Source organism: Massilia sp. (assembly GCF_031995545.1).
GTDB lineage: Bacteria > Pseudomonadota > Gammaproteobacteria > Burkholderiales > Burkholderiaceae_D > Telluria.
Genome location: NZ_DAMAGA010000002.1, coordinates 112,570 through 166,815 on the forward strand (window position 1 = coordinate 112,570; position 54,246 = coordinate 166,815).

Annotated in this window: 55 protein-coding genes and 1 pseudogene (1 of these 56 only partly in view); 16 read left to right on the forward strand and 40 right to left on the reverse strand. The window is 63.7% G+C overall.

Annotated features, from left to right (window positions below):
- Positions 1 to 10, forward strand: the 3' end of a protein-coding gene (gene modC / locus RTQ83_RS02380) for a molybdenum ABC transporter ATP-binding protein (RefSeq protein ID WP_312511003.1). Its footprint begins 1,067 nt before the window's first position; 10 of the gene's 1,077 nt are visible here — the last part of the coding sequence; its start codon lies off the left edge, out of view; its stop codon occupies positions 8 to 10.
- 10 nt (positions 11 to 20) lie between these two features.
- On the opposite strand, the gene RTQ83_RS02385 is transcribed toward modC, so the two are convergent.
- From RTQ83_RS02385 to RTQ83_RS02430, 10 genes are all read right to left on the reverse strand, one after another.
- Positions 21 to 1,919: a response regulator gene (locus RTQ83_RS02385; RefSeq protein WP_312511004.1), complete on the reverse strand. Its 1,899-nt coding sequence runs from the start codon at positions 1,917 to 1,919 to the stop codon at positions 21 to 23.
- Positions 1,916 to 3,283 carry a sensor histidine kinase gene (locus RTQ83_RS02390; RefSeq protein WP_312511005.1) on the reverse strand — a complete coding sequence of 456 codons (1,368 nt, stop codon included), beginning with the start codon at positions 3,281 to 3,283 and terminating at the stop codon, positions 1,916 to 1,918. The genes RTQ83_RS02385 and RTQ83_RS02390 overlap by 4 nt, the downstream gene beginning before the upstream one ends.
- A complete protein-coding gene (locus tag RTQ83_RS02395) occupies positions 3,280 to 4,308 on the reverse strand; it encodes an ATP-binding protein (protein ID WP_312511007.1) in 1,029 nt (342 codons plus the stop codon). Before RTQ83_RS02395 ends, RTQ83_RS02390 begins: the two co-directional genes overlap by 4 nt.
- A complete protein-coding gene (locus tag RTQ83_RS02400) occupies positions 4,296 to 4,763 on the reverse strand; it encodes an anti-sigma regulatory factor (RefSeq protein WP_312511008.1) in 468 nt (155 codons plus the stop codon). The genes RTQ83_RS02395 and RTQ83_RS02400 overlap by 13 nt, the downstream gene beginning before the upstream one ends.
- Positions 4,763 to 5,119 carry an STAS domain-containing protein gene (locus RTQ83_RS02405; protein ID WP_306397288.1) on the reverse strand — a complete coding sequence of 119 codons (357 nt, stop codon included), beginning with the start codon at positions 5,117 to 5,119 and terminating at the stop codon, positions 4,763 to 4,765. The genes RTQ83_RS02400 and RTQ83_RS02405 overlap by 1 nt, the downstream gene beginning before the upstream one ends.
- Before the next feature lie 10 nt (positions 5,120 to 5,129).
- Complete coding sequence (locus RTQ83_RS02410) at positions 5,130 to 5,993, reverse strand: STAS domain-containing protein (protein WP_312511012.1); 864 nt, start codon at positions 5,991 to 5,993, stop codon at positions 5,130 to 5,132.
- 152 nt (positions 5,994 to 6,145) lie between these two features.
- Positions 6,146 to 9,346, reverse strand: coding sequence for a CusA/CzcA family heavy metal efflux RND transporter (locus RTQ83_RS02415; RefSeq protein WP_312511015.1), 3,201 nt, complete (start codon positions 9,344 to 9,346; stop codon positions 6,146 to 6,148).
- An 11-nt stretch (positions 9,347 to 9,357) separates the two neighbouring features.
- A complete protein-coding gene (locus tag RTQ83_RS02420; RefSeq protein WP_312511016.1) occupies positions 9,358 to 10,566 on the reverse strand; it encodes an efflux RND transporter periplasmic adaptor subunit in 1,209 nt (402 codons plus the stop codon).
- Positions 10,563 to 11,795, reverse strand: coding sequence for a TolC family protein (locus RTQ83_RS02425; RefSeq protein ID WP_312511018.1), 1,233 nt, complete (start codon positions 11,793 to 11,795; stop codon positions 10,563 to 10,565). The genes RTQ83_RS02420 and RTQ83_RS02425 overlap by 4 nt, the downstream gene beginning before the upstream one ends.
- Before the next feature lie 98 nt (positions 11,796 to 11,893).
- Positions 11,894 to 12,229, reverse strand: a complete 336-nt coding sequence (locus RTQ83_RS02430; protein ID WP_312511020.1) for a DUF2946 family protein — start codon at positions 12,227 to 12,229, stop codon at positions 11,894 to 11,896.
- 248 nt (positions 12,230 to 12,477) lie between these two features.
- On the opposite strand from RTQ83_RS02430, the gene RTQ83_RS02435 reads away from it, so the two are divergent.
- The 3 genes from RTQ83_RS02435 to RTQ83_RS02445 all read left to right on the forward strand — a co-directional run bounded on the left by RTQ83_RS02435 (position 12,478) and on the right by RTQ83_RS02445 (position 14,143).
- Positions 12,478 to 13,035 carry a PAAR domain-containing protein gene (locus RTQ83_RS02435; RefSeq protein ID WP_312511022.1) on the forward strand — a complete coding sequence of 186 codons (558 nt, stop codon included), beginning with the start codon at positions 12,478 to 12,480 and terminating at the stop codon, positions 13,033 to 13,035.
- On the forward strand, positions 13,023 to 13,697 hold the full coding sequence (locus tag RTQ83_RS02440; RefSeq protein WP_312511024.1) for a hypothetical protein: 675 nt from the start codon (positions 13,023 to 13,025) through the stop codon (positions 13,695 to 13,697). The genes RTQ83_RS02435 and RTQ83_RS02440 overlap by 13 nt, the downstream gene beginning before the upstream one ends.
- Positions 13,698 to 13,783: 86 nt before the next feature.
- Positions 13,784 to 14,143: a hypothetical protein gene (locus RTQ83_RS02445; RefSeq protein WP_312511025.1), complete on the forward strand. Its 360-nt coding sequence runs from the start codon at positions 13,784 to 13,786 to the stop codon at positions 14,141 to 14,143.
- Positions 14,144 to 14,250: 107 nt separating this feature from the next.
- Here RTQ83_RS02445 and RTQ83_RS02450 read toward each other — a convergent pair.
- Positions 14,251 to 14,721 (reverse strand): annotated as a pseudogene (locus tag RTQ83_RS02450) (S1 RNA-binding domain-containing protein); the annotation flags it as partial.
- A gap of 217 nt (positions 14,722 to 14,938) precedes the next feature.
- Here RTQ83_RS02450 and RTQ83_RS02455 point away from each other — a divergent pair.
- Entirely contained in the window at positions 14,939 to 18,262 is a 3,324-nt protein-coding gene (locus tag RTQ83_RS02455) for a metallophosphoesterase (RefSeq protein ID WP_312511027.1), read from the forward strand.
- Between the two features lie 76 nt (positions 18,263 to 18,338).
- On the opposite strand, the gene pnp is transcribed toward RTQ83_RS02455, so the two are convergent.
- Together pnp and rpsO are read right to left on the reverse strand one after the other, a co-directional pair.
- The gene (pnp, locus tag RTQ83_RS02460; RefSeq protein ID WP_312511029.1) at positions 18,339 to 20,441 is read right to left on the reverse strand and encodes a polyribonucleotide nucleotidyltransferase; all 2,103 of its coding nucleotides are present in this window, start codon (positions 20,439 to 20,441) and stop codon (positions 18,339 to 18,341) included.
- 167 nt (positions 20,442 to 20,608) lie between these two features.
- Positions 20,609 to 20,878 carry a 30S ribosomal protein S15 gene (rpsO, locus tag RTQ83_RS02465; protein ID WP_312511030.1) on the reverse strand — a complete coding sequence of 90 codons (270 nt, stop codon included), beginning with the start codon at positions 20,876 to 20,878 and terminating at the stop codon, positions 20,609 to 20,611.
- Positions 20,879 to 21,065: 187 nt separating this feature from the next.
- Here rpsO and RTQ83_RS02470 point away from each other — a divergent pair, with 187 nt between their 5' ends.
- Positions 21,066 to 21,566, forward strand: coding sequence for a hypothetical protein (locus RTQ83_RS02470; RefSeq protein ID WP_312511031.1), 501 nt, complete (start codon positions 21,066 to 21,068; stop codon positions 21,564 to 21,566).
- A 27-nt stretch (positions 21,567 to 21,593) separates the two neighbouring features.
- Here RTQ83_RS02470 and RTQ83_RS02475 read toward each other — a convergent pair whose 3' ends face one another.
- The 10 genes from RTQ83_RS02475 to RTQ83_RS02520 all read right to left on the reverse strand — a co-directional run bounded on the left by RTQ83_RS02475 (position 21,594) and on the right by RTQ83_RS02520 (position 32,110).
- Positions 21,594 to 22,505, reverse strand: a complete 912-nt coding sequence (locus tag RTQ83_RS02475; RefSeq protein WP_312511032.1) for an alpha/beta hydrolase — start codon at positions 22,503 to 22,505, stop codon at positions 21,594 to 21,596.
- Positions 22,506 to 22,665: 160 nt separating this feature from the next.
- Positions 22,666 to 23,514, reverse strand: coding sequence for a CDP-diacylglycerol--serine O-phosphatidyltransferase (gene pssA / locus RTQ83_RS02480; protein ID WP_312511034.1), 849 nt, complete (start codon positions 23,512 to 23,514; stop codon positions 22,666 to 22,668).
- Between the two features lie 146 nt (positions 23,515 to 23,660).
- The gene (locus tag RTQ83_RS02485; protein ID WP_312511036.1) at positions 23,661 to 24,449 is read right to left on the reverse strand and encodes an SIMPL domain-containing protein; all 789 of its coding nucleotides are present in this window, start codon (positions 24,447 to 24,449) and stop codon (positions 23,661 to 23,663) included.
- A 236-nt stretch (positions 24,450 to 24,685) separates the two neighbouring features.
- Complete coding sequence (ilvC, locus tag RTQ83_RS02490; RefSeq protein WP_312511037.1) at positions 24,686 to 25,702, reverse strand: ketol-acid reductoisomerase; 1,017 nt, start codon at positions 25,700 to 25,702, stop codon at positions 24,686 to 24,688.
- Between the two features lie 113 nt (positions 25,703 to 25,815).
- Entirely contained in the window at positions 25,816 to 26,307 is a 492-nt protein-coding gene (gene ilvN, locus RTQ83_RS02495) for an acetolactate synthase small subunit (protein ID WP_137171388.1), read from the reverse strand.
- Positions 26,307 to 28,034 (reverse strand): acetolactate synthase 3 catalytic subunit, encoded by a 1,728-nt coding sequence (locus RTQ83_RS02500; RefSeq protein WP_312511040.1) that lies wholly within the window; start codon positions 28,032 to 28,034, stop codon positions 26,307 to 26,309. Before RTQ83_RS02500 ends, ilvN begins: the two co-directional genes overlap by 1 nt.
- 466 nt (positions 28,035 to 28,500) lie before the next feature.
- Positions 28,501 to 29,385 carry an ABC transporter permease gene (locus tag RTQ83_RS02505; protein ID WP_312511042.1) on the reverse strand — a complete coding sequence of 295 codons (885 nt, stop codon included), beginning with the start codon at positions 29,383 to 29,385 and terminating at the stop codon, positions 28,501 to 28,503.
- Positions 29,382 to 30,215: an ABC transporter ATP-binding protein gene (locus tag RTQ83_RS02510; RefSeq protein ID WP_312511043.1), complete on the reverse strand. Its 834-nt coding sequence runs from the start codon at positions 30,213 to 30,215 to the stop codon at positions 29,382 to 29,384. Before RTQ83_RS02510 ends, RTQ83_RS02505 begins: the two co-directional genes overlap by 4 nt.
- 2 nt (positions 30,216 to 30,217) lie before the next feature.
- Positions 30,218 to 31,222, reverse strand: coding sequence for an ABC transporter substrate-binding protein (locus RTQ83_RS02515; protein ID WP_312511044.1), 1,005 nt, complete (start codon positions 31,220 to 31,222; stop codon positions 30,218 to 30,220).
- Positions 31,223 to 31,234: 12 nt separating this feature from the next.
- Complete coding sequence (locus RTQ83_RS02520) at positions 31,235 to 32,110, reverse strand: TauD/TfdA family dioxygenase (protein ID WP_312511045.1); 876 nt, start codon at positions 32,108 to 32,110, stop codon at positions 31,235 to 31,237.
- A gap of 212 nt (positions 32,111 to 32,322) precedes the next feature.
- Here RTQ83_RS02520 and RTQ83_RS02525 point away from each other — a divergent pair, with 212 nt between their 5' ends.
- The 5 genes from RTQ83_RS02525 to RTQ83_RS02545 all read left to right on the forward strand — a co-directional run bounded on the left by RTQ83_RS02525 (position 32,323) and on the right by RTQ83_RS02545 (position 35,656).
- Positions 32,323 to 32,892, forward strand: a complete 570-nt coding sequence (locus RTQ83_RS02525) for an RNA polymerase sigma factor (protein WP_312511047.1) — start codon at positions 32,323 to 32,325, stop codon at positions 32,890 to 32,892.
- Positions 32,889 to 33,299: a DUF3619 family protein gene (locus RTQ83_RS02530; protein ID WP_312511048.1), complete on the forward strand. Its 411-nt coding sequence runs from the start codon at positions 32,889 to 32,891 to the stop codon at positions 33,297 to 33,299. Before RTQ83_RS02525 ends, RTQ83_RS02530 begins: the two co-directional genes overlap by 4 nt.
- Positions 33,296 to 34,042: a DUF3106 domain-containing protein gene (locus RTQ83_RS02535; protein ID WP_312511050.1), complete on the forward strand. Its 747-nt coding sequence runs from the start codon at positions 33,296 to 33,298 to the stop codon at positions 34,040 to 34,042. The genes RTQ83_RS02530 and RTQ83_RS02535 overlap by 4 nt, the downstream gene beginning before the upstream one ends.
- Positions 34,029 to 34,604 (forward strand): RDD family protein, encoded by a 576-nt coding sequence (locus tag RTQ83_RS02540; RefSeq protein ID WP_312511051.1) that lies wholly within the window; start codon positions 34,029 to 34,031, stop codon positions 34,602 to 34,604. Before RTQ83_RS02535 ends, RTQ83_RS02540 begins: the two co-directional genes overlap by 14 nt.
- 68 nt (positions 34,605 to 34,672) lie before the next feature.
- On the forward strand, positions 34,673 to 35,656 hold the full coding sequence (locus RTQ83_RS02545) for an SDR family oxidoreductase (RefSeq protein WP_312511052.1): 984 nt from the start codon (positions 34,673 to 34,675) through the stop codon (positions 35,654 to 35,656).
- 52 nt (positions 35,657 to 35,708) lie between these two features.
- Here RTQ83_RS02545 and RTQ83_RS02550 read toward each other — a convergent pair whose 3' ends face one another.
- From RTQ83_RS02550 to RTQ83_RS02610, 13 genes are all read right to left on the reverse strand, one after another.
- The gene (locus RTQ83_RS02550; RefSeq protein ID WP_312511054.1) at positions 35,709 to 37,349 is read right to left on the reverse strand and encodes a choice-of-anchor I family protein; all 1,641 of its coding nucleotides are present in this window, start codon (positions 37,347 to 37,349) and stop codon (positions 35,709 to 35,711) included.
- 93 nt (positions 37,350 to 37,442) lie between these two features.
- The gene (locus RTQ83_RS02555) at positions 37,443 to 37,949 is read right to left on the reverse strand and encodes a hypothetical protein (RefSeq protein WP_312511055.1); all 507 of its coding nucleotides are present in this window, start codon (positions 37,947 to 37,949) and stop codon (positions 37,443 to 37,445) included.
- Positions 37,950 to 37,964: 15 nt separating this feature from the next.
- Positions 37,965 to 38,663, reverse strand: coding sequence for an RNA pseudouridine synthase (locus RTQ83_RS02560; protein WP_312511056.1), 699 nt, complete (start codon positions 38,661 to 38,663; stop codon positions 37,965 to 37,967).
- Positions 38,663 to 39,697, reverse strand: a complete 1,035-nt coding sequence (gene ltaE, locus RTQ83_RS02565) for a low-specificity L-threonine aldolase (protein WP_312511057.1) — start codon at positions 39,695 to 39,697, stop codon at positions 38,663 to 38,665. The genes RTQ83_RS02560 and ltaE overlap by 1 nt, the downstream gene beginning before the upstream one ends.
- Before the next feature lie 5 nt (positions 39,698 to 39,702).
- On the reverse strand, positions 39,703 to 40,593 hold the full coding sequence (locus tag RTQ83_RS02570; RefSeq protein WP_312511058.1) for an SAM-dependent methyltransferase: 891 nt from the start codon (positions 40,591 to 40,593) through the stop codon (positions 39,703 to 39,705).
- 5 nt (positions 40,594 to 40,598) lie between these two features.
- Positions 40,599 to 40,940: an ISC system 2Fe-2S type ferredoxin gene (gene fdx, locus RTQ83_RS02575; protein WP_290423045.1), complete on the reverse strand. Its 342-nt coding sequence runs from the start codon at positions 40,938 to 40,940 to the stop codon at positions 40,599 to 40,601.
- An 85-nt stretch (positions 40,941 to 41,025) separates the two neighbouring features.
- Positions 41,026 to 42,915 carry a Fe-S protein assembly chaperone HscA gene (gene hscA / locus RTQ83_RS02580; protein ID WP_312511059.1) on the reverse strand — a complete coding sequence of 630 codons (1,890 nt, stop codon included), beginning with the start codon at positions 42,913 to 42,915 and terminating at the stop codon, positions 41,026 to 41,028.
- A 190-nt stretch (positions 42,916 to 43,105) separates the two neighbouring features.
- Positions 43,106 to 43,621 carry a Fe-S protein assembly co-chaperone HscB gene (gene hscB, locus RTQ83_RS02585; protein ID WP_312511060.1) on the reverse strand — a complete coding sequence of 172 codons (516 nt, stop codon included), beginning with the start codon at positions 43,619 to 43,621 and terminating at the stop codon, positions 43,106 to 43,108.
- 16 nt (positions 43,622 to 43,637) lie between these two features.
- Positions 43,638 to 43,961, reverse strand: a complete 324-nt coding sequence (iscA, locus tag RTQ83_RS02590; RefSeq protein WP_312511061.1) for an iron-sulfur cluster assembly protein IscA — start codon at positions 43,959 to 43,961, stop codon at positions 43,638 to 43,640.
- 39 nt (positions 43,962 to 44,000) lie between these two features.
- Positions 44,001 to 44,396, reverse strand: a complete 396-nt coding sequence (gene iscU / locus RTQ83_RS02595; protein WP_290417119.1) for a Fe-S cluster assembly scaffold IscU — start codon at positions 44,394 to 44,396, stop codon at positions 44,001 to 44,003.
- 36 nt (positions 44,397 to 44,432) lie between these two features.
- Positions 44,433 to 45,689 carry an IscS subfamily cysteine desulfurase gene (locus tag RTQ83_RS02600; RefSeq protein ID WP_312511062.1) on the reverse strand — a complete coding sequence of 419 codons (1,257 nt, stop codon included), beginning with the start codon at positions 45,687 to 45,689 and terminating at the stop codon, positions 44,433 to 44,435.
- Between the two features lie 19 nt (positions 45,690 to 45,708).
- Positions 45,709 to 46,197 (reverse strand): Fe-S cluster assembly transcriptional regulator IscR, encoded by a 489-nt coding sequence (iscR, locus tag RTQ83_RS02605; RefSeq protein ID WP_312511245.1) that lies wholly within the window; start codon positions 46,195 to 46,197, stop codon positions 45,709 to 45,711.
- Positions 46,198 to 46,490: 293 nt separating this feature from the next.
- Complete coding sequence (locus tag RTQ83_RS02610; protein WP_312511063.1) at positions 46,491 to 47,258, reverse strand: uracil-DNA glycosylase; 768 nt, start codon at positions 47,256 to 47,258, stop codon at positions 46,491 to 46,493.
- 168 nt (positions 47,259 to 47,426) lie between these two features.
- Here RTQ83_RS02610 and RTQ83_RS02615 point away from each other — a divergent pair, with 168 nt between their 5' ends.
- A complete protein-coding gene (locus RTQ83_RS02615; RefSeq protein WP_312511064.1) occupies positions 47,427 to 47,873 on the forward strand; it encodes a CBS domain-containing protein in 447 nt (148 codons plus the stop codon).
- 60 nt (positions 47,874 to 47,933) lie between these two features.
- On the opposite strand, the gene RTQ83_RS02620 is transcribed toward RTQ83_RS02615, so the two are convergent.
- The 3 genes from RTQ83_RS02620 to RTQ83_RS02630 form a co-directional block, all read right to left on the reverse strand.
- Complete coding sequence (locus RTQ83_RS02620; protein WP_312511066.1) at positions 47,934 to 48,650, reverse strand: PEP-CTERM sorting domain-containing protein; 717 nt, start codon at positions 48,648 to 48,650, stop codon at positions 47,934 to 47,936.
- Between the two features lie 453 nt (positions 48,651 to 49,103).
- Positions 49,104 to 49,748, reverse strand: coding sequence for a maleylacetoacetate isomerase (gene maiA / locus RTQ83_RS02625; protein ID WP_312511067.1), 645 nt, complete (start codon positions 49,746 to 49,748; stop codon positions 49,104 to 49,106).
- Positions 49,749 to 50,819: a fumarylacetoacetate hydrolase family protein gene (locus RTQ83_RS02630; protein WP_312511068.1), complete on the reverse strand. Its 1,071-nt coding sequence runs from the start codon at positions 50,817 to 50,819 to the stop codon at positions 49,749 to 49,751. It abuts the gene before it with no gap.
- 96 nt (positions 50,820 to 50,915) lie between these two features.
- Here RTQ83_RS02630 and RTQ83_RS02635 point away from each other — a divergent pair, with 96 nt between their 5' ends.
- The 4 genes from RTQ83_RS02635 (at position 50,916) to RTQ83_RS02650 (ending at position 53,465) form a co-directional block, all read left to right on the forward strand.
- A complete protein-coding gene (locus tag RTQ83_RS02635) occupies positions 50,916 to 51,833 on the forward strand; it encodes a LysR family transcriptional regulator (protein WP_312511069.1) in 918 nt (305 codons plus the stop codon).
- Positions 51,834 to 51,883: 50 nt separating this feature from the next.
- Positions 51,884 to 52,471, forward strand: coding sequence for a gamma-glutamylcyclotransferase (locus tag RTQ83_RS02640; RefSeq protein WP_312511070.1), 588 nt, complete (start codon positions 51,884 to 51,886; stop codon positions 52,469 to 52,471).
- A 27-nt stretch (positions 52,472 to 52,498) separates the two neighbouring features.
- A complete protein-coding gene (locus tag RTQ83_RS02645) occupies positions 52,499 to 53,005 on the forward strand; it encodes a hypothetical protein (protein WP_312511071.1) in 507 nt (168 codons plus the stop codon).
- Positions 53,006 to 53,144: 139 nt separating this feature from the next.
- Entirely contained in the window at positions 53,145 to 53,465 is a 321-nt protein-coding gene (locus RTQ83_RS02650; RefSeq protein WP_312511072.1) for a hypothetical protein, read from the forward strand.
- 24 nt (positions 53,466 to 53,489) lie between these two features.
- On the opposite strand, the gene RTQ83_RS02655 is transcribed toward RTQ83_RS02650, so the two are convergent.
- Complete coding sequence (locus RTQ83_RS02655; protein ID WP_312511073.1) at positions 53,490 to 54,098, reverse strand: ATP-binding protein; 609 nt, start codon at positions 54,096 to 54,098, stop codon at positions 53,490 to 53,492.
- Positions 54,099 to 54,246: the final 148 nt, after the last annotated feature.

Sequence of the window (54,246 nt, forward strand, 5' to 3'; positions counted from 1 at the left end):
GCTCGCCTGAGCCGACGCTGTCACTCGCCGCGCAGCGCCTTCTCCAGATCCGACAACTCCGCCGGCTTGACCAGGTGCGCGTCGAAGCCGGCTTCGTGCGCGCGCTTGCGGTCCTCGGGCGAGCCATACCCCGTGTGCGCCACCAGCCGGATATGCGCCAGTTGCGGATTGGCCTTCAGGCGCCGCGCCACTTCATAGCCATCGACGCCCGGCAGCCCGATATCGAGCACGATCACCTGCGGCTTGTGGCTCGTTGCGATCGCCTCGATCTCGCTGGCGTCGGCCGTGGTGCGCGCCTCGTAGCCCATTTCGGCCAGCAGGAAGCCCATCATCTCCATCGCGTCGATGTTGTCGTCCACCAGCAGCACGCGCATGCCGCCGGACGATGGCTGCTCCGACGCCACCTCAGGGACCGGCTCGGCGTCCGCGTCAGCCCCCACGTGCAGCAGCGGCAGGTCGACCGTGAAGGTGCTGCCCAGGCCGATGCCCGGGCTGGCCGCCGACAGGTGGCCGCCATGCAGCTCGATCAGGTGCGACACCAGCGACAGGCCGATGCCCAGCCCTTCCGGCGCGCGGTCCGGCGGCGCGCCGACCTGGGCGAACATGGCAAAGATGCGCGGCAGGTTGTCGCCGTCGATGCCGATGCCGTTGTCGCGCACCGAGATCCGGACCCGGCCGCCTTCTTCGGCAACGCTCAGCACGATCTCGCCGCCGGTGGGCGTGAACTTGGCGGCGTTGTGCAGCAGGTTGCCGACCGACTGCGCCAGGCGCACCGGGTCGCCCAGCACGCAGATGCGCTGCGCCGGCTGTACCACCTCCAGATGGTGGCCGCGCGCCGTGATCAGGGGCGCGGCGGTCTCGATCGCCTGGCCGATCACGCCTTTCAGGTCGACCTCTTCGTTGCGCAGCACGATCTTGCCTTCCGAGATGCGCGCCACGTCGAGCAGGTCGTCGACCAGGTGCGCCAGGTGGTCGACCTGGCGCGTGATGACGTCGCGCGCCCGCGCCTGGCGTTCGGCCGCGCTGTCGCCGGTCGCGCCCAGCAGCGCAGCCGCGTTGCGGATCGGACTCAGGGGATTGCGCAGCTCGTGCGCCAGCGTCGCCAGGAACTGGTTCTTGTTGCTGTCGGCGGAGCGCAGCAGCGCTTCCATTTCCTTGCGCGCCGAGATGTCGCTGGTCACGCGCGCCACTCTGTAGACGTCGCCGCGCGCGTCGCGCACCGGGAACAAGCGGTCGCTCACCCAGCGCACCTGGCCGTCGGCGGCTTCGATGCGGAATTCTTCGTCGTAATGAGGCTCGAGCGCCAGGCGCTCCCAGCGCGCCGCCATCCGGGCGCGGTCGTCCGGATGCACCGCGTCCAGCCAGCCGCCCGGCTGCCGGCCGAGCGACTCGTCGCTGCCGCCCCAAACCGCGCTGTAGGCCGGGCTGACGTAGACCAGTGCACGGCTCGGCACCGAGAACATCCAGAACACGTCGTCGATATTGTCGGTCAGCTGGCGAAACCGTTCCTCGCTGTCGCGCAGGTCGACCTGGGTCTGGCGCATGCGCAGCAGCGCATTCACGTTGGCGATCAGTTCGTCGGCCTCGATCGGCGCCGCCAGGTAGTTGTCGGCGCCGCCCTCCAGGCCGCGGATCTTGTCGGCGCGCCCGGTCAGCGCGGCCGAGGTCTGCAGCACCAGCACGCCGGCGGTCTCGGGATCGGCCTTGATGCGGCGGCACACCTCGATGCCGTTGATGTCGGGCAGCTTGACGTCGAGCAGGACCAGCGCCGGCGGGGTGCGCTTGATCAGCTCCAGCGCATCGGTGCCGTTGGCCGCTTCGATCACTTCGAAGCCGGCGCTTTGCAGGATGCGCGTCTTGGCGTAGCGCGCGCCGTCGTTGTCGTCGACGTTGAGGATCTGGGTCGAATGTGCGTTCATGGTGCGGTTCCGTCGGGGGCCGCCGCGTCCCGTTTCACGGGCGGCGTGCGCGGCAGGGTCAGCGTGAAGGTCGAGCCGACGCCGGGGGTACTGGAGACGTCGACCCGGCCGCCGAGCAGGTCGGCCAGCTTGCGGCACAGCGGCAGGCCCAGGCCGGTGCCCTTGGCGCGCCGCTGCAGCGGATGCTCGACCTGGCCGAATTCTTCGAAGATCAGCTGCAGGTCGTCGTGCTCGATGCCGATGCCGGTGTCGGCCACCGCGAACGCGATGGTGTCGGCTTCCGGGTCGTGCGCCGCGAACACCAGCACCGATCCCTGCTCGGTGAATTTCAGGGCGTTCGAAATGAAGTTGCGCAGGATCTGCGAGATCTTGCCTTCGTCCGACAGGAACGGCTGCTCGATGCCCGAGGGCTCGAACACCAGTTCCACGCGCGACTCGTCCACCAGCGGGCGCATCATGCCCTTCAGTGCGCGGAACAGGTTGTCCACCACCACCGGGTCGGTCTGCACGCTGACGCGCCCAGCCTCGATCTTGGCCAGGTCGAGCAGGTCGTTGACCAGGTCTGACAACTCGTTGGCGGCAGTGTCGATGAAGCGCACCTGGCGTTCCTGCTCCTCGGTCAGTTCGCCGTCCAGGCGCTGCAGCAGCAGCTGCGACAGCGCGCGGATCGACGACAGCGGCGTGCGCAGTTCGTGGCTGGTATTCGACAGGAAGCGCGACTTCATCTCGTCGGCGCGGCGCAGGCGCTCGGCCTTGTCCTCGATCTCGGCGTACAGGGCGACGATGCCGCGGTTGGTGTCTTCCAGTTCGCGCGTGAGCGAGAGCAGGTCGTCCTGGCGCTCGCGCAGCTCGGCCAGCGTGGCCAGCAGTTCCTGGTTCTGCAGCTGCAGCTCGTGCAGCGGATTCGACACCGGGCTGTCGGCCAGGCGCGCCCCGATCTCGGCCATCCGCGCCACAGTCACGTGCTCGTGGCGCGGCAGCGCCTTGCGCACCGTGACGGTGGTGGCGCCGGCCGCGCCGGGGTCGACCTCGCAGGCATCCATCAGGCGGTGCGCGGTGACGATCGCAAGTTCGCGCAGCGATTCGGCGTCCGGCTCGCCCGCCGTGATGCCTGCGCGGCCGGCGGCGCTGACCAGGATCTCCAGATGCTGGCGCCCGTCCTGCTCGCGCAGCTGGAACACGGCGCGTCCTCCCATCCCGGGCCGGCTGGCGCCGCGCGCCACTTCCGACACCGCGGTACCGATGCGTACCTGGTCCTGCTGCGAGAAGCCGAGCAGCGCCGAGATCTGGCGCGCGCGCTGGCGCACCAGCACCACGTCCTGGTCGCTGTCGAGGGCCACGCCGAGGATGCGCTGGGCGTTCATCGCGGTCCGTTCAGGCGGCGCACCACCAGTACCATGGCGTCGTCGCGGCGGCGGATGAAGTCGCGCATCAGCACTGCCGCGATCAAGGCCGGGATGCGTCCCTGCAGGCCGGGATACTTGCCCAGGTCCCACTGGGTCTGGATGCCGTCCGAGCACAGGATGCACAGCGCGCCAGGCGCGAACGGTACGGTAAATTCCTGCACCTTGCGCATATTGTGGCCGACGATGCCGTTGTGCGACACCAGCGCGCGGCGGCCATCGTCGATCGCCACCCCGGCGATGTTGCCGACGCCGGCGAAGCGCAGCTCGTCGGCACCGAAATCGATGTGCGCCACCGCCAGCGCCGCACCGCGCGTCGCGCGCAGCGCTTCGTGGATCGCGTGCACGGCCTCGCCTGCGCCGCCCGCCTGGCTGCGCGCCAGCGCGTCGATCGCCGCATTGGTGGCGCGCGCCGCGTCCGGGCCGTGGCCCAGGCCGTCCGAAGCCAGCACGGTGGCGCCGCCGGCGCCGCACAGCACCGCCCAGCCGTCGCCGCACACGTCCTCGCCCGCGATCGGGGTCCAGAGAGCGCCGACCTCGACGCCGCACGGATGCGGGGCCGGCACGTCGCGCCACAGGCGCATGAAGAACACGGCGCCGTCGCCGCCTTCGGAATACACGTCGAATTCGTCCGACAGGCGCCCCAGCGCGCCAAGGCCGGTGCCGGCGGTGCCGGCGGTCGAGACGCCGTCCACCAGGCTGCCGGCCAGGTCGGCGATGCCGGGGCCCTTGTCCAGCGCCAGCACGTCGATGCCGACGCCGGCCGCCGACTGCGCCGGGCCGACGTGGATCTCTCCCTCCTGCGCATGCTTGAGGATGTTGGTTGCCGCTTCGGTGATGATCAGCGCCAGCTTGCCGGCGCGGGTCTCGTCGAAGCCGAGCGACTCGGCCAGCTTCTGGCCGGCGCGCCGCACCGCGGCGACGTCGCTGGCATGGTTGACCGCGAATACCAGCTGCGGGGTCTGGGAACTGATCAGCGCTTCCATTTGACGATCAGCACCGCGGTGCCCTCCTTCGGCCGGCTGTCGATGTCGAATTCGTCGACCAGGCGCTTGGAGCCGCTCAGGCCCAGGCCCAGGCCGCCGCCGGTGGTATAGCCGTCCTGCAGCGCCTTGCCGATGTCGGGGATGCCCTGGCCGGCGTCGACGAACAGCAGGCCGACGCCTTTGCGCACGCCGTCGTCGAGGTCGTCGAGATAGACCTCGCCGCCGCCGCCGTACTTGATGGTGTTGCGCGCCAGTTCGCTGGCGGCGGTCACCAGCTTGGTCTGGTCGACCAGCGACAGGCCGATCGCCACCGCGCGCTCGCGCACCTGCTTGCGCACATTGACCACGTCCTCGTCCGAGCGCAGCGGCAGCGTCGCCCGTGCGCTACGGTGCTGGCGGTTGCGGTCCAGCAGCGCGGTGTCGAACAGGACTGCGTCGCTATGGGCGTCGACCATCACTTATAGCTCTTTCCGAGCAGGGCCATGCCCTTCTCGACGTTCAGCGCGGTCTTCACGCCGTGCAGGGTCAGGCCCAGCTCGACCAGCGTGATCGCCACCGCCGGCTGCATGCCGACCACCACGGTGCGGGCGTCGAGCACGCGCGCCATGGCGGCGGTGTTGCTGATCATGCGGCCGATGAAGGAGTCGACCAGGTCGAGCGCCGAGATGTCGATCAGGACGCCCTTGGCGCCGTCGGCGACGATGCGCTCGGTCAGGTCGTCCTGCAGCTGCATGGCGAGGCGGTCGTGCATGTCGACCTGGATCGTCACCAGCAGCAGGTCGCCCATGCGCAGAATCGGGATGCGTTCCATGCGCCGGCCCTTACGCGTGCTTGATCGTGATCGAGGCGCCGGTGCGCTCGAGCGCCACCAGGAAGGCGTCGGCCAGGGTGGCCTTGGTGATCACGTCTTCCAGGTTCACGCCCAGGTGCACGATGGTCTGCGCGATCTGCGGGCGGATGCCGCTGATGATGCAGTCGGCGCCCATCAGGCGCGCGGCGGCGATGGTCTTCATCAGGTGCTGCGCCACCAGGGTGTCGACGGTCGGCACGCCGGTGATGTCGATGATGGCGATCATGGCGCCGGTGTCGACGATCTTTTGCAGGATGTTTTCCATCACCACCTGGGTGCGCGCCGAATCCAGGGTGCCGATCAGCGGCAGCGCCAGGATGCCGTTCCACAGCTTGACCACCGGCGTCGACAGCTCGAGTAGCTCCTGCTGCTGGCGCACGATGATCTGGTCCTTGGTCTTCTGGAACACCTCGATGGTGTACAGGCCCAGCTTGTCGAGCAGGGTGGTGACGGTCCAGGAAGCGGCGGCCAGGCCCTCGGCGTCGGCGGCGAAGGCCGTGCGCAGGTGCGCGAACAGCGGCTGCTTGAGCGAGAACACGAAGGTCGCGGTCTCGCTCGGGGTCGAGCCGGACTTGGCGCGGCTGGAGGAAATCTCGCTCAGCAGGTCGCGCACCTCGTCCCAGGCGCGGTGCTCGATGTTGCCCAGTTCGCCGGAACGGGCGGCGGCGGCGAACGCCTTCAGGAACTGCTGGCAGTGCGAGCGCAGCTGTTCACGCGACGCGCTGGTGCTGCGCACCATCAGCGCTTCGAGCTGGGCGATCCACTCGGAACCGATTGCGGCTTCGTTCTGCTGAATCGCTTCGCCGATGGCGCTCGCGTAATCCTTCATGGTCATCTGTCATTTCCTTGCATTGGTGGGGGACGCGGCGCCGATTCCGGGACGGCGCCACCGCCGCCGGCGGCTGGCCGGCAACGGTTCTGTAATTATTGTGTGAAACGGCCAACTATACCATTTTCAACACTGTCCATACGGCACGCTTGAGTTGTCTAGTGACCATTTTTACTTTGAATCCGGAAAATCCTGCGCACGCCTGCCGCGCCGCGCCGCTCCCGGTGCGCCCACTCGTACAAGACCGGCAGAAGCAGCAAGGTCAGCACCGTGGACGAGCAGATGCCGCCGATGACCACCGTCGCCAGCGGCCGCTGCACCTCGGCCCCGGTGCCGGTCGCCAGCGCCATCGGCACGAAGCCGAGCGAGGCCACCAGCGCCGTCATCAGGACCGGACGCAGGCGCGCCAGCGCCCCTTCGCGCACCGCCCGCGGCAGCGCCATGCCGCCGTCGATCAGGTTGCGGATGAACGACACCAGCACCAGGCCGTTGAGCACGGCGACCCCGCTCAGGGCGATGAAACCGACCGCCGCCGAAATCGACAGCGGTATGCCGCGCAGCCACAGCGCCGCCACCCCGCCGGCCAGCGCGAACGGAATCCCGGAAAACACCAGCAGGCCGTCGCGCAGGTTGTTGAACACCAGGTACAGCAGCGCAAAAACCAGCAGCAGCGACGCCGGCACGATCAGGCGCAGGCGCTCGGCGGCGGTGCTCAGGTGCTCGAACTGGCCGCCCCAGCCCAGCCAGTAGCCGGGGCTCAAGGCCACCTCCTGCGCCACCCGCTGCTGGGCCTCGGCCACGAACGAACCGATGTCGCGCCCGCGCACATTGGCGGTGACGACCACGCGCCGCTTGCCCTGCTCGCGGCTGAACTGGTTGGGGCCGGGCGCGACCTCGAAGGCGGCGATCTCGCCCAGCGTGATGAAGCTGCGCGCCTGCCCTTCCCTGGCCATATCGTCGGCGCCATGCACGGCGGGCAGCGCCACCGGCAGCCGGCGCAACGCATCGATGTCGGCGCGCTGCGATTCCGGCAGGCGCACCGTGACGTCGAAGCGACGGTCGCCCTCGAACAGGGTGCCGGCCACGCGTCCGGCGGTGGCGGTGGCGATCGCTTCCTGGACGTCGCCGATGTTCAGCCCCATGCGCGCGGCGCGCTCGCGGTCGACCCGGATCTGCAGCATCGGCAGGCCGCTGGTCTGCTCCACCTGCACTTCGCTCGCCCCGGCCACCCGGCGCAGCGCTGCGGCCACCTGCTGCGCACTGGCGTCCAGCTGCGCAAGGTCGTCGCCGAACACTTTCACGGCGACGTCGCTGCGCACGCCCGACACCAATTCATTGACGCGCAACTGGATCGGCTGGCTGAATTCGTAGCTCTGGCCCGGTAACGCGTCCAGGGTGGCGCGCATCGCCGCCACCAGCTCGGCGCGCGTCTTGCGCGGGCGCGGCCAGTCCTTCTCGGGTTTGAGCATGACGATGCCGTCAGCGACATTCGGCGGCATCGGGTCGGACGCGATCTCCGCGGTGCCGATGCGGGCGAACACGCGCGCGATCTCGGGGTGCTTATTTAGCAGCGTGGTCTCGATCTGCTGCTGCATCTTGACCGACTGGCTCAGGCTGGTGCCAGGTATGCGCACCGTCATCACCGCGATGTCGCCCTCGTCCAGATTCGGCGCGAACTCCAGGCCCAGGCGGCTGCCCATCAACGCCGCGAGCGCAATCACCAGCGCGGCGAAGGCCAGCATCACCGGGCGGTTGTCGAGCGCGTAGCGCAGGCATGGTTCGTACCAGCGGCGTGCGCCATGCATGATGCGGCTTTCCTTTTCCTGCACCGAGCGGCCGATGAACAGCGCGACGGCGGCCGGCACGAAGGTGAGCGACAGGATCATCGCGCCCAGCAGCGCGAACACCACGGTGAAGGCCATCGGGTGGAACATCTTGCCCTCGATGCCGGTGAGCGCGAAGATCGGCAGGTAGACAATCATGATGATCAACTGGCCGTAGACCAGCGGCCTTCTCGCCTCGCCGGCCGCCGCGAACACTTCGGCGAAACGTTCCTCGCGGCTCAGGACACGACCAAGCCTTGTTTGCGCAGCGGCGATGCGGCGCACGCAGTTCTCGACGATCACCACCGCGCCGTCGACGATGATGCCGAAGTCCAGCGCGCCCAGGCTGAGCAGATTGGCGCTGACGCGGTTGCCCACCATGCCGCTGAAGGTGAAGAGCATCGCCAGCGGGATCACCAGCGCGGTCAGGATCGCGGCGCGGATATTCCCCAGGAACAGGAACAGCACCGCCACCACCAGGATCGCGCCTTCGACCAGGTTCTTGCGCACCGTGGCGATCGCCCGTTCCACCAGCACCGTGCGGTCGTACACCGTCACCGCCTTGATCCCGGGCGGCAGGCTGCGGTTGATCTCGAGCATGCGCGCATCGACCGCTTTGGATACCGCGCGGCTGTTCTCGCCGATCAGCATGAACACGGTGCCGAGCACCACTTCCTGCCCGTTCTCGGTGGCGGCGCCGGTGCGCAGCTCGCGTCCGACCGAGACCTCGGCCACGTCGCGCACCCGCACCGGGATGCCGCGGATGCTGGTCACCACGATGTTGCCGATGTCGTCCATCGACGCGGCCTGCCCCGGCGCGCGCACCAGGTACTGCTCGCCCTCGCGTTCGATGTAGCCGGCGCCGACATTGCTGTTGTTGCGTTCCAGCGCGCGCACCACGTCGGCCAGTTCCAGGCCGTACGAGGACAGCGCGGCGGTGCTGGGCGCGACCAGGTATTCCTTATCGAAGCCGCCGATCGAGTTGATCTCGGTGACGCCCGGCACGGTGCGCAGCTGCGGCTTGATGATCCAGTCCTGGATTTCGCGCAGGTCGGTTGGTGTGTAGGGCGTGCCGTCCGGCTTCTTCGCGCCCGGTTCGCTCTCCACCGTCCACAGGTAGATTTCACTCAGGCCGGTGGCGATGGGGCCGAGCGCCGGCACCACGCCCGCGGGCAAGCCTTCGCGCGCGTCCTGCAGCTTCTGGCTCACCAGCTGGCGCGCGAAGTGGATGTCGGTGCCTTCCTTGAACACCACCGTCACCTGCGACAGGCCGTAGCGCGACAGCGAGCGGAAGGATTCGAGCTGCGGCAAGCCGGAAAGTAGCGATTCGACCTCGTAGGTGATGCGCTGCTCGGTCTCGAGCGGCGAGTAGCCGGGGGCGGCGGTGTTGATCTGGACCTGGACATTGGTCACGTCCGGCACCGCGTCGATCGGCAGCCGGCCGTAGTTGTAGACGCCGATGACGGCCATCGCCAGCGTGGCCAGCATCACCAGCCAGCGCTGGGCGATGGCGGTCTGGATGATTCGGTTGAACATGTCGGCGCCTCTCAGTGATCGTGGCTGGCTTCGCCCTTGCCCTGCTCCGCCTTGACGGCGAAGCTGCCGGCGGCCGCGACCTGCTGGCCGGCCTGCAGGCCCGAGGTGATTTCGATATGGCGTCCGTCCGAGCGGCCGGTGGCGACCGGCTGGGCGACGAAGCCGTTATCTACCCGGCGGTACACCACCTGGCGTCCGTCGACGGTCTGCAGCGCGGCGCGGTCGATGGCCACCGGCACATCGCTGGAGCCGGTGACGATGTCGACGTTCACGGCCAGGCCCGGACGCCAGGATGCGCCGGGGTTGTCCAGCACCACGCGCGCGGTGGCCGAACGCGATTCCTCGCCGATCAGCGAGCTGACGAAACTGACCTTGCCGGGAGCGGTCGTGCCGGCGGCGATCGAGCGGATCACGGCACTGGTGCCTTCGCGCACGATGTCGAGGTCACGCGCCGGGACCACCACGTCGGCCCACACGGTCGACAGGTCGCTGATGGTGAAGACGCGGGTATCAGCGCCGACCACTTCGCCCAGTGCGATGTGCTTTTCGACGATCACGCCGTCGAACGGGGCGCGGATCTGCAGCCGATTGGATGCCTCCCCTGCCCCGCCGGCGCCCAACGCCTGCAATTGCTGGCGCGCGGCCTGCACCGCGATCTCCGCTTCGCGCAGCTCCTGCTCTGCGCGGATCAGGTCCTGGCGCGCCGAGACCTTTTCTTCGTACAGCGTTTTTTCTGAAGCGTGCACGCTGCGCGCCGTGGCCAGTCGCCGCTCGGCGGCCAGCAAGGCGCCACGCTGGACGGCGACGTCGGCGCTGGCGATGGTGGCCAGCACCTGGCCCTTCTTCACGCGCTGTCCCAGGCTGGCCGGCGCCGACTCCACCGCGCCGGACGCGCGCGGCGTGACGTGGGCGGTGCGGTCCTGGTTCAGCATGATCTGGCCCGGCATGCGGATGAAGGTGTCGAGATGGACCGGGCCGGCGGTGGCCAGCGTGATGCCGGCGGTGCCCACCTGGGCGTCGCTGAAAGCGATCACGCCGTCGTCGTGCGCGCGCTCCTCCTCGTGCTTGTCGCCCGGTTTGGATTGCGCGTGCTGTTCTTCGGCGTGCTCGCCATGGCTGTCGGCACCAGCGCTGCTGCGGTCGCGCAGCAGCACGACGACGGCGAGGACGAGGGCCAGCGCCAGCATGGCGGCGATGACCTTGGCTTGTTGCTTGTTCATGGATTCTCCTGGTCGGCCGGCATCCCGCTCAGGCGGACGATGTCGGCGGCGGCGCGGTGGCATTGCGCCATTGCGTTCAAGTATTGGGTGTGCGACTGGAACAGCGTGCGCTGGGCGTCGAGCACGTCGAGGAAGCCGAACTTGCCGGCTTCGAAGCCGCGCTGCGCGGCCTGTGCGGCGCTGCGTGCGCCGGGCAGGATCTCGGCATCGATCAATTGCGCTTCGGCGCGCGCGGTCTGCAGGCGTGCGTGCGCTTCCAGCAACGCGCTGCGCAGGCGCACGCCTTCCGCCTCCTGCTCGTCGCGGGCGCGATCGACCCGGCGCAGCGCGGCCAGCACCGCGCCGTTGTTGCGGTCGAACAGCGGCAGCGGCACCGAGACGCCGAGCACCGCCTGGTTGCGCTGCTCGGGGCCTTCGCGGCGAGCGCCGACGATCACGTTCACGTCCGGCGTGCGGCGCGCCTGCTCCACGCGTGCCAGGGCGGCACGCTGCGCGACCTGGGTGTGCGCACGGCGCATGGCCGGTGTCTGGTCGAGCCGTGCCAGCAGCACGTCGAGCGTCGGCGCTTGCGGCAGCGTTGGCGCCGACGGCGCCACGATCTCGATTCCGGCGCCATCGCCGCCCCACAGTGCAGCCAGCCGCGTGCGCGCCGTTTCCAGGTCACGCGCCGCGTGCAGCGCATCGATGCGGGCGTTGGCCTCGGCCACGCGGGCGCGGGTTTCGTCGACCGGCGAGACCTTGCCGGCCTCCACCCGGCGTGCGGCGGCGTGCGTGGCGCTTGCCGCCAGCGCTGCCATTTCGCCCGCCATGCGCAGGCGCTCCTGGGCGGCGTGCACGTCGTGGAACGCGGCGACGGTGTCGGCGCGCAGCGTGACGCGCAGCGCCTCCGCCTCGATCAGCGCCAGCTGGAGCTCCCGCGTTGCCGCCTCGATGCGGGCGGCGCGCTTGCCGCCCAGCTCGATGGGGATGCTGAGGGTGACGGTCGAGGTGCGCGTGTCGCGGTCCTGGCCTTCGCGCAGCAGCGACAGTTCCGGGTTGGGCACGGCGCCAGCCTGGGCGACGGCCCCATCCTGGGCAGCGGCTTCATTGAGGCCGGCGCGTAAGGCGGGGTTGGCGCGCTCGGCACGCGTGATCGCCGCTTCCAGCGTGAGGGGCGCCTGCGCGTGTGCAATGGCCGGCACGACGAGCACGGCCAGCCACAACACCAGCGGCGTAAATCCTTTGTTCATGATGATGCTCCGAATCGTTGAAAATTCGGCGGGATGGCGCGCGCCGTCACACCGCCGTCATCGGCGGGCGCGTCGGCACCGGTCGGCGTCCCGCCCTGTCAGGCGCGGGACGGCCGGTCGGGCGGCGGGATCAGGTCGGGGATGTGAGAGGCGTAGCGCCGCAGGTCGCCGCGCATGTGGGCCGAGACCTTCGGTAGCGGCAGGTTCGGCTGGGCCGACGGGATGGCGCTGGCCGACAGGTGGTGGCAGGCGTCGCAGTCGTCGCAGGGCTGGGCCGGGCCGTCATCGTTCTGGCTGCCGGAGGGCGGATGCTTGTGCATGTGGTGGCCCGGGTGCATCTTCGCTTCGTCATGGCTGCAATAGGCCGCGCCCGCAGCCCAGACGGACTGGAGCGGCATCATGATCAGCAGCAGTATGAGCAGGAAACGTTTCATGAACTCGGTCGGGTTTGGCGGACGACCATCGGTCGCCACTGGCACACTCTCATTAAATACCCTGTAGCGGCTACAGGGTCAAGCATATCGCGAGCAAATCCGCAGTCAGCCGAGCCATGCTACCCGCCATGCTTACCGATAGCAATGATTTCACATTGAGTTATGGTAGAGTATCCCGCTCGATCGTCGTGTTATCTGGATTGCTCTTTTGCGATGGCGGCCCCCATCGTTTCACTTGAAGGGAAAACATGTTCTCTGTGATTGGCAGCGTTTGTGTCGGAGACAAGACCTCTTGCGGTGGCACCGTGGTGACAGGCTCGGCATTTTCCAGTGTGAATGGCAAGGCAATCGCCAGAATCGGCGACAAGGTTTCCTGCCGCAAGAACTGCACGATCACGACCGGCAATCCCACCGAGATCATCGACGGCGCGCCGATGGCGCTGCATGGATCCCAAACCTCCGGCAATTGCACCTGCCTGTCGAACAACAACGATGTGCATGGCGACGGCCAGGTGCCCGGCACGGCGCCGGTGGCCAGCAAGGTCGCCGATCCCGGTATCGCGTTCATGCCGGCCATGGCGCAATTGCTGGACGAGGAAAACTGGGTCGAATTTCACTTGGTGAATGCAGAAGACCAGCCGATCGCGAATCAGGCATTCACGCTTACCGATGCCGCCGGCAAACAGACCAGCGGTGTGCTGGACGATGCCGGCCATGCCCGCGTCAGTCCGGTAGCGGCCGGCACCTGCAGCGTGAACTTCCCCGACCTCGGACACACCATCTCGGTTGAATCATGCCAGACGTAAGTGTCCCGGTTGCCAAGGCAACCAAACAAGTTCGGCTAGTCACCAATCAGAACACCAAGATCCAGGTGCGCACCGCGTCGATCGAAATCCTGGTCGGCGGTCCGTACGGTGACCACGCCTATGGCCATGCCGCGCTGCGCGTGACCACGTCGGAGGTCGACAAGGTATTCGATTACGGGCGCTACGGAAAAACCTGGGGCGTTGGCGGCTCTGAAGGCGAAGGCATTTTGAATATCTGGAACAACTCCGCTCCCTACATCCGCGGTGAAAACGCACTGGGACGGGTGACCACCGGATTTACGTACGAGACCACGGAAGAAAATGCCAACAAGGTGCTGGCTTTTTACGAGCAAAAAATCGCGGACAAAAAAATCAAATCGAAGACCAGCGCGAAGACGTCGGTCATCATCGACGAATATTACGCACTCGGCCCCAACTGCACCACCTTGAGCGTCTCAGGGGCGAAAGTCATCTTCCCCGACATCGACCGCGACCGGGCCAAACACCAGCAAGGCCGTGGGCTGGGCCTGATGGAGAAAAGCCTGGTGCGCGCAAAGGGATGGCCGGACAATATCTTCATGCCCGCAGACCTGCAATCCATGCTCCAGAATTCAACCTCCAGAAAGCCCAAGGCGATCAAGACCTACGGCGGCGCCAAATGAAAGCCGGCCGATTCGTCTTTCCTGCCGCCGTCTTGGTGATCGTATTCTTCGCCGGGGTCTTCTTTCATACCATCCAGGATCTCATCATGCCGCAAACGACTTACTTCAAACTGGAAGAACCGCTCCTGATCGAATCGGAGGGCGAAGCCAGAAACTTCCACGTCCTGCCGGCCGGAACACCGATGTACAAGGACGCCTCATTTCCTGAAGGCCACACCCGCTACATCGTGTACGTCAACGTCAAGGGCGGACCAGCACTCGAAAAAATCGAGTCGGACAAGGCGCAGCTGATCGACCCGATCTGGGGCTATCCGGTGCAGCCGGAAGATGTTCCCGCCCTGGTCGCCGAGACGCCGGTCTCGAAGGATGAACTGGTACGCATCCTGAAGGCGCGCAAGATGACGCGCGAAGAGCTGGCCCAGATCGTGCGCGAGTGGCGCGATTGATTGCCGGGCGATTCCAGGCTGCTGATTCTTCACACCGCCAATAAAAAAACCGCCAGGCTCACGCACTGGCGGTTTTTTCATGCAGCGGCGAACCGCTGCGGCACCGCTTACTGCGCCGCGCCTTCGACCGGATCGGCCGCCTTCATCGACAGCTTCAGACGGCCACGCTCGTCGGTCTCCAGCACCTTGACGCGCACTTGCTGGCCTTCTTTCATATAGTCCGCCACGGCATTGACACGCTCGTTGGCGATCTGCGAGATGTGCAGCAGCAGGCCGTCTTTACCAAGCATGACTTGCACGATCGCGCCGAAGTCCAGCAGCTTGAGCACGGTGCCGTCGTAGGTCTTGCCCACTTCGACCGAGGCGGTCAGCTCTTCGATGCGGCGCTTGGCTTCCTGGCCGGCGGCGGCGTCGACCGAGGCGATGGTCACAATGCCTTCGTCGGTGATGTCGATCTGGGTGCCGGTTTCTTCGGTCAGCGCGCGGATCACGGCGCCGCCCTTGCCGATCACGTCACGGATCTTTTCCGGGTTGATGTGGATAGTGATCAGGAGCGGTGCGAAGCCAGACAGTTCGGTCGTTCAAAAGCCGCACCACCAAGCGTTGCTAGCGTCAAAAACAGTAATCAAAATAGAAACTCCGTAAGGGCCCAGCTTAATTTTCATGCTCACAATTACGAAAAAATAACCTATTAAGAGGGGTCTTTACAGATGTTATATATTTTGGTCGCCACATGATGCCAGAGAAAGAAAATTTCGGTATGCTACTGTTAGTTCCACTAATGAGATATGCAAAATGAATGAAAATGCTAAGAAATTCGCGTGGTTGCATTTAAGTGATCTTCATGCTGGCATGGACACGCAGTCATGGCTCTGGCCAAACTTAAAGGAGCAATTTTTCGAAGATTTGAATCGTATTTACGATTCTGCTGGTGGATGGGACTTAGTTATCTTCTCCGGCGACTTAACTCAGAATGGCACAAGTGCGGACTACATAACGTTGAACTCAGCATTGAATGAATTGTGGGAAAAATTTGATAAGTTAGGATGCAGGCCGAGCTTATTCGCCGTCCCTGGCAACCATGATTTAACCCGTGCAGATGAGGCAGATCCAGTTGCGATAGCATTCCAAAGCTTTTGGTCAAATAATGTAATCCGCGAAAGTTTTTGGAAAACAGAAGATAACCTCTATAGGAATTTCGTAACAAAAGCATTTAAAAATTTCACAGACTGGAAAGAGCAGCTATCCGGGTCAGGGATTCCTGTGGCAATGTCGAAAACTGGCATCATAGCGGGAGACTGCTCCGCAGTAGTCGAAGCCAATGGAACTCGGGTAGGGCTGATTGGCTTAAATACTGCTCACCTTCAACTCTCTAATACAAATGCTTTCGGAAAACTTGACGCAGATGTCCGTCAATTAATGGCACTAACAAATAGCCAACCTGATTTGTGGTGTCGACAAAATGATTTGAATTTTTTAATTACACACCATCCTTTATCATGGCTGAACGAAAGATCTCAGCGTCACTTTCGCGAAGAAATTTACCCACCATCTAGATTTACAGCTCACTTTTTCGGCCATATGCATAAACCGGAAATTGGGACCCACTCCAACGGAGGGTCTGCAGATCGACGTATCATCCAGGCGGCATCACTGTATGGTTTAAGGAAAATCGATAACAGTGAACATGATCGTATTCACGGATACAGTGCCGGCAAAGCGCTTCTAAATCCAACAGAAGGGGTACTTACATTCTGGCCTCGAATCAGCCATATAGTTAATTCTGGGACGCGTCGCTTTGTCGCAGATAACTCATTTGATTTAACTGAATCAAATAATTTTTCAGTTCGCCTTTCGGCAGTTAATGAATCTCTAGGCGAGACACAGCTTATCGCAAAAGTAGAGCCCAATTTATTCGATGGCCCTGGAACAGAGAGATTGAATCCTGAGCAAAATGCACATACCTTACGTAACCGTTGCTTACTACCGGCAGCACTGCATCATTTGTCAGTTCGAAGGGTAGAGCAAGAACGACTTCTGGTTGCACTTCAGCAAAATCAAGAAGCTTGGATTGTCGCAGACTGGGGCTACGGTGTAGACGAGTTTCTTTGGACCACATTGGTTAATGACAAAATTTCAACACCTCTTGTGTATCGGCTTGATTTGGAAGATTACTCGGATAAAGAAACATTCTTTGAAAGAGTTGTCGACCAAACAGGTTACAGCTTCCAAAAATTCTGCAAGCTTATTAACGGTAATGAACGCGCCTACCTTATCTTTGATAACGCACCCGTTGCAAGAGATTCAATTCCAAAAAGTAACGAATGGCAGACAGAAGTGGTCAATATTGTGCGCGCAGTCCGTGAGTACTGTACTAACGTTTCTGTTGTTCTTATCTCTCGACTTTCTCCGGAAAATACAGAAGTTCCGATTGTCGATCTTCAGCCGTTTGATGAACCAGATTTAAGGTCCTATTTATTGAGCCACCCCTCAGGAGGCAGTGCGTTTGAAATAGGAGACAATGCATTAGAAGTCTATAGGCTTTCAGGCGGCCTGCCGGTTCAGATTGATTCAATTTTAAATCAACTGCGATCCATGACATTAAGCGAACTCATTGAAAGTCATATTAGCAATACTAAATCGTCAGAAAACATAAAGAAGATTGGTGTTGGTTTAGTACAAGCAGTTGAGGATCTTAAAAATAGTCCCGATCCTTCGAATACACGGGCATATTCGCTATTGGTTGCACTTACATGTTTCCCCTACGGGGAGACATTGGGGCGCATCAAACGTTTTTATCCCGACGCCCCAATGTTTCATGCGCATGTACAAATTTTATTGGACCGCGGCTTAAGTGAAATACAAATTATTTCCGACAAGTTCCAAAAATCATCAACTCTTGAACAACCGCGAAAAATTGTGGCAAAAAAAGCAGTGCGAGATTATATACAATCCCATTTAAGTCCCGCGGAAAAGTTTAAGCTCTACAGTTTGGCTGCATCAATTTATTTTGGAGCAGAGTGGTCAAATGGTAAGCCAAAAAGCATTAAAACATCAGACCTTGTTACTTCTCTAGGCAGTGAAGGAGGACTTTGCAATCCGGAGGAGATCATTAATTTCTTGATTACTTACACTATTCAAAACAATGAAATAGGTAGACTCCGATCCGCCGTCTCGCTTGCCCGCCTTTTTTCTTCAAATCTTGAAAGCAATGATTATTTTCGGAGTTGCGCCACCGCGTGCAAAGTGTTTTTACTGGCCTTGCAAGAAACTGATGAAAAATTTGCGGCTGACAAGAATTCACTAAACTTTATGTTAGCTAAAGCTCTCCGCATGCTAGGCCAACATGAGGACGCAAAGAATATTTTCTTTGAGCTTGAGAAAGTTGGACTTGAGAAATCCATGCGGCAAAGGGTCCTTCTAAATCTAGCTCTTGCGTTGAAAAAGGATTTTATAAAACAGAGAGAATTTGCGGAAGAAGTGATCAAGCTCGGTAAAACCACTAACGCTGCTTTGCATGCTAAATCGCTGATTTTAATGTTAGATAAAGGAGATCCTGATCAGATCAAGAAGCTGACAATCCTTGAAAAAACTGCCAGAACGAGAAAAGCTATCACAGTCGCAAATAATATCGCGGTCTATTGTGCGAATAATGCAAAGGGTTCACCCGAGGAAAAACGTATTAAACTAAGGAAAATTGCCCAAGATGCAAGATCTAATGGCGATCCCTATAGTTCGGCCACGATTTCGATTGGAGTCGCCAGACTAGCAGCAGAATCTGCGGATGGAATCTCGATTGAAGAGATCAATAGTTTAGTGCAGGCATACCACTATTTGTATAATGAGCGGATTGACTCATTATTTGAAAGTTGCCACAAAGTTCTATGGGAACACTTCGAAAGAAAAGGTGATATCTTTAGTCTTCTAAGACTATTTAGACACAGCTCGTTTATCTGGCGAATACGTGGTCAAGAATCAATAGAACAAGTTTATCTAGCACGTCTCATAACTATATGTGGCGGCAACGCCCCATCTAACGTGCTTACTGCTGACCAAGAAACTGCTTATTTTTCTGCGCGTTCCCGCAGATTAACCCTCGATGCGCCTGTACAAAATTAGCTAAAAAAAACCGCCAAGCTCACGCTTGGCGGTATCGATGGATGGTAGCTGAACCTTACCAAGTAATTAACGCAGCTTACTGCGCTGCGCCTTCGACCGGATCGGCCGCCTTCATCGACAGCTTCAGACGACCGCGCTCGTCGGTCTCCAGCACCTTGACGCGCACTTGCTGGCCTTCTTTCAGGTAGTCGGCCACGGCGTTCACACGCTCGTTGGCGATCTGCGAGATGTGCAGCAGGCCGTCCTTGCCCGGCATGACTTGCACGATGGCGCCGAAGTCCAGCAGCTTGAGCACGGTACCGTCGTAGGTCTTGCCCACTTCGACCGATGCGGTCAGCTCTTCGATGCGGCGCTTGGCTTCCTGGCCGGCGGCGGCGTCGACCGAGGCGATGGTCACAATGCCTTCGTCGGTGATGTCGATCTGGGTGCCGGTTTCTTCGGTCAGCGCGCGGATCACGGCGCCGCCCTTGCCGATCACGTCACGGATCTTTTCCGGGTTGATGCGGATGGTGATCAGGCGCGGTGCGAAGTCCGACAGCTCGGTCTTCACGGTCGGCATGGCCTTCTGCATTTCGGCCAGGATGTGCTGGCGGCCGTCCTTGGCTTGCGCCAGTGCGACCTGCATGATTTCCTTGGTGATGCCCTGGATCTTGATGTCCATCTGCAGCGCGGTGATGCCCTGCGCGGTGCCGGCCACCTTGAAGTCCATGTCGCCCAGGTGATCTTCATCGCCCAGGATGTCGGTAAGGACCGCGAACTTGCCGCCTTCCTTGATCAGGCCCATGGCGATACCGGCCACGTGCGCTTTCATCGGCACGCCGGCGTCCATCAGTGCCAGGCAGCCGCCGCAGACCGATGCCATCGACGACGAACCGTTCGATTCGGTGATTTCCGACACCAGGCGCACCGAATAGCTGAAATCTTCCGGGTTAGGCAGCGCTGCGACCAGCGCGCGCTTGGCCAGGCGGCCATGGCCGACTTCGCGGCGCTTCGGGGTGCCCACGCGACCGGTTTCGCCGGTGGCGAACGGAGGCATGTTGTAGTGCATCATGAAGTCGTCGGTGTACTCGCCCATCAGCGCATCGATCTTCTGGCTGTCGCGTGCGGTGCCGAGGGTAGCCACGACCAGCGCCTGGGTTTCACCACGGGTGAACAGGGCCGAGCCGTGGGTGCGCGGCAGGACGCTCGAGCGGATCGAGATCGGACGCACGGTGCGCGTGTCCCGGCCGTCGATGCGTGGCTCGCCGTCCAGGATCTGCGAACGCACGATCTTGGCTTCCATGTCGAACAGGATGTTGCCGACGTCGGCAGCATCAGCGGCTTCGCCGGCGGCGGCCAGGTCGGCCATCACTTCCGACGACAGCGACTTCAGCTTCTGCTGGCGGGCCGATTTTTCGCGGGTCTGGTAGGCGTCGCGGATCTTGGCGCCGGCCAGTTCACCGACGCGCGCGATCAGCGCTTCGTTCTTTGGCGCCGGCGCCCATTCGACTTCCGGCTTGCCGCCTTCGGCGACCAGGTCGTGGATCGCATCGATCACGACTTTCATCTGGTCGTGGCCGAACACGACCGCGCCGAGCATGACTTCTTCCGACAGTTGCTGGGCTTCCGATTCCACCATCAGGACGGCGGTTTCGGTGCCGGCTACGACCAGGTCCATCTGCGAGGTCTTCAGCTCGGTGGTGGTCGGGTTCAGGATGTACTGGCCGTTCGCATAGCCGACGCGCGCTGCGCCGATCGGGCCGTTGAACGGGATGCCGGCGATGCACAGGGCAGCCGAGGCGCCGATCATCGCAGGAATGTCCGGATCGATTTCAGGGTTCACCGACAGCACGTGGATGATGACCTGGACTTCGTTCAGGTAGCCTTCCGGGAACAGCGGACGGATCGGACGGTCGATCAGGCGCGAGGTCAGGGTTTCCTTTTCCGAAGGACGGCCTTCGCGCTTGAAGAAGCCGCCCGGGATCTTGCCGGCGGCGTAGCTCTTCTCCATGTAGTCGACGGTCAGCGGGAAGAAGTCCTGGCCCGGCTTCGCGTCTTTCTTGGCAACCACAGTAGCCAGCACAACGGTGTCTTCGACCGATACCACGACGGCGCCGGAAGCCTGGCGCGCGATCTCACCCGTCTCCAGGGTGACATTGTGTTGGCCGTACTGGAAGGTTTTCGTAACTTTGTTAAACATGGGAATTCCCTTTCATTTTGCCGACAGATTTTCAGGGGCTGTCGTTCACCTCACCACCGGCCGCCGCGTCGGCGGCGACCTTGCCGCGTGAGACGGTAGAAAACAAAAATGCCCGCGTCAGTGAACTGGCGCAGGCATTTTCGTGACTAAACCGTCTGGCGCAATGATTACTTACGCAGACCCAGCTTGGCGATCAGGTCGCGGTAACGGTTCAGGTCTTTGTTCTTCAGGTAAGCCAGCAGGCTCTTACGACGGTTGACCATCATGATCAGACCGCGACGCGAGTGGTGGTCCTTCTGGTGGGCCTTGAAGTGGCCGTTCAGTTCGTTGATGCGTGCGGTCAGCAGTGCAACTTGCACTTCCGGCGAGCCGGTGTCGTTCTGGCCACGTGCATTGTCCGCGATGATCGCGGCTTTGTTGATGTTTTCTACGGTCATGATATTACCTTTCACATGCGGTGCAAGAGTCGCAACCCAGCGCACCGTGATTGATTGAATTGGCTGCCAAAATTCGACAGACCGGCAAGTATAGGGCAAAAAGCGGGCGCGAGCCAGTATTTAGCATCGCGGGCGCGGCGATTCATGGTTTTTTGGCTATGCTGGCAACACTGTCACGGATAAGCACATGAATAATATGAACAAGATTGCAATGCTGATGGCCGCCCTGCTCCTGTCCGGCTGCGCCGGGGTGATGCGCCAGGCGCCCGATCCCGGCGATCCGGCCGAGGTGGTGCAGGCCAAGATGGGCACGCCGACCGGTGTCTACCAGGATGGCGACGTGCGCGTGCTCGAGTACGCGACCGGGCCGATGGGCCAGTACACCTATATGGCGCGCCTCGGCGCCGACGGGCGGCTGCTGACCTACGAGCAGGTGCTGACCGGCGAGAAGTTCGCGACCATCAAGATCGACCAGGCGACGCACGCCGACGTGCTGCGCACGGTCGGCCGCCCGGCCGAGCGTTCGCGGGTAGCGATGAACAATTACGAGGTCTGGTCGTACCGCTACAAGGAAGCCGGGGTCTGGAATTCGCTGATGCACGTGCACTTCGACGGGCAAGGCGTGGTGCGCCAGATGCTCAACGGGCCGGATCCGATGTACGAGCCGCGCGACCGCTTCGGCTGGTGATGGTCCTGCCCCGGGCGCACTGCCCGCTCAGCGCTTGACCGCCGTGGCGGCCGTTGTGCGTCCACCGTCGCTGTGCACGAAGTCTTCCACCGCTTCCAGGCTCGGCGCCAGGCGGCGCAAGGTCTGGGACAGGGTCGCCACCAGCGTATTGTGGTTGACGCGGTCGTAATAGACCTCACGCACCGGCACCCTCGCGGCGCGCAGGCGGTCGCCCAGCACGCCGGTATTGCGCTCGGGATCGACCAGGTCGTCCTTGTTGGCCGCGATCAGCAGCGCGGGCGGCGCGCCCCTGTGCACGTGCGCCAGCGGCTGCGAGTCGGCCGGCGTATCGGGATAGTTGAACACCGGACGCGTGGTCGGGTTCTGCACCGGCAAGAAGTTATACGGCCCCGCCATGCCGATCCAGCCGCGCAGGCGTTGCGGGTCGCCGCCCTGGCGCCGCAGCCAGCGCGGATCCAGCGCCAGCATCGCCGCGTTATAGGCGCCGGCGCTATGGCCCATCAGGAAGATACGTTTCGGGTCGCCGCCGTAGGCCGCGATCTTGCGCTCGGTCCAGGCCACGGCGCGCGCACTGTCGTCGAGGAAATCGGGATAGCGCACCTGCGGATACAGGCGGTAGTCGGGAATCACCACCACGAAGCCGCGCGCCGCCAGCGCATGGCCGACGAAAGCGTAATCCTTGCGCTCCCCGCTGACCCAGTTGCCGCCGTAGAAGAACACGATCACCGGCGCGCTGTCGGCGCCGCTTTCGGGACGGTAGATGTCGAGCGTGTAGCGCGGATTGGCGCCGTAGGCGGCGCTGGTCACCGAGCGGTCGGCGCCGCTCGGCGAGACGGCGTTGACCAGCGACAGCGGCGAGCAACCGGCCACAAGGCCAGCTAGCATGGCGGTCAGGAACAGGACGGTTGCGGCGCTGGCTGCGCGGTGGAACGTTCTCATCGGGTACGATCGGAAGCTGGTCACGCCCTGAGTATATCGGGCCGGACCAAGTCATAGCGCACTTGAGCCAGAGAAATTTTTGTAGAGATGAAAGAACGGGGGCCCGGCGGGCGCCGCGAGCAGACATTATTCTCGCGGCGCACGGGATGATGAACGCGTCTCAGCGGCGTACGTCGCCGTCTTCGTCCATCGGGATGATGCTCACGCGCTTGCCCTTCGCCTTCTGCCAGACATACACGGCATAGCCGGACAAGCCATAGATCACGAAGATCGGCCACAGCACCTTGGGCGGGTCGATCGCCAGCAGCGCCAGCACCAGCGCGATCAGGAACACCGCGATGAACGGCACCGACTTCTTGAAGTTGACGTCCTTGAAGCTGTAGAACGGCACGTTCGAGACCATCGTCAGGCCGGCGAACACCGCGATACACCAGGACACCCAGTCGACCTTGCGCGCGCTGACGCTGATATCGGGGTCGGTCATCATCATGATGAAGCCGACCACCAGTGCCGCCGCAGCCGGGCTCGGCAAGCCCTGGAAGAAGCGCTTGTCGACCACTTCGATATTGGTGTTGAAGCGAGCCAGGCGCAGCGCGGCGCCGGCGCAGTAGATGAAGGCCGCGATCCAGCCCAGCTTGCCGAGGCCGCGCAGCGACCATTCATAGATCACCAGCGCCGGCGCGGCGCCGAACGAGACCATGTCGGACAGGCTGTCGTACTGGGCGCCGAATTCGGACTGGGTATTGGTCAGGCGCGCGATGCGCCCGTCCAGGCCGTCGAGCACCATGGCGATGAACACGGCCCAGCAGGCGTGCTCGAAGCGCTGGTTCATGGCCATGACGATGGCGTAGAAACCGCAGAACAGTGCGCCGGTGGTGAAGGCGTTCGGCAGCAAATAGATGCCGCGGCCGCGCTGGCGGTCTTCGGCGCGCCGCCCGAATCGCTTCAGGCGGGCAAAGCGTGGCGTCTTCGGTGCCCCTGGTGTTCTTCTTCGTGGAAAGGTTGGCATAAGCAGTCACATTCAAGTAAAGCGCCCTGGGGACATTCCCCCGCCGGGCAGGTGCCCCCATTATAGAGGCGAGGGCAATTGTTAGCTAACCAATACCCTAGCGCGACTGGCGAAGCGGTGGCGCTTACTTGAACTCGTCAGTGACCTTACTTGAACTTGACCTTGCCCACCAGGCGCATCTGCAGCGTGGTTTCGCCCGGTTCGAAGCTCGGTTCGCTCATCTGGTCGGCATTCTCGCGCTTGGCGCTCATGCGCATCATGGCCGGCGCGGCCTGGGCGTCGCCCGCGTAGTTGCCCGAGCCTTCGAAGTCGACCGTGTCGAGCACGGCTTCGCCCGGCTGGCGGCCCATGGCACGCGCGATCGAGACGATGCGCTCGTTCAGGTTTTTATAGGTGGCGGCGATGCGCTGGTCGTCCAGGCGCTTTTCCAGCTCCGGGCTCAGGCCGAAGTTGACGTTGTTGATCTGCAGAACTTTCTGGGCAGCGGCAGCGGTCTTCGGCAGCGCGGTCAGGTTGGTGGTCTTCACTTCGAGGTACTGGCCGACGCGCCATGCGATCGGCACCGGCGGTTCCTGCGGCTGGGTTGCACCACGCGCGGTTGGCTGCGGCATCGGCGGCACTTCCGGGTAGACCGGGTAGGTGTAGTAGCCCTGGGTTTTCAGCTCGGCCTTGGGATCGGCGCGGCGCACGATCTCGGTGCCCTCTTTCATCTTGCGGTTGACGCGGTCGGCGGCAGTGTTCTTGTCCTTGGCGTGCTCTTCGACGGCGAAGATGACGGTGGCCTGGTCGTTGGCGTGTTTCACTTCGCCAAAGGCCGGGACCACGACCAGGGTGCCTGCGGTGGATGGCGACGGGGTGGTCTGGGCGGTCTGGGCGTGGGCGGCGCTGAAGGCCAGAACCAGGGCTGCGGCGACAAGGGGTTTTGCGAAGGCCATTTATTATTCTCCAAGTAAGTTGCGACGAATGTCTGACTTGGTTTATACGATAGCGCCCTCGGGGCTTCTATCGGGAATTTGTAATGGACAGTTGCAAATAAGTAGCTTTTGAAATGGGTGTCTCGAATTGTCGCCATGACGGTTAACGATAAAACCGTCGTTCCGCACACGCGGAGACGACGGTTTCAGGAAGGATAATGCTGGCCGCGTGAGCACAACGCGGCCAGCAGAAAACCTTAGTTCTTCGACTGATCCACCAGCTTGTTCTTCGCAATCCACGGCATCATGCCGCGCAGCTTGGCGCCGACTTCTTCGATCGGGTGCTCGGCCGTCAGGCGGCGGCGCGAGATCAGGGTCGGGGCGCCGGCCTTGTTTTCCAGGATGAAGCTCTTGGCGTATTCGCCGGTCTGGATGTCCTTCAGGCACTGGCGCATCGCTTCCTTGGTCTGCGCGGTGACCACGCGTGGGCCGGTCACGTATTCGCCATACTCTGCGTTGTTCGAGATCGAGTAGTTCATGTTGGCGATGCCGCCTTCGTAGATCAGGTCGACGATCAGCTTGAGTTCGTGCAGGCACTCGAAGTAGGCCATTTCCGGCGCGTAGCCGGCTTCGGTCAGGGTCTCGAAGCCAGCCTTGATCAGCTCGACCGCGCCGCCGCACAGCACGGCCTGCTCGCCGAACAGGTCGGTTTCGGTTTCTTCACGGAAGTTGGTTTCGATGATGCCGGCACGGCCGCCGCCGTTGGCCATGGCGTACGACAGCGCGATGTCGCGCGCCGCACCGGATTTATCCTGGTACACGGCGACCAGGTGCGGCACGCCGCCACCCTGGGTGTAGGTGCCGCGCACGGTGTGGCCCGGCGCTTTCGGGGCGACCATGATCACGTCGAGGTCGGCGCGTGGGACCACCTGGCCGTAGTGCACGTTGAAGCCGTGGGCGAAGGCCAGCACCGCGCCCTGCTTGGCGTTCGGTTCGACGTTCTGCTTGTAGACTTCGGCGATGTTTTCGTCAGGCAGCAGGATCATGATGACGTCGGCGGCTTTCACCGCTTCGTCGACTTCGGCGACCTTCAGGCCGGCCTGCTCGACCTTGCCCCAGGAGGCGCCGCCGCGGCGCAGGCCGACGGTGACGTTGACGCCCGATTCGCTCAGGTTCTGGGCGTGGGCGTGGCCTTGCGAGCCGTAACCGATGATGGCGACGTTCTTGCCTTTGATGAGGGAGAGGTCGCAGTCTTTGTCGTAGAAAACTTTCATTTTGGGTGTCCTGTGATTTGAGTATCGTTATGGTGTGCGGGCGTAACGCGTCGGCGGCAGAGTGCGGGGCCGCCTAGGCCAATCCTACGTCCAATTAATTTTTGTGGTGCCGGTCAGACTTTCAGGATGCGTTCGCCGCGGCCGATGCCGGAGCCGCCGGTGCGGACCGTTTCCAGGATCGAGGCGCGGTCGATCGAATCGATGAAAGCATCGAGTTTCGATTTGGCGCCGGTCAGCTCGATCGTGTAGGTCTTTTCGGTGACGTCGATGATGCGGCCGCGGAAGATGTCGGCGGTGCGCTTCATTTCTTCACGTTCTTTGCCCACGGCGCGCACCTTAATCAGCATGAGCTCGCGCTCGATGTGCTGGCCTTCGGTCAGGTCCACCACTTTCACCACCTCGATCAGGCGGTTCAGGTGCTTGGTGATCTGCTCGATGATGTCGTCCGAGCCGGAGGTGACGATCGTCATGCGCGACAGGGTCGCGTCTTCGGTCGGGGCCACCGTCAGCGTTTCGATGTTGTAGCCGCGCGCCGAGAACAGGCCGACCACGCGCGACAGCGCGCCGGCTTCGTTTTCGATGAGGACAGAGATGATATGGCGCATCACAGATCCTCCGAACCGAGCAGCATTTCATTCAGGCCACGGCCCGCCTTGACCATCGGCCACACGTTCTCGCTCTGGTCGGTGATGAAGTTCATGAACACCAGGCGGTCCTTCATGGCGAAGGCTTCGCGCAGCGAGCCCTCGACATCGCCCGGCTTTTCGATGCGCATGCCGACGTGGCCATAGGCCTCGGCCAGCTTTTCGAAGTCCGGCAGCGAATCCATGTACGACTCCGAGTAGCGCGAGCCGTAGTCGATCTGCTGCCACTGGCGCACCATGCCCAGGAAGCGGTTGTTCAGGAGGATGATCTTCGGCGTCAGGTGATACTGCTTGCAGGTGGCCAGCTCCTGGATGCACATCTGGATCGAGCCTTCGCCGGTAACGCAGGCAACCGTCGCATCCGGATTGGCCATCTGCACGCCCATCGCGAACGGCAGGCCGACGCCCATCGTCCCCAGGCCGCCGGAATTGATCCAGCGCCGCGGCTTGTCGAACGGGTAGTACTGGGCCGCCCACATCTGGTGCTGGCCGACGTCCGAAGTGATGAAGGCGTCGCCGTCGGTCACGCGGTGCAATTGCTCGATCACGGATTGCGGCTTAATCAGCGTGTCGGAACCGGCGTATTTAAGACAGTCGCGGCCGCGCCATTCGTCGATCTGCTTCCACCAGCCTTGCAGCGCTTGTGCGTTCGGCTGCACGTTGCCGGCTTCCAGCTGCGACAGCAGTTCGACCAGCACATCCTTGACGTTGCCGACGATCGGGATGTCGACTTTGACGCGCTTGGAGATCGACGACGGGTCGATGTCGATGTGGATGATCTTGCGTGGATGCGAAGCGAAGTGCTTCGGGTTGCCGATCACGCGGTCGTCGAAACGGGCGCCGATGGCGATCAGGACGTCGCAGTGCTGCATCGCCATGTTCGCTTCATAGGTCCCGTGCATGCCGGGCATGCCGACGAAGTGCGGGCTCGACGAACGCGAGGCGCCCAGGCCCATCAGCGTATTCGTGATCGGGAAGCCGAGCTTGTCGACCATGCGGTTGAGCTCGTTCGAGGCATTGGCTAGGATCACGCCGCCGCCGGCATAGATCATCGGCCGCTCGGCGTTCTGCAGCAGCGCCACCGCCTTGCGGATCTGGCCGGCATGGCCCTTGTCCACCGGGCGATACGAGCGCATCTCGATCTCGCGCGGGTATTCGTACAGGCACTTGTTGACCGTGATGTCCTTCGGGATATCGACCAGCACGGGACCGGGACGGCCGGTGCGGGCGATGAAGAAGGCCTTCTTGATGGTCGATGCCAGTTCGCGCACGTCCTTGACCAGGAAGTTGTGCTTGACCACGGGGCGGGTGATGCCGACGGTGTCGCATTCCTGGAACGCATCCTGACCGATCGCGTGGCTCGGCACCTGGCCCGAGATCACGACCATCGGCACTGAATCCATATAGGCGGTGGACAGACCCGTGACGGCATTGGTGACGCCCGGACCGGACGTGACGATGGCGACGCCGACGGTTTGCGAGCTGCGCGAATAAGCGTCGGCGGCATGCACCGCGGCCTGTTCGTGGCGGACCAGGACGTGCTGGAATTTATCCTGATTAAAGATGGCGTCGTAGATATAGAGGACCGCGCCGCCCGGATAACCGAAGACGTGCTTGACGCCCTCTTCCGCGAGACAACGCACCACTATTTCAGCGCCCGTGATGGGGACGGCTGAATCGTTACTCATGTTCATTCCTTTCAAGACCCAGAGGGAGATTGATCGGATGCCCGTTCCTAACGATATGCGTCGTGCACTACCACCCCTCAGGCTTCCCTTCTTTCTGCGTGCACGTCAATGTTTCAGGACGCCGTAGGGTCCTTACGCACTGGCGCTGGGCGCAACTCGTTCAGCGTGAGTGTTTGTAGTGGACGGTCGCATCTCTCGCGCTTGTGGCGCGGGTCGGAGCAAACTGCCTACAAATGAAAGCGTGTCACAACCGGGCCAGGCCTTGTGTGCCGGGTCCAGATGACGTGGTTGCCTTGGGGGTGCAAAGCGTGGGGAACACCATACCGCGCCGCACCATTTTGGTCAAGAAGGAAAGATATAAATCGCCGCAAGCCCAAAATTGGTGCAACAAATTTGGCTGCGTGTCGGTAATCTGCGTGTTTTTTGCTCTGGCAAGGTTGGCTGCTCCGCCGCCAACCTTGCAATATCAGCGCTGCATGCCCCAGCGCCGCACCGTCACCCGCTCCAGCGTCTGGAACACGAAGTGCTCGATCGCCAAGCCAATCAGGATCACGGTCGCCAGCCCAGCGAACACCTTGTCGGTGAACAGCTCATTGCGGCTCTGGAAGATATACCACCCCAGCCCGCCCTGACCCGAGGTACTGCCGAACACCAGTTCGGCCGCAATCAGCGTGCGCCAGGCAAACGCCCAGCCGATCTTCAGCCCCGACAGGATCGACGGCAGTGCCGCCGGGATCAGGATCTGCAACACCATCCGCAATCCACCGAGCCCATAGTTGCGGCCAGCCATGCGCAGCGTCTCGGGCACGGCGCGGAAACCCGCACTGGCGTTGAGCGTCAGTGGCCACACCACCGAGTGCACCAGCACCATCAGCAGACTGCCCTTACCCAGCCCGAACCACAGCAGCGCCAGCGGCAGCAGCGCGATCGCTGGCAGTGGATTGAACATCGACGTTAGCGTATCGATCAGCTCGCGCCCGAGCCGGCTCGACACCGCGAGCCAGGTCAGCAGGAACGATGCGCCCACGCCGAGCAGGAAGCCCTGAGTCAGCACCGCCAGCGACACCGCCACGAACCCGACCAATTCGCCTGAACGCACTCCTTCGACGAAGGCCTGCGCGGTCTGCCACGCACCAGGCAGCAGCAGATCGTTGCCGAACCAGCGCGCCGCCGCTTCCCACAGCACGGCGATCACGAGCAGGATGGCCGGCTTGCGCAACCAGCCCAGATTGTTCAACGGCGACGAGCGCGGTCGTACGCCGTTCGCGGTCTGAATGGCGCCGGCGCCGGCAACCGGACGCAACGGCAATACGTATTCAGGCCGGATCGGCGGTTCACGCAGCGCCGTCATGGCAGCACCGCCGCGACAGGCTCGACCGCCGGCTGCGCCTGCTCAGTGCCGAACAGCAGGTCATGGATACGCTGGGTCGCCGCCTGAAACTCCTGGCTACCGGCGCTGCTCAAACTGAACTGCTGACTATTGAGTTCCGCCCGCACCCGCCCCGGATGCGGCGACAGCAGCAAAATGCGGTTGCCCACCACCAGCGCCTCCTCGATCGAATGGGTCACGAACAGCATCGTGAAGCCGATTTCATCCCACAGCGATTGCAGCTCTTCCTGCATGCTGCGCCGGGTCAGCGCGTCGAGCGCGGCGAACGGCTCGTCCATCAGCAGCACCGACGGCTGCATCGCCAGCGCGCGGGCGATCGCCACGCGCGCCTTCATGCCGCCCGACAGCGTATGCGGATACGCGTCGGCAAAACGTGCCAGCCCGACCTTGCCCAGCCAGTGGCGGGCGCGCTGGTCCGCGTCGGTCCGCTTGATTCCGCTCGCCAGCATCGGAAACATCACGTTCTGCTTCACCGTCTTCCACGGCGGCAGCTGGTCGAATTCCTGGAACACGGCGATGCGGTCCGGTCCCGGCCCGGTAATCGGCTTGCCGGCCAGGCTCAGACTGCCGGCGCGCGGCTGAATGAAGCCACCGACGGCTTTCAACAGCGTCGACTTGCCGCAGCCCGACGGCCCCAGCAGCACGAAGCGGTCGCCGCGCCAGACTTCGAAGCTGGCATCGTCCAGCGCCCGCACCACGCCGCGCTCGCTTGCGTATTCCAGCGTCACATGCTCGGCGCGCAACAACGGTTCGTTCGGCACCAGGTTCAATGGGGTCAACACCGGACTCATGATCAGCTCCCCGAAGCGATGGCGGGATGGACGAAGAAATAATCTTTCCAGCTGGCCGGCTTGTTGCGGATCGCGCCCACCTGGTGCAGGAACTGGGCCAGGCCCAGCGTGTTCTGCGGCGCCACCCGGAACTGCACCTTCGGATCCTTGATAATCTTCAGCAGCAGCGCGCGGTCGGTATTGCCCTTGTTCACGCGCAGATAGCTGTCGGTCGCGCTTTCCGGATTAGCGGCAACGATCTGCGCCGCTTCCACCAGCGCGTCGAGGAAGGCGCGATAGGTCTTTGGATTCTCTTTCACATACTTTTCGGTCGCATACAGCACCGTGCTTGATGCCGGCCCACCCAACACTTCATAGGAATCGAGCACGACGTGCGCGTTGGGGTTGCCGGCCAGTTCCTGCTCCTGAAACGGCGGCCCGCCGAAGTGCCCGTTCAGCTCGGTCTTGCCGGCAATTAGCGCGGCGGCAGCATCGGGATGCGGCACGGTCTGGGTGATCGGATCAAGCTTCTTGAACTGCGCCACGCCCCACTGCTTGGCGGCCGCCATCTGCAGGATGCGCGCCTGCACCGACACCGTCACCGCCGGCAGCGCGATACGGTCCTTGGGCCCGAAGTCGGCAATGCTCTTCACCGCTAGATTGGTACTGACCAGGTAGTAGGGGAAGCTGCCCAGTGAGGCCACGCCGCGCACGTTCTGCCGTCCCTTGGTGCGGTCCCAGATCGTCATCAGCGGTCCGACGCCAGCCCCGGCGATGTCGATCGAGCCGGACAGCAGAGCATCGTTGATCACCGCGCCACCGGACAATTTAACCCAGTCGACGTCGATATCGACGCCCTGCTTCTTGCCGTGTTTTTCGATCAGCTTCTGGTCCTGCGCAACGTTCAGCAGCAGGTAGACGATGCCGAACTGCTCGGCGATGCGGATCTTGCCTTCGGCCTGCGCGCTCGACGAAAACGCGAGCGCCAGCGCCGCGCCGATGGCGGCCAATTTCTTAATGGTGGTCATAGAGTCCCTTGGTCAGAATGGCACGTCGCCCGCGATCGTGGTGCGGTACAGCTTGCGGCGCAAATGGTCCGGGCAGCCGGCCGCCAGGTGCATCAGCGAGCGGTTGTCCCAGAACACCATGTCGTGCGGCTTCCATTGGTGACGGTAGATGAACTCGGGACGGGTGCTGTGCTGGAACAGCGCGTCGAGCAGTTCGCGGCTGCGCGCCTCCGGCACGCCGAGAATGCGGGTCGTGAAATGCTCGCTAACGAACAGCGCGCGGCGCCCGGTCTCGGGGTGGGTGCGTACCACCGGTTGGCGTACCGGTTTGACTTCGTCGATCTGGGCCTGGGTCAGTTTCGGGCGCCACGGGTTGCGCTGGCGCAGGTACTCATAGCGCGCCAGGTACCAGTGCTCGGCCAGCAGGCTGTCGATTTCCTGCTTGAGGTCGTCGGGCAGCGTATCGTAGGCCGTGTGCTGGTTGGCGAACAGCGTGTCACCGCCCTCACTCGGCAATTCCTGGGCGTGCAGCATCGAACCCAGGCTCGGCGTTTCTTTATAGGACAGGTCGGAATGCCACAGATGGCCGGCGTCGCCCAGGCCGATCGGCTCGCCGTTCTCGCGGATATTCGAGATGATCAGCACTTCGGGCTGCTCGGGCAGCTGAAACTGGCGCAGCACGTGAATCTGCAGCTCGCCGAAGCGGCGGCTGAATTCCACCTGCTGGGCCGGCGTAATGCGTTGGTCGCGGAACACCAGCACGTGGTGGTCGAGGTGGGCCTGGTGCAGGCGCCGGAAGTCGTCGCCGCCGAGCGGGCGCGACAGGTCGAGGCCGAGCACTTCGGCGCCGAGCGCGGCGCCGGCGAAAGGCTGGATGTCGAAATCCTGGTGGATCGAATCGAGAGGCATGGTGGCAGTCTGGCTATGGTCGTGTTGGCAGAGTACCCACGCCCCGCGGCCTTGGAAACGAACGAATTCGCCTATCGTCATGCGCTTTTTGCAGCGCCCTCCTTGCGGACCGGTTCGGCAGTGCCTGAGCGATTCCGGTGCAGCCCCCGGCGTTTTTTGCTACGATTCGACAGTTTTCCTTAAAGCACGAAACGCGCGCTTCCCTCAACCGCATGGCCACAGACAAAGAACTCAACGACTTCCTGGCGAATGTCGAACGGCGCGCGTTCAAGCAGGCGGTGTATGCGGTGCGCAAGGACGAGTCGGCACTGGACATCGTGCAGGACGCCATGATCAAGCTGGCCGAGAAATATGGCGACAAGCCGGCCGCTGAACTGCCGATGCTGTTCCAGCGCATCCTGCAGACCACCATCCTCGACTACTTCCGCCGCGAAAAGGTGCGCAACACCTGGGTCAGCCTGTTTTCGGGCTTCCGCCGCGGCGAGGATGAGGATAACGACTTTGATATACTTGCCTCATACGAGGCCGAGGAAGGTTCGGCCGCCGCAGAATCGACCGCGGATCAGCTTGAGCGCGCACAAACCTTGCGCGTGATCGACGAAGAAGTACAAAAGCTCCCCGCGCGTCAACGGGAAGCCTTCCTCATGCGTTACTGGCAGGATATGGACGTGGCCGAGACGGCCGAAGCGATGGGATGCTCCGAGGGCAGCGTCAAAACACATTGCTCGCGAGCCACCCACGCCCTCGCCGAAGCGCTCAAGGCCAAGGGAATCACATTATGAACACTGACGACATCAACCTGGCGTACAAGATCCGCCACGCGCTGGACGAACAGCTCGACACGCTGCCGGCCTCGACCACTGACCGGCTGGCCGCCGCGCGCGCGGCCGCGCTCGCGCGCAAGAAGCCGGAACCGGTGCGCAGGACCGGCCTGGCCGGCATGGCGGCCCGCATTGCCACCCGTTGTAGCGCCCTGCTCAGCGGCCCGGCAACGTCGCGCCTGGCGATCGCGGTGCCGCTGCTGGCGCTGGTGATCGGCTTCGGCGGCGTGTACCAGCACGAGCAGCAGCAACAGATTGCCGAACTGGCCGAACTCGACGCCGCCGTACTGGCCGACGAACTGCCGCTGACCGCCTACCTCGATCCCGGCTTCAACGCCTACCTGGAGTCGCAGCAGCGCCGGCAATGACCAAGAAGACCGTGTCGAAGTCCCGCTTTCCCGTGTTGCGGACGGTGGCCGGCGTGCTGGCCGCCGGCGCCATCGCCTGGGTGATCGTCGAGCGCTTCGATACGCCGGCCGTACTGCCGACCGTGGCCGACGCCGCCAGCAATGCGCGTGCGCTGCCCAAGACCCTCGACAAGCCCCTGTGGCGCGACCTGAGCAGCAGCCAGCAGGTGGCGCTGGCTCCGCTCGAGCCGCAGTGGGACCGGATGGAAGGACTGCGCAAGCGCAAGTGGATCGAGATGTCCGCCAAGTTTGCTTCGATGCCGCCATCCGAGCAGCAGCGCGTGCACGAACGCATGCGCCAGTGGATGCGCCTGACGCCGGAACAGCGCGAACGCGCGCGCGAAAACTTCAGCAAGACCAACCGGCTGGCGGGCGACAAGTCCGCCGACTGGGAAAACTACAAGCAATTGTCGGCCGACGAGAAGCGCAACCTGGCGCGCGCCGCTGCCGCACGCAAGCCGGCGCCGGTGGCGCTGCCGCCGGAAGCGCCGGCCATCATCACGCCGATGCCGTGCCCGCCGAACACCACGCGCCGCGGCGCCGAATGCATCGTGATCGGCGCGCCGGAGGCAGCACCGGCGCCCGCCGCGACCGCTGCCACGCCACCGGCTGCCGGCGCTCCGGCAACTGCACCGGCGCCCGCGCCGGCCGCTCCGGCCGCCGCCCCCTCTCCCGCAGCCCAGGCCGCGAATGCGAGCAACTAAGCCGGCCGCCCTCCACGACGCCCGCCAGCCGGCAGCCGGCGCGCCCACGCCCGCCACGCCAACACTCAAGCGCCGCCTGACGGCGATGCTCTACGAATTCTTCCTGCTGTTCGCCGTCGAGATGCTGGCGGTGCTGCTGTACATCCTGGCCACCGGCAACCGGCAGGAAGCACCGTTCCAGACCGGCCTGAAACTGTTCCTGTTCATCGTCACCGGCGCCTATTTCACGTGGAGCTGGACCAATACCGGCCACACGCTGGCGATGAAGACCTGGCGCATCCAGGTGGTCAAACCCGGCCACGCACGCCTGCCGTGGAGCACGGCGATCGCGCGCTACCTGCTGGCCTGGGGCTGGTTCGCACCGGCACTGATCGTGTGCGCCGTGTTCGGCCTGCATGCCAGGGGCGAGATCGCGATCGCGCTGGCGATCGGTGTCGTAGCGTGGTCGCTCACCGCCCTGTTTGATCGCGACCGCCAGTTCCTGCATGACCGCTTGGCCGGCACCCGTCTGGTCGCCCTGCCGAAACCGGCCCTACGTTTCCGCGCGGAACACGAAAACTAGACTTGTCCAAATACTGAAATAATCGTTGAGAAGGAAGCACATTCCCAACCATTTCAGAAAGGATGAACATGAAATATCCAACACGCCGCATCGTGATCATGGGCGCATCGAGCGGCATCGGCGCCGCCACCGCCATCGCCTTCGCCCGCCAGGGCGCGCAGCTGGTACTGGGCGCGCGCGGCAAGGAAGGCCTGGAAGACGTCGCCTGGCGCTGCCGCCAGGCCGGCGGCACGGCCGAGATCAAGGTGGTCGACGCCACCGACGCCGACGCGGTCGCGTCGTTCGCCAAGTTCGCGCGCCGTACGCTGGGCGAGATCGACCTGTGGTTCAGCAACGTCGGCGCGGGCGTGGTCGGCAAGTATGCTGACGTGCCGCTGGCCGACCATCACCGCGTCATCGAGACCAACCTGATCACGCACATGAACGATGCGCACGCGGTGATGCCGATCTTCCTGGAGCAGGACCACGGCATCTGGGTCAACATGATCTCGGCCGGCGGCTTCGTCGCTTCGCCTTACGCTGCGGCCTACTCGGCCAGCAAGTTCGGCCTGCGCGGCTTCAGCGAAGCGCTGCGCGCCGAAGTGGGCAACAAGCGCCACATCCACGTGTGCGACGTGTATCCGCTGTTCGTCGACACGCCCGGCTTCAAGCACGCCGCCAACTACACCGGCGCGCGCATGAAGTTCCCGCCCGGCGTGCTGGCGCCGGAAGCGGTGGCAGATGCCGTCGTCGACCTGGCGCGCCGTCCGCGTGCCACCACCGCCGTGGGCGCGCCGGCCAGTATGCTCAAGTTGAGCGAGTTCGCCACGCCGCACCTGGCCGCCGCCGGCATGAACCGCTTCCTGAGCATATGGTCGAAGAAGGCCAAGCGCGTGCCGATCACCGAAGGCGCACTGTACGATCCGACGCCGCGCGCCGATGGCTTGTACAGCGGCCAGCGCCAGCCGCGCAGCAGGGTCGGCGGCAAGTCCGGCAGCAACAAAGGCTTGATGGTCGGCGCAGCGGTGGTCGCCGCCGCCTTCGGTCTGCAGATGCTGCGCAAGCGCAGCTGATGTTGGAAGGCGGCGTCCGGGCATGCACCCGGTACGCCGCCTGGGACGGCGCTTACTGGAAGCTCAGGTTGATCTGCATGATCGCCGTCGTACCGCTCACCTCATTGCCCACCACCAGCAGCGGCTTGTTGTTCGGCGACTTGTTGGCCGGGATCAGGGTCAGGCCTTCCGGACCCAGGTCGCCCTTGTCGCCATCGCGCGTGTTCAGGTAAGTCACGAACGACGCCGCGGTCGGCTTGGTCACGTCGTACACCATCACCCCGCCCACGCGTTCCAGGCCGATGAAGGCATAGGTTTTGTTGCCGAACTTGCCGACCACGACGCCTTCCGGCTCCGGACCTTTCGAGGCGCTACGGCCATCGAGGTCGTTGTTGTCGTTGCTGGCGTTGAACTTCACGTTCGGCAGTGCCTTGGTGCGCTGTTCGAATTCGTCGCCCGAATCGTAGACGCGGGTGATGTCGGTGTTCCAGATCGAGAACGAGCGGCCGCCGAACGAATACAGTTCGGTGCATTGTCCCGCCGCGTTTTTGCCGGTGTTGGCGCCGTTCGGCGAAGTGGTCACGCGCAGGCGGCCCAGGTTCGAATCGAGGATCAGGTTGGCCGCGTCCGGGAACACGGACGGGTCCAGGCCCGCCGTGCAGTGGGCGCGCACGCGCGTCTCTTCGTTGAAGCCCGGCCAGTCGGCGCGGGCGTCGCCCTCATTCGCGGTGATCAGGTAGCGCACGCCGTCCACGCTGTAGCTGGCGATGGCGTCCGGCAGGTACATGCCCTTCACCGGCTGCGGCGCGATCTTCACCAGCGGCGTGCCGCTGTTGGTGTTGGTGCCGCCGTCTTCGTCCGATGCATCCATCCCCATGCCGGCCACGTTGTGGTTCTTGAAGCCAAGCGGCTTGACCGACGTGATCTTGGCCGAGGCGACGTCGATGGTGGCGATCGCATTGTTTTCCTGCAGCGTGGCCCAGGCGGTGCGGCCGTCGTCGCTGACGGTGATGTATTCCGGCTCGAAGTCCTGGGCCGCGCTGGCGCCCGGTCCAAAGATGCGGATGCCCTGCGCGCGCAGCGCCGCTTCCTGGCCGTTGAAGCCCTTGAAGTCGGCAGTGGCGACGCTCGGCGTACCACCACGGTTGACGGTGATGATGCTGATCGAGCCTTCCGGATCGATCGAGTCAGGCAGGCCGTAGCTGTTCGGCTCACCTTCGTTGGCCACCAGCACCTTGCTGCCGTCCGGCGTGAACACCAGCATGTCGGGCAACGCGCCTACTTTCACGCTGTTGACCAGCTTCAGGTCGGCCGCGTTGTAGAAGGCCACGGTGCCCGGGCTGGTCTTGGGCGACGCTTCGATCGCCAGCGCCACCAGGCCGTCGTGCACGGCGACGCTGTTGACGGCCGCGCCCATGCTGCTCACGCTGATGGTGCCGACGCGCTTCGGTGCAGACGGCGTGGCCAGGTCCAGCACGTCCACGGTGCCGTTCGCGCCGTTGACCACGAACAGGCGCTTGCTGGCCGCGTCATAAGCCGTGATCTCGGCCGCGCCGACCGCGCCGCCATCGAAGCTGCCGATCTTTTCCATCGACAGCGTGGTCGGGGTCGGATCCTCGTCATCGTCGCCGCCGCAGGCGGTAAGAAGGCAGGCCAGCGCGATGGCGCTCAGCATGGGGAGGAATTTGGAAGGGGTGGCGAAGCGTTGCGGCATGGTTGTCGGTTTTCCAAGGATGAAAAATCGACAGCATAGGGAGGAAACATGACAGCGATATGACTCACGCTACCGCTGTCACAAATCGGATGCTCAAGCCTGGCCGAGCGCGCGCTGCATCACCTTGCGCGGCCACGGCAGCAGCTGGAACAGGATGCCGCACACGAGCGCCGGCAGGATGAACAGCTCGATCACCATGTAGGCGCGGATGATCTTCCACGGGTCCGGGTTGTTCGGGTCCATTGCGCCCAGCAGCGAACCATAGGAATTGCGCGCGATGTACAGCGTGGCGGCCGTCATCGCCAGGCCGCACAGCAGCGAGGCCACGGCGCCGAGCACCACCCTTGCACGCTGCGTGCCCAGGCGCCGGCGCAGCGATTCCAGGCGCAGCGCGATCGCCATCAGCACGCCATGCGCCAGCCCGAGCGCCGCCGCGATCAGGGCGCCGAAACAGATCGCGGCCAAGAAGAACGCCGGCATGATCTCGAAGCGGCCCTTGGTGAACAGGGTGGCAAGAGTGAATTCGAGCGCCGGCACCAGCGGTCCGAAGATGATGAAGAACAGGACGCTGGTGGCGATGATGCGGAAGTTGCTGGGCATGGACTACTTGAAAAATTAAAAACGCTCGACGTTGGCCAGGTGACGCCAGCTGCCAACCGGCAGGCTGCCCATCGAGATGCGGCCGATACGCAGGCGCCGCATCGACACCACCGACAGGCCGACGTCGCCCAGCAGGCGCGCGATCTGGCCGCGCTGGATGTTCTTCCCGGCGATGCGCAGACGCGCCTCGTTCTGCCAGCTGGCGCGGAACATGCGGTTGAGTTTATCCAGGCCGCCCTCGGCAATGCTGCCGCTGACTTCGACCACGTATTCGTATTCGTTGCGCGGCGCGTCTTCGACGAGTTTACGCATGACGCGCCAGTCCTGGCTGAACACGACCAGGCCCGAGGCCATGTCTTCCAGCGGCGTCGCGGCCTGCAGCTTGAACAGGTGGCGGCGCAGGAATGGCTTGCCGCGGCCGTTGTCCAGTTGCTGGTTGTCGGCGCCGATGCTGGCCAACGCGGCATCCATGCTCATTCCCGCCGGCTTGTGCAGCAGAATCGTCACCGGCTCCGGCTCCACCGGGGTGGCGCCGGGCAGCAGCACGACCGCCTGCTCCGGCGTGACGCGGCTGGCCGGATCCTCGGCCACCTCGCCATCGACGCTGACCCAGCCGCCGGCGATGTAGCGCTCGGCCTCGGCGCGCGAGCACGCCGCCACTTCGGCGACGCGCTTGGCCAAGCGGATACCGTCTTCTTTCGTTGCGTCAGTCATCAAGCGCGCCAGTCCGAAAAGAAGGTGCTGAACACGTCGACCGTATGCGCGACGTCGGCAGCCGAGATGTCGAGGTGGGTCACCAGGCGCATCTTCGGTCCGACCGTGGCGCGGATGCCTGCGCGCTCGAGCGCCTGGCGCAGCGGTGCGCAGGCGGCGGCCGGCACGTCCATCCAGAAGATGTTGGTCTGTGGCGTGGTGACCTTCAGCTGTTCGATTTTCGAGAGCCCACGCGCCAGTTCGGCCGCGTTGTCATGGTCCTGCGCCAGCAGCGCCACGTTGTGCTCGAGCGCGTAGTGCGCGGCAGCGGCGATCACGCCGGCCTGGCGCATGCCGCCGCCCAGCATCTTGCGCCAGCGCTTGCCCTGCTCGATGAACGCTTTTGGTCCCAGCAGCACCGAACCGACCGGCGCGCCCAGGCCTTTCGACAGGCACACCGAGACGGTATCGAACCCTTTGACCGCATCGCGCAGGCTGATGCCCTGCTTGACGGCGGCATTGCAGATGCGCGCGCCGTCCAGGTGGGTGGCCAGGCCCTTGCTGTGCGCGAGGCTGGTCGCAGCAGCCACGTACTCTTGCGACAGCACGCGTCCGCCGATGGTGTTTTCCAGCGCCAGCAGGCGGGTGCGCGCGAAGTGCATGTCGTCGGGCTTGATGTAAGTCTCGATGTCTGCCAGCGCGATCGAGCCGTCCGCCTGGTTGATGATCGGCTGCGGCTGGATGCTGCCCAGCACCGCAGCGCCGCCGCCTTCGTACTTGTAGGTGTGCGCTTCCTGGCCGACCAGGTACTCGTCGCCGCGGCCGCAATGGGTCATCAGCGCGATCAGGTTGGTCTGGGTGCCGCTCGGCGCGAACATGCCGGCCTCGAAGCCGAACAGGTCGGCCGCGTAGTCCTGCAGGCGGTTGACGGTCGGGTCGTCGCCGTACACGTCGTCACCGACATCGGCTGCCACCATGGTGGCGCGCATCGCGGCGCTGGGCTGGGTGACGGTGTCGCTGCGCAGGTCGATCCAGCGCTGTTGAGTTTCACTCATTCGGTTTACTCCGTGGTCTCGGCGTGCGGGGTATAGAAGCGGTGCTGCATTTCTTCCAGCCCGACTTCGCGCAGCACTTCGTGCAGGCGTTCGGCCGGACGGCGGCGCGGCAGGTTTTTATAGGTGGCGACGATCAGCTCGTTCTTCATCGAGTGCTCCCAGCCCACCAGTTCGGTGACGGTGACCTGGTAGCCGTGCGCCTCGAGCTGCAGGCAGCGCAGCACGTTGGTGATCTGGCTGCCGAATTCGCGGGTGTGGATCGGGTGGCGCCAGATCTCGGTCAGCGCACTGCGGCCCAGGTCCTTGCCCTTGTTCTTGCGCAGCACCGACGCGACTTCAGCCTGGCAGCACGGCACCAGCACCATGTGCTTGGCTTGCTTCTTCAGGGCGAAGTCGATGGCGTCGTCAGTGGCGGTGTTACAGGCATGCAGCGCGGTGACGATGTCGATCTGTTCCGGCAGCTGGTTCGAGGTGGTCGATTCGGCCACCGACAGCGGCAGGAAGGACATGCCCTTGAAGCCCAGGCGCGCCGCCAGCTCGGTCGATTTGGCGACCAGTTCTTCGCGCGTCTCGATGCCGTAGATATGCGAGCCTTCGCCGTGCTCCTTGACGAACAGGTCGTACAGGATGAAGCCGAGGTAGGACTTGCCGGCGCCGTGGTCGACCAGCGACACGCTGCCCTTGGCGTCCTGCACGTCGCGCAGCAGCGGCTCGATGAAGTTGTACAGGTGGTAGACCTGCTTCAGCTTGCGGCGGCTGTCCTGGTTCAACTTGCCGTCGCGCGTCAGGATGTGCAGCTCCTTGAGCAGCTCGATCGACTGGCCCGGGCGGACGTCCGGCGGCAGTTCAGGTGCGGCCGGGGCCGGGGATTTCTTGGCGTGGTCGGCGCGCTTCATCGGGATCAGTGGTTCTTTTCGGCGGCGTGGTTGATCGTGTATTTCGGGATTTCGACGACCAGGTCTTCTTCCGCGATGATGGCCTGGCACGACAGGCGCGAATTCGGCTCCAGGCCCCAGGCCTTGTCGAGCATGTCTTCTTCTTTTTCTTCCTGCTCGTTCAGCGAATCAAAGCCTTCGCGCACGATCACGTGGCAGGTGGTGCAGGCGCAGACGCGGTCGCAGGCGTGTTCGATCTCGATGTCGTTTTCCAACAGGACGTCGCAGACCGACTTGCCGGCCGGAGCTTCGAGCACGGCGCCGTCAGGGCAGAAGGTCGGGTGCGGGAGGATGACGATTTGTGGCACTTGGGTTACCTCGTTGATTTGTATTCTATGTGTGGCGAAGGCAACGTGGATGGCTTGCGGTCCACGCGCCCCGGTCCACCCTGCGTCAGACTTCGTCCAGCGACTTGCCTGCCAGTGCTTTACGCACGCTCTTGTCCATGCGCCGCGCGGCGAATTCTTCGGTGCCCTTGGCCAGCGCCTGCACCGCATTGTGCAGCGCGTCCTGGCGCTTGCCGGCGTCCAGCGCGGCGTCCTGCGACGACGCGATCGCGTCCCGCACGCCCTGCTCCAGCGCAGCGATGGCGGCGCGTTCTTCGGCCGACAGCAGTTCGGCATCGCCTTCGAGCGCCGACGTCGTCGCCAGCAGGATGCGCTCGGCCTCGACCTGCTCTTCGCGCAGTGCGCGCATCTGCATGTCGCTCGAGGCCGACGAGTACGAATCCTGCAGCATGCGCGCCACCTCGTCGTCGCCCAGGCCGTACGACGGCTTGACCGTGATCGAGGCTTCCACGCCCGAGCGCATTTCGCGCGCCGCCACCGCCAGCAGGCCGTCGGCGTCGACCTGGTACGTCACGCGAATGCGCGCCGCGCCGGCCGCCATCGGCGGGATGCCGCGCAGCTCGAAGCGCGCCAGCGAGCGGCAATCACTCACCAGTTCGCGCTCGCCCTGCACCACGTGCACGGCGAGAGCGGTCTGGCCGTCCTTGAAGGTGGTGAATTCCTGGGCGCGCGCCACCGGGATGGTCGAGTTACGCGGGATGATCTTCTCGACCAGGCCGCCCATGGTCTCGATGCCGAGCGACAGCGGGGTCACGTCCAGCAGCAGCCAGTCGTCGCCTTCGGCGCGGTTGCCGGCCAGCAGATTGGCCTGGATCGCGGCGCCCAGCGCCACCACGCGGTCCGGGTCGATGTTGGCGTGCGGGATGGTCTGGAAGAATTCGGACACAGCGCGGCGCACGTGCGGCATGCGCGTCGCGCCGCCCACCATCACCACGCCGTCGACATCCTCGACCGCCACATCGGCATCGCGCATCGCCTTGCGGATCGCGTTCATGGTCTTGTTGACCAGGTTCTTGGTGATCTCGGAGAACACCTGGGCGGTGACTGTCACCTGCACGATCTCGCCCGACTTCAGGATCGCTTCGACCGTCGTTTCTTCGTTGGTCGACAGCAGTTCCTTGGCCTGGCGCGCCTTGACCATCAGGGTCGCGGTATCGACTTCCGACAGCGGCGCCAGCTTGGCCTGCTCGCTGATCCAGCAGAACAGGCGGTGGTCGAAGTCGTCGCCGCCCAGGGCCGAATCGCCGCCGGTGGACAGCACTTCGAACACGCCTTTGGAGAGCTTCAGGATCGAGATGTCGAAGGTGCCGCCGCCCAGGTCATACACCGCGTACACGCCTTCCTTGCCATGGTCCAGGCCATAGGCGATGGCGGCGGCGGTCGGCTCGGACAGCAGGCGCAGCACGTTCAGGCCGGCCAGCTGGGCCGCGTCCTTGGTGGCCTGGCGCTGGGCGTCGTCGAAATAGGCCGGCACGGTGATCACGGCGCCGACCAGGTCGTCGCCGAGCGAATCCTCGGCCTGCTGGCGCAGCGTGGCCAGGATGTTGGCCGAGATCTCGACCGGGCTTTTCACGCCGGCCACGGTGTTGATCTGGACCATGCCTTCGCCGTCGACGAAGTCGTACGGCAGGTTCTCGGCGTGGGCGATGTCTTTCAGGCCGCGGCCCATGAAGCGCTTGACCGAGACGATGGTGTTCTTCGGATCGACCGTCTGGTGAACACGGGCTTTGTGGCCGATGTTGACGTTGCCACCGGGGAGAAAGCGCACGATCGACGGCAGCAGCGAGCGGCCCTCCTCGTCGCTGAGCACTTCGGGGCTGCCGCTACGCACGGTGGCGACCAGCGAGTTGGTGGTGCCCAGGTCGATGCCCACGGCCAGGCGGTGCTGGTGCGGAGCGGTGGACATGCCGGGTTCGGCGATTTGGAGGAGTGCCATAGTCGTGTTACCAATATTGTTTTTGTGCGCCGCGATGATACGCCGAATCGGGGGATCGCGCCGGACGATGGGCGGTATCGCGGTCGCATCAATGTAGGGTTGGCGGGTTCCCCGCCGACGCGTTCAATCGGTGCGCGCGTCGTGGCAGTGCATGCCGGAGTTGAACGCGTCGGCGGCGGAGCCGCCAACCCTACGCTTCGATGGACTCGAACGCGTATTGAACTTCGTCGCCGAACTTATCGAGGAACATCAGCGAGCGTACGCCCTGCGCCGCGGCCTTGTAGTCGCCCGCATCGAGCTGCTTTTCCACGCTGCCCAGCAGATTCTTGCGCTCGCTGCGCAGCTGCGCTTCCAGCCGATCCAGCGCAATTGCATCCTTGGCCGCACGCGCATCTTCCAGCTCTTCGCGCCATTCCATCTGCTGCATCAGGAATGCGGGCGGCATTGCCGTGTTCGACTCGGTCTGCAGATCGACGCCATTGAGCTCGCAAAGATACTGCGCGCGCTTCTGCGGATTACGCAGGGTCTGGTACGCCTCGTTGGCGCGGGTCGCCCACTGCATCGCCACGCGCTTCTCGGCGTCGGTGGCATTCACGAAACGGTCGGGATGGACGCGCCCCTGCACTTCGCGGTAGGCGGCGTCCAGGGCATCCTGGTCGACCTCGAAACGGGCCGGCAGCTGGAACAGCTCGAAATGATTCTGCATCTTAATGGAGCCGGCTTTAGATACGGAAGCTTTCGCCGCAGCCGCAGTTGTCCTTGACGTTCGGGTTGTTGAAGCGGAAGCCTTCGTTCAGGCCTTCGCGGGCGAAGTCGAGTTCGGTACCGTCGATGTAGGGCAGGCTTTTCGGGTCGACGAAGACCTTCACGCCGTACGACTCGAAAATGCTGTCTTCGGCCGCGCTTTCATCGACGTACTCCAGCTTGTAGGCCAGGCCGGAGCAGCCCGTGGTGCGCACCCCGAAACGCAAGCCGATGCCCTTGCCCCGGCGTTCGAGGTAGCGGTTGACGTGTTTCGCGGCTTTTTCGGTCAGGGTGATTGCCATGTGCTTCTCCAGCTCCTTCTACAACTTGATGACGGGTGATTACGCTGCGGCCTTGTCGGCGTGCTTCGCCTTGTAGTCGGCGACAGCGGCCTTGATCGCGTCTTCGGCCAGGATCGAGCAGTGGATCTTGACCGGCGGCAGCGCCAGTTCCTCGGCGATCTGGGTGTTCTTGATCGCCAGCGCTTCGTCCAGGCTCTTGCCCTTGACCCACTCGGTGACGAGCGAGCTCGACGCGATGGCCGAACCGCAGCCATAGGTCTTGAACTTCGCGTCTTCGATCAGGCCCTGGTCGTTGACCTTGATCTGCAGCTTCATCACGTCGCCGCAGGCCGGCGCGCCGACCATGCCGGTGCCGATCGCATCGTCTCCCTTGTCGAAGGCGCCGACGTTGCGCGGGTTTTCGTAATGGTCCAGTACTTTGTCCGAATATGCCATGGTAGTGCTCCGTATCTGTTTAAGTGCGTTCTGTGATTAGTGGGCTGCCCACTGGATCGAATTCAGATCGATCCCTTCCTTGAACATGTCCCACAGCGGCGACAGTTCGCGCAGTTTGCCGACTTTGCTCTTCAGCAGTTCGACGGCGAAATCAATTTCTTCTTCGGTCGTGAAACGGCCGATGGTGAAGCGGATCGAGCTGTGCGCCAGTTCGTCGCTGCGGCCCAGGGCGCGCAGCACGTACGATGGCTCCAGGCTGGCCGAGGTGCAGGCCGAACCGGACGACACGGCGATGTCCTTGACCGCCATGATCAGCGACTCGCCTTCGACGTAGTTGAACGAAACGTTCAGGTTGTGCGGCACGCGGTGGTCCATGTCGCCGTTGACGTAGACCTCTTCGATCTCCATCAGGCCCTTGGCCAGGCGGTCGCGCAGCGCCTTCACGCGCACCAGCTCGTCGTCCATTTCTTCCCTGGCAATACGGAACGCTTCGCCCATGCCCACGATCTGGTGGGTCGGCAGCGTGCCCGAACGCAGGCCACGCTCGTGGCCGCCACCGTGCATCTGCGCTTCCAGGCGCACGCGCGGCTTGCGGCGCACGTACAGGGCGCCAATGCCTTTCGGACCGTACACCTTGTGCGCGGTGAAGGTCATCAGGTCGACCTTGCTGTTGGCCAGGTCGATGTGCACCTTGCCCACGGCCTGGGCCGCGTCGCAGTGGAAGATGATGTTCTTCGAGCGGCACAGCGAGGCCAGCTCTTCGATCGGCTGGATCACCCCGATCTCGTTATTGACCAGCATGACCGACACCAGGATGGTGTCCGGGCGGATCGCCGCTTCCAGCTGGGCGACGGTGATCAGGCCGTTATCTTGCGGCTCGAGGTAGGTCGCTTCGAAGCCGACACGTTCCAGTTCGCGCACGGTGTCCAGCACGGCCTTGTGCTCGGTCTTGACGGTGATGATGTGCTTGCCGCGGGTCTTGTAGAACTGCGCCGCGCCCTTGATCGCCAGGTTGTTGCTTTCGGTGGCGCCCGAGGTCCAGATGATTTCGCGCGGATCGGCGCCGACGATGGCGGCGACGTGGCCGCGCGCTTCTTCGACCGCCGCTTCCGCGGTCCAGCCGTAGGCGTGCGAACGCGAAGCCGGGTTACCGAACTGCTCGCGCAGGAACGGGATCATCTTGTCCGCCACACGCGGATCGATCGGCGTGGTGGCCGAGTAATCCAGGTAGATCGGGAAATGGGGGGCAGTCGCGAAGCTCTGCTCGGTTTTCTTGTCCAAAGGCGCGTTCATCAATTCACTCCAGTAAGCTTCAATTTTGTTCGACGGCAGCGGCGGCGCCACGGTGCACATGCACCACGGCCGCTTGTTCCGCTTGTTCTTTCTGCCGCTGCTGGTCGACCAGATCCTGCAGGGACACGGAGTCGAGGTAATCGACCATTTTTTCGTTCAGCGTGGTCCACAGTTCGTGGGTCATGCAACGGGCACCGTGGGCGGCCGTGCCGGCGCAGTTTTCCTTGCCGCCGCACTGCGTGGCATCGATCGGCTCGTCGACGGCGATGATGATGTCGGCCACCGTCACCTTCTCCGCCGTGCGCGCCAGGGTATAGCCGCCGCCCGGACCGCGGATCGATTCGACGATCTCGTGGCGGCGCAGCTTGCCGAACAGCTGCTCCAGGTAGGACAGCGAAATGGCCTGGCGCTGGCTGATGCCCGACAGCGTGACCGGACCATTGCCTTGACGCATGGCTAGATCGATCATCGCGGTAACAGCAAAACGGCCTTTGGTGGTCAGACGCATTACAACCCCGGTTAATGTTAAAATATTCCTCTTGTTCAACTCCCGTCCTTATGCACTTTCTGCAGCGGGTCAGGCGAATAACCTGATTAGTTGAACGATTTAGTCAAGTATAGCAAATCGCGGCCGGCTTGTCTTGGAGGGCCCCAAAAACCGTCAGGGGCCATAGCCCATATCTCGATGACAACGTAGGGTTGGCGGCTCTGCCGCCGACGCGTCGATTGTTAGCGGCTCCGCTATCGCGCCGGATGATCTGGCCGCCAACCATCACGGCGTCGGCGGCGCAGCCACTGACCCTACGCTTTGAGCAAGTGCATCGGGCCGAACAGGCGCTGCATGCCTGCGTGCTCGATGAAGGTCAGGTTGTAGGGATGTTCGGCCACTTCCTGCGGGAACCTGGCGGTCTCCGGCAGCCGCTTCAGCTGCTCGGCAATCTTCCCCCACAACACCAGCGTCGGCGGCTGCGGCCGCTCGGCCAGCGCCGCCAGCACGGTCTGCAGGAACGGCAGCCAGGCACGCGCATCGACCACCGGCGCCACATGCTTGCGGAACACCAGCGCCGCGTTCAGCAGCAGGAAGCCTTCGCCATGCAGCTTGTCCTGCAACTGCGCCAGGGTCCGGATCGCGCCGCCGGCGCGCGCCTGTTGAGCCACCGGCGCCAGCGCATCGCCACCAGTCGCGCCCGGCTGCAGCTGGCCGTCGGCCACCAGCAGCATCTTCATGAAGTTGCGCAGCGAGGTGGCGCGGTTGACCGGCTTCGACAGCCCGGTCTCGGACCACAATTCTCCCACCGCGCCATCCATGAAGCAGACGCCGGTCGCGCTCTCGGCGCGCGGGTACGGCCCCTCCCCCACCAGCACATAGCGCACGCGTTCGAGCGGCTGCGCGAAGGCGGCGAATAGGCGACCCTCGGTCGGCAGGTAGCTGTCGACGGCCAGCGCCGGCAGGTAGCCGGGATTGGCGCGCGCTACGGCCTCCAGGCCGGCAGTCAGGATCGGGCGCCAGGAAGCGTCGGCCAGGTCGAGGGCTTGCAGGATCGCGGCGGGGATTTCGGCGTTGGACATAGTGAGGTGGCAAGTCGAAGAGGCGCGATTGTAGCGCAGCGCCGGTGTGCCGCGCGCGCAGGAACGGCCACATGATTCCGCGCTTCAAGGTGGCGTCCGCCTTGCGCGAAGCGGCGCATCATGTCCGCCTTCCCCGCCCGGGGCTTCGACCAACCCATGGAGGACAGCATGCAAACCATTCGCGAAGTGATGACACCCGATCCGCGCACGATCTCGCCGCAGGAATCGGTGCAGCGCGCGGCCCAGATGATGGATGAACTCAACGTCGGCGCGGTTCCCGTGTGCGACGGCGAGCGTCTGGTCGGCATGATCACCGACCGCGACATCACGGTGCGCTCGGTCGCCGCCGGCCAGGCGCCGGATGCCACCTGCGTGGCCGACGTGATGAGCACCGATGTGCGCACCTGCACCAGCAACCAGGAAGTCGGCGAGGTGATGCACCAGATGGGCGACGTGCAGATCCGGCGCGTGCCGGTGATCGACCAGGATTCGCACCGGCTGGTCGGCATCGTCTCGCTGGGCGACATGGCCGCCGGGCATTCGGCCCAGGTCGACCGCACGCTGGACGCGATCTCGACGCCGGCCGAGCCGGACCTGTCGACGATGCGTCACTGAAACACGCTTTTCAGATGCACCGGCCGCGACGGCCGGCGCATCACGCGTCTCAGCGACAGATCAAGCTGTTGCCGTACCTTTCTTGCGGCGGCGTCCCACCCAGCCCAGCAAGCCCAGGCCGCCGAACATCAGCGCGGCACTTGCCGGTTCCGGCACCTCGGCCGCCGTGACGACCGAGATATTGTCGATGGCGACGTCGAAATCGGTGAAGCCGTACATATAGCCTGGAACATAGGTCGAGAACACCAGTTCGTCCACGCTCGACAGCACGTCGGCAAAGGTGCGTCCGGGCGGAAGCGCCGGTCCGCCCGCGTCGTCGGACGTGCCGTAGCCGCCCCAACCGGTCGGCAAGGCGGTCGCAGCGGTATCGGCGATCGTCACCGACAGGTGCTGCCAGCCAAGGGTGGCGTCGATCACGCCCAGGTTGTACCACACACTGGTATATGGCATGCCCTCGGGCGTATTGCCGTAATCACGCAGTTCGACGACCAGATTGCGCGAGACTTCCTGGCCAAAAAAGCGGATCGAATTGGCGATAACGTCGAGGCCGATGGTTACGCTGCCGAGCCCGTTGTAATTGCCGAGGTAGTTCTGGTTGCTATTATTGCTGAAGCTGATGCCGAAGTTTTCCATCACGGTATGCAGCGCCGGCGCGCCATTGCCCATGCCGGTGTCGATGCCCGAGCCGCCGGCGCCATTCGCGGGCTGACTTCCTTGCCACCCTTGGGCGCCATTCGAAAAATCGACGGTTGACGATACCGGTCCCGCAGATGCCATACCGCTGGCCAGGGAAAACGCGACTGCAAACATTAATTTATGCATGGTCATGATGCTCCAATTATCAGGCGGTTGAAAAGAACCAGAACCCCATTACAGATGACCACCGCACCAGGAATTTGAATCTCTTGTTTATCCGGATGTGATTGTCAAAAGAAAAGAGGCAGTTGATTCTAGGCCTGCCATTTATCTGGAACTATCTCGTAATATGCATAAATTGTCGTGATTATGTAGCGTATTTTCTGTGTAAATATTATCCATTCCAAAGGGAAACAAACGCTTATAACCGGCATCCAAATAAACACAATATCCGAAACTGGCGAGCCACACTTAATTTAAATATGACCAACAGGCTTCCGGATTAATCAATTAAAACAATCCAGAATAATTCAGCTCTATTTATTCTGTTTAGTTTAAATCTGCTAAACCGGACGATAATTCTGCGCAAAAACCTTACTCCGTATCCGGCTGGTGCGACGGATGCGCCGCCCTGAACGCCGGCAGTTCGACGCACAGCGAATTGATACGGTCGATGTTCGGATAGGCCAAGACATCGATATTGAAACGCTGGGCGTTGAACACCTGCGGCACCAGGTAGCAGTCGGCGATGGTCGGATGATTGCCGTGGCAGAACGGTCCGGCCCCGGGGTCGCGCGCCAGGTGCGCCTCGAGCGACTGGAATCCTTCGATCACCCAGTGGCGGTACCACTCGGTCTTGGCCTGGTCCGACAGGCCCATGTGCTTGACCAGGTAGTTCAGCACGCGCAGGTTGTTGACCGGATGGATGTCGCAGCCGACGATCTGCGCCAGTTCGCGCACCCGCGCCCGGCCCGGCGCGTCTTCCGGCAGCAGCGGCGGCTGCGGATGGGTTTCTTCCAGGTATTCGATGATCGCCATCGACTGGGTCAGCGTGATCCAGTCGTCCTGGAACGACGGCACCAGGCCGCTCGGATTGATCTTGCGGTATTCATCCTGCAGGTGCTCGCCGCCGCTGCGCAGCAGATGCACCGGCACCGCGTCGTAGTGCAATCCCTTGAGGTTGAGTGCAATCCGCACGCGGTAGGCGGCCGAGCTGCGGAAATAAGTGAAAAGCTTCATTTATTTTCTCCCGTGCTGAGTTCCCTGTCTGGTTCCGCGCTTTTCTCCATGATGTGGTCCGTGATAACGCACCACTTCCTGGTCGATGGCGCCGAAAATGCTGACGCCGGCGTCGTCGAACATCTCGATGCGCACCGTGTCGCCGTACGCCAGGTACGGCGTCTGCGGCTTGCCGCCCTCGATGGTTTCGTACATGCGCACTTCGGCCAGGCAGCAGTAGCCGACGCCGCCGTTCTGCACGCTCGAGCCGTGCAGATTGCCCTGCTTGTTGGACACCGTGCCGGAACCGATGATGCTGCCGGCGCACAGCTCGCGCGTGGTGGCCGCGTGCGCCACCAGCTGGGCGAAGCTGAAGGTCATGTCTTCGCCCGCGTTGGGGCGGCCGAACAGTTCGCGGTTGAGCGTGACGGTGAGCGGCAGATGCAGCTTGCTGTCGTACCAGGCGTCGCCCAGTTCGTCCGGCGTCACCGCCACCGGCGAGAAGGCGCTGGCCGGCTTGGACTGGTAGAAGCCGAAGCCTTTGGCCAGTTCGGCCGGAATCAGGTTGCGCAGCGAGACGTCGTTGACCAGCATCACCAGGCGGATCGCGCCGGCCGCTTCGTCGCTCGACGCGCCCATCGGCACGTTGCCGGTGATCACCGCCACCTCGGCCTCGAGGTCGACGCCCCAGTCCTCGGACAACACCGCGATCGGGTCGCACGGGCCGACGAAGGAGTCGCCGCCGCCCTGGTACATCAGCGGGTCACTGTAGAACGAGGCAGGCACCTCGGCGCCGCGCGCCTTGCGCACCAGCTCGACGTGATTGATGTAGGCCGAGCCGTCGGCCCACTGGTAGGCGCGTGGCAGCGGCGAGTGGCATTCCTGCTCGATGAAGGATTCGGCGTTGTCGGCGGCGCCGTCGTTGAGCCTGTCATAGACCGCCTGCAACTGCGGGGCGATGGTGTCCCAGTCGTCCAGCGCGGCCTGCAGTGTGGGGGCGATGGCGGGCACGGCCTGGCAGGTGACCAGATCGCGGCTGACGACGACCAGCGCGCCGTCGCGGCGGCCGTTCTTGATGGTGGCGAGTTTCATGGATGTTTCCTTCGCTATTGCTGAGCAGTCGCCATTACAGGACAAAACCAATTATCATTCAAACGATTTTTTTCGCTCGATCTATCGGACTTTCTCATGAATCCAACCCTGCGCCAGATGCGCGCCTTCGTCGCCCTGGCCAAGAGCGGCAATTTCACGCTCGCCGCGCAGTCGCTGCACGTGACGCAGTCGGCGCTGTCGGGCCTGATCAAGGAGCTGGAGCAGACCCTGGGTGCGCGCGTGGTCGACCGCAGCACGCGGCGCATCGACCTGACCGACATCGGGCATGAGTTGTATCCGCTATTTAGCCAAATGATCGATGACCTGGACGGTGCGCTGGCTAACGTCGCCGATCATACGCGCCTCAAGAAGGGCGTGGTGCGCATCGCCGCGCCGCAACTGCTGGCGTGCACGCTGCTGCCGCAGGCGATCGCGGCCTGGCGCGCAGCGCATCCGGCGATCGAGGTGCGGCTTGGCGATACCGAGGTCGAAGGCGTGATCAGCCGCGTGCTCTCGGGCGAGGCCGACATCGGCATCGGTCCCGAGCGCATGCCGGCGCCGCCCCTGCAGGCGCGGCCGCTGTTCGAGATGCCGTTCGCGGTGGTGTTCCCGCAAGGCCACGCCCTCGACGGCCAGGCGCACGTCAGCTGGCAAGACCTGGCGCCGCACCCGCTCATCGCGCTGCAGGGCCAGTTCACCGAACGCCTGCAGGACGACATGCATGCGGCGGCGGCGCGCGCCGTCACGGTGCGCCCGGCGCACGAGGTCACCTTCATGACCACCGCGCTGGCAATGGTCGGCACCGGCCTTGGCATCACGATCTGCCTGCCCTACGCCGCGCCGCTGGTGGCGCAGCACGGGCTGGCGATGCGCACACTGGAAGCGCCGGTGCTGAGCCGGCGCTTCCAGGTCTACACCCGGCCGGGGCGTTCGCTGTCGCCGGCGGCCGAGGCCTTCATCGCATTCCTGTTCGGACATGTCGGGCGCGTCTACGGCGGGGCGGCGCTGCCCTAGCGCTCTGGCGCGCTACAATCGAAGGCTCTTTCATTGCCCGGCCTTTGACGATGTCCCTCAACACGATCGCGATCAACCAGCAGATGAACCGTTTCGACGGCCACGCCAGCGTGTGGCTGTTCGGCTACGGGTCGCTGATCTTCAAGGCCGACTTCCCCTTCATCGAGCGGCGCCCGGCCTTCATCCGCGGCTGGACCCGGCGCTTCTGGCAAGGCTCGCACGACCATCGCGGCACCGAGACCGCGCCGGGTCGCGTGGTGACACTGGCGCCGTTGGAAGGTGCGGTGTGCCATGGCATGGCTTATCTGGTGACGCCGGAAGAATTCGCCCACCTCGACCACCGCGAAAAGAACGGCTACCTGCGCCTGGCCACCGACATGCATTTCGAGGACGGCACTACGGCTGAGGGCATCGTCTACATCGCCACCCACGACAACGCCGCCTACCTCGGCCCGGCGAGCGAACTGGATATTGCGCGCCAGATCGCGTCGGCGCGCGGTCCCAGCGGACCGAACAGCGAATACCTGCTGCGGCTGGCGCAGGCGCTGCGTGAACTGGGCAAGCCGGACGAGCACGTGTTCGAGCTGGAACGCCAGCTGATCGCGCTGGGATCGAACGGCATGTCCGCGCCGGCATGAGCCGGTCGCACATTTTCCAGCCGTAGAATGAAGCGCGAAGACGCTCCGCTGCTGCACCTGACCTGCCCGCGCCAACGCCTGGTCCAGCCCACGCTCGTGAGCATCGCCGTCATGCTGGTCGTGGCCACGGCCTGGCGCAACAGCTGGTCCCGCATCCTGGCCGGCGAGGCCTGGCTGTTCATGGTGGTGTCGGCGCTCATGATGGCATGCGCACTCGCGATCCTGTATCGCAACTTCATCTTCCAGGACCAGCTTTACGTCATGCATGACGGACGGCTGGCGCCCGCCACGGGCGCCCTCCTTCTCGACGCGCGCGACATCGACTGCGTGCGCCTGCTGCCGGCATCCGCCCTGTCCGGCTCTGAACGGAAGATGGAATGGCTCGGACTGGGAGGGGGCCGGATCGAGATCGCCACGCCGACCCATTTCTACCGCTTCGGAGCCGGTTTCGACGAACACCAGGCCGAGGCCGCGGTCGCGCGCATCGTGGCGTGCTGCCGCGCGTATGCACCGTCGCCGAGGCGGCGCGCCTGAGTTACTCGGCAGCGGTTAAGTTCCCGTTTTGCGCCCGGCGCGCGCTGCGGTTGAGGGGAGTCATTCGCCTTCCAACTCGCGACTTCTCCGCAAGAGATTTGCCTACCATTGAAGTTCGACCGAACCGCGGGAGACGACAATGCGCGCAATCCTGAAGCACTTGATGTTACTTGCGGTGCTTGCCCTTACCGCATGCGGGGGCGACGACGAATGGGATCTGCGGATGTCGTTCCTTGCGTCGCCCGCCGTGCTGACGACGGGCGGGTGGGTGACGTTGAACTGGTCGTCCTATAACACCTCGTTCTGCACGGCGGAAGAAGGCTGGGACGGGACCAGGACGGCGTCCGGGAGCGAGCGGATCTGGCTGGACGGCGGCGGGCGCCGCGTCTTCAGACTGACATGCAGCGATGGCGACCGGATCGTGGTCAGCACGGTCGAGGTATTGGTGGCTCCATCGTGATCCGAGTGGCAAACGCGTGCGCAATCAGGCGGCGATGGCGCTTGCGGGCTGCGTCATGGTGGCCAGTACCTGCAGCACCTGTTCGGCGCGTGCTTCGAGCGTGCCGTGCAACACCGTGTACGCGATGCCGCGCCGGTCCAGGTCTTGCAGCACCAGTTGCTGGATGTGGGTGCGCCACGCCGCGTTCTCGCGCACGCCGGGTTCCTCTTCGTAGGGAATGTCGTCGGCGCACACGAAGTGGTGCAGGTAGCGCGTGCGGCACTCGTCGGCATGGCGCAGCAGCGTCGGCGGCGCCGGTTCGGTGACCTGGCCAAAGCACAGACCAAGCAGCAAGGTGGTCAAGGCATTGGTATCCACGAAGACCTGGCAGCTGCGTCCGCTGTGGCCGCTGTGCCCGCTGTATCCGCACGTCTGCGCCAGCGCGGCGTCTTCGGCGGCGCGGTGGCGCTCGGAAATCTCGACGTAGTCGGCGGGGCCGAGCTGGCCCTGCTTTTCTTCCCAGATAAAACGGCCGATCTCGGGCACGAAACCGGCGTCGCAGCGACGCGCGAGGTATTGCGCCAAGGTCGACTTGCCGGTCGACTCGGCGCCGACGAACACCACCATCCTGCTGACCGCGCCCTGCTCTTGCATGCCCAAGACCTCGCTTGAATAAGATGCGCCATGCTAGCCGAGCCGGTACACAAACTCAACCGTCAGGGCAGGCGCCGCAGTTGCAGGTGCAGTTGCAGTTGCAGTTGCAGTTGCAGTTGCAGTTGCAGTTGCAGTTGCAGTTGCAGTT

What these genes read in the sequence shown, in the direction of transcription:
- RTQ83_RS02385 (WP_312511004.1), bottom strand. Translation starts at nt 1,919, where the DNA reads ATGAACGCACATTCGACCCAGATCCTCAACGTCGACGACAACGACGGC.
- RTQ83_RS02390 (WP_312511005.1), bottom strand. Translation starts at nt 3,283, where the DNA reads ATGAACGCCCAGCGCATCCTCGGCGTGGCCCTCGACAGCGACCAGGAC.
- RTQ83_RS02395 (WP_312511007.1), bottom strand. Translation starts at nt 4,308, where the DNA reads ATGGAAGCGCTGATCAGTTCCCAGACCCCGCAGCTGGTATTCGCGGTC.
- RTQ83_RS02400 (WP_312511008.1), bottom strand. Translation starts at nt 4,763, where the DNA reads ATGGTCGACGCCCATAGCGACGCAGTCCTGTTCGACACCGCGCTGCTG.
- RTQ83_RS02405 (WP_306397288.1), bottom strand. Translation starts at nt 5,119, where the DNA reads ATGGAACGCATCCCGATTCTGCGCATGGGCGACCTGCTGCTGGTGACG.
- RTQ83_RS02410 (WP_312511012.1), bottom strand. Translation starts at nt 5,993, where the DNA reads ATGACCATGAAGGATTACGCGAGCGCCATCGGCGAAGCGATTCAGCAG.
- RTQ83_RS02415 (WP_312511015.1), bottom strand. Translation starts at nt 9,346, where the DNA reads ATGTTCAACCGAATCATCCAGACCGCCATCGCCCAGCGCTGGCTGGTG.
- RTQ83_RS02420 (WP_312511016.1), bottom strand. Translation starts at nt 10,566, where the DNA reads ATGAACAAGCAACAAGCCAAGGTCATCGCCGCCATGCTGGCGCTGGCC.
- RTQ83_RS02425 (WP_312511018.1), bottom strand. Translation starts at nt 11,795, where the DNA reads ATGAACAAAGGATTTACGCCGCTGGTGTTGTGGCTGGCCGTGCTCGTC.
- RTQ83_RS02430 (WP_312511020.1), bottom strand. Translation starts at nt 12,229, where the DNA reads ATGAAACGTTTCCTGCTCATACTGCTGCTGATCATGATGCCGCTCCAG.
- RTQ83_RS02435 (WP_312511022.1), top strand. Translation starts at nt 12,478, where the DNA reads ATGTTCTCTGTGATTGGCAGCGTTTGTGTCGGAGACAAGACCTCTTGC.
- RTQ83_RS02440 (WP_312511024.1), top strand. Translation starts at nt 13,023, where the DNA reads ATGCCAGACGTAAGTGTCCCGGTTGCCAAGGCAACCAAACAAGTTCGG.
- RTQ83_RS02445 (WP_312511025.1), top strand. Translation starts at nt 13,784, where the DNA reads ATGCCGCAAACGACTTACTTCAAACTGGAAGAACCGCTCCTGATCGAA.
- RTQ83_RS02455 (WP_312511027.1), top strand. Translation starts at nt 14,939, where the DNA reads ATGAATGAAAATGCTAAGAAATTCGCGTGGTTGCATTTAAGTGATCTT.
- pnp (WP_312511029.1), bottom strand. Translation starts at nt 20,441, where the DNA reads ATGTTTAACAAAGTTACGAAAACCTTCCAGTACGGCCAACACAATGTC.
- rpsO (WP_312511030.1), bottom strand. Translation starts at nt 20,878, where the DNA reads ATGACCGTAGAAAACATCAACAAAGCCGCGATCATCGCGGACAATGCA.
- RTQ83_RS02470 (WP_312511031.1), top strand. Translation starts at nt 21,066, where the DNA reads ATGAATAATATGAACAAGATTGCAATGCTGATGGCCGCCCTGCTCCTG.
- RTQ83_RS02475 (WP_312511032.1), bottom strand. Translation starts at nt 22,505, where the DNA reads ATGAGAACGTTCCACCGCGCAGCCAGCGCCGCAACCGTCCTGTTCCTG.
- pssA (WP_312511034.1), bottom strand. Translation starts at nt 23,514, where the DNA reads ATGCCAACCTTTCCACGAAGAAGAACACCAGGGGCACCGAAGACGCCA.
- RTQ83_RS02485 (WP_312511036.1), bottom strand. Translation starts at nt 24,449, where the DNA reads ATGGCCTTCGCAAAACCCCTTGTCGCCGCAGCCCTGGTTCTGGCCTTC.
- ilvC (WP_312511037.1), bottom strand. Translation starts at nt 25,702, where the DNA reads ATGAAAGTTTTCTACGACAAAGACTGCGACCTCTCCCTCATCAAAGGC.
- ilvN (WP_137171388.1), bottom strand. Translation starts at nt 26,307, where the DNA reads ATGCGCCATATCATCTCTGTCCTCATCGAAAACGAAGCCGGCGCGCTG.
- RTQ83_RS02500 (WP_312511040.1), bottom strand. Translation starts at nt 28,034, where the DNA reads ATGAGTAACGATTCAGCCGTCCCCATCACGGGCGCTGAAATAGTGGTG.
- RTQ83_RS02505 (WP_312511042.1), bottom strand. Translation starts at nt 29,385, where the DNA reads ATGACGGCGCTGCGTGAACCGCCGATCCGGCCTGAATACGTATTGCCG.
- RTQ83_RS02510 (WP_312511043.1), bottom strand. Translation starts at nt 30,215, where the DNA reads ATGAGTCCGGTGTTGACCCCATTGAACCTGGTGCCGAACGAACCGTTG.
- RTQ83_RS02515 (WP_312511044.1), bottom strand. Translation starts at nt 31,222, where the DNA reads ATGACCACCATTAAGAAATTGGCCGCCATCGGCGCGGCGCTGGCGCTC.
- RTQ83_RS02520 (WP_312511045.1), bottom strand. Translation starts at nt 32,110, where the DNA reads ATGCCTCTCGATTCGATCCACCAGGATTTCGACATCCAGCCTTTCGCC.
- RTQ83_RS02525 (WP_312511047.1), top strand. Translation starts at nt 32,323, where the DNA reads ATGGCCACAGACAAAGAACTCAACGACTTCCTGGCGAATGTCGAACGG.
- RTQ83_RS02530 (WP_312511048.1), top strand. Translation starts at nt 32,889, where the DNA reads ATGAACACTGACGACATCAACCTGGCGTACAAGATCCGCCACGCGCTG.
- RTQ83_RS02535 (WP_312511050.1), top strand. Translation starts at nt 33,296, where the DNA reads ATGACCAAGAAGACCGTGTCGAAGTCCCGCTTTCCCGTGTTGCGGACG.
- RTQ83_RS02540 (WP_312511051.1), top strand. Translation starts at nt 34,029, where the DNA reads ATGCGAGCAACTAAGCCGGCCGCCCTCCACGACGCCCGCCAGCCGGCA.
- RTQ83_RS02545 (WP_312511052.1), top strand. Translation starts at nt 34,673, where the DNA reads ATGAAATATCCAACACGCCGCATCGTGATCATGGGCGCATCGAGCGGC.
- RTQ83_RS02550 (WP_312511054.1), bottom strand. Translation starts at nt 37,349, where the DNA reads ATGCCGCAACGCTTCGCCACCCCTTCCAAATTCCTCCCCATGCTGAGC.
- RTQ83_RS02555 (WP_312511055.1), bottom strand. Translation starts at nt 37,949, where the DNA reads ATGCCCAGCAACTTCCGCATCATCGCCACCAGCGTCCTGTTCTTCATC.
- RTQ83_RS02560 (WP_312511056.1), bottom strand. Translation starts at nt 38,663, where the DNA reads ATGACTGACGCAACGAAAGAAGACGGTATCCGCTTGGCCAAGCGCGTC.
- ltaE (WP_312511057.1), bottom strand. Translation starts at nt 39,697, where the DNA reads ATGAGTGAAACTCAACAGCGCTGGATCGACCTGCGCAGCGACACCGTC.
- RTQ83_RS02570 (WP_312511058.1), bottom strand. Translation starts at nt 40,593, where the DNA reads ATGAAGCGCGCCGACCACGCCAAGAAATCCCCGGCCCCGGCCGCACCT.
- hscA (WP_312511059.1), bottom strand. Translation starts at nt 42,915, where the DNA reads ATGGCACTCCTCCAAATCGCCGAACCCGGCATGTCCACCGCTCCGCAC.
- hscB (WP_312511060.1), bottom strand. Translation starts at nt 43,621, where the DNA reads ATGCAGAATCATTTCGAGCTGTTCCAGCTGCCGGCCCGTTTCGAGGTC.
- iscA (WP_312511061.1), bottom strand. Translation starts at nt 43,961, where the DNA reads ATGGCAATCACCCTGACCGAAAAAGCCGCGAAACACGTCAACCGCTAC.
- iscU (WP_290417119.1), bottom strand. Translation starts at nt 44,396, where the DNA reads ATGGCATATTCGGACAAAGTACTGGACCATTACGAAAACCCGCGCAAC.
- RTQ83_RS02600 (WP_312511062.1), bottom strand. Translation starts at nt 45,689, where the DNA reads ATGAACGCGCCTTTGGACAAGAAAACCGAGCAGAGCTTCGCGACTGCC.
- iscR (WP_312511245.1), bottom strand. Translation starts at nt 46,197, where the DNA reads ATGCGTCTGACCACCAAAGGCCGTTTTGCTGTTACCGCGATGATCGAT.
- RTQ83_RS02610 (WP_312511063.1), bottom strand. Translation starts at nt 47,258, where the DNA reads ATGTCCAACGCCGAAATCCCCGCCGCGATCCTGCAAGCCCTCGACCTG.
- RTQ83_RS02615 (WP_312511064.1), top strand. Translation starts at nt 47,427, where the DNA reads ATGCAAACCATTCGCGAAGTGATGACACCCGATCCGCGCACGATCTCG.
- RTQ83_RS02620 (WP_312511066.1), bottom strand. Translation starts at nt 48,650, where the DNA reads ATGGCATCTGCGGGACCGGTATCGTCAACCGTCGATTTTTCGAATGGC.
- maiA (WP_312511067.1), bottom strand. Translation starts at nt 49,748, where the DNA reads ATGAAGCTTTTCACTTATTTCCGCAGCTCGGCCGCCTACCGCGTGCGG.
- RTQ83_RS02630 (WP_312511068.1), bottom strand. Translation starts at nt 50,819, where the DNA reads ATGAAACTCGCCACCATCAAGAACGGCCGCCGCGACGGCGCGCTGGTC.
- RTQ83_RS02635 (WP_312511069.1), top strand. Translation starts at nt 50,916, where the DNA reads ATGAATCCAACCCTGCGCCAGATGCGCGCCTTCGTCGCCCTGGCCAAG.
- RTQ83_RS02640 (WP_312511070.1), top strand. Translation starts at nt 51,884, where the DNA reads ATGTCCCTCAACACGATCGCGATCAACCAGCAGATGAACCGTTTCGAC.
- RTQ83_RS02645 (WP_312511071.1), top strand. Translation starts at nt 52,499, where the DNA reads ATGAAGCGCGAAGACGCTCCGCTGCTGCACCTGACCTGCCCGCGCCAA.
- RTQ83_RS02650 (WP_312511072.1), top strand. Translation starts at nt 53,145, where the DNA reads ATGCGCGCAATCCTGAAGCACTTGATGTTACTTGCGGTGCTTGCCCTT.
- RTQ83_RS02655 (WP_312511073.1), bottom strand. Translation starts at nt 54,098, where the DNA reads ATGCAAGAGCAGGGCGCGGTCAGCAGGATGGTGGTGTTCGTCGGCGCC.